Source organism: Curtobacterium sp. APC 4022 (assembly GCF_030407555.1).
Lineage (GTDB): Bacteria > Actinomycetota > Actinomycetes > Actinomycetales > Microbacteriaceae > Curtobacterium.
Genome location: NZ_JASDDD010000024.1, coordinates 1 through 45,116 on the forward strand (window position 1 = coordinate 1; position 45,116 = coordinate 45,116).

At 71.8% G+C, this 45,116-nt stretch carries 44 protein-coding genes and 1 pseudogene; 22 read left to right on the forward strand and 23 right to left on the reverse strand.

Annotated features, from left to right (window positions below):
- Nucleotides 1-273: 273 nt before the first annotated feature.
- From QL987_RS09335 to QL987_RS09350, 4 genes and pseudogenes are all read right to left on the reverse strand, one after another.
- A complete protein-coding gene (locus tag QL987_RS09335) occupies nt 274-1,308 on the reverse strand; it encodes a PDDEXK nuclease domain-containing protein (protein WP_290157352.1) in 1,035 nt (344 codons plus the stop codon).
- 365 nt (nt 1,309-1,673) lie between these two features.
- Nucleotides 1,674-2,684, reverse strand: a complete 1,011-nt coding sequence (locus QL987_RS09340; RefSeq protein WP_290157353.1) for a hypothetical protein — start codon at nt 2,682-2,684, stop codon at nt 1,674-1,676.
- 372 nt (nt 2,685-3,056) lie between these two features.
- A pseudogene (locus QL987_RS09345) lies at nt 3,057-3,269 on the reverse strand (sugar O-acetyltransferase); the annotation flags it as partial.
- A gap of 91 nt (nt 3,270-3,360) precedes the next feature.
- Nucleotides 3,361-3,729 carry a VOC family protein gene (locus QL987_RS09350; RefSeq protein ID WP_290157354.1) on the reverse strand — a complete coding sequence of 123 codons (369 nt, stop codon included), beginning with the start codon at nt 3,727-3,729 and terminating at the stop codon, nt 3,361-3,363.
- Nucleotides 3,730-3,790: 61 nt separating this feature from the next.
- On the opposite strand from QL987_RS09350, the gene QL987_RS09355 reads away from it, so the two are divergent.
- Nucleotides 3,791-4,270 (forward strand): MarR family transcriptional regulator, encoded by a 480-nt coding sequence (locus QL987_RS09355; protein ID WP_290157355.1) that lies wholly within the window; start codon nt 3,791-3,793, stop codon nt 4,268-4,270.
- Between the two features lie 3 nt (nt 4,271-4,273).
- On the opposite strand, the gene QL987_RS09360 is transcribed toward QL987_RS09355, so the two are convergent.
- The 9 genes from QL987_RS09360 to QL987_RS09400 all read right to left on the reverse strand — a co-directional run bounded on the left by QL987_RS09360 (nt 4,274) and on the right by QL987_RS09400 (nt 13,839).
- On the reverse strand, nt 4,274-4,960 hold the full coding sequence (locus tag QL987_RS09360; RefSeq protein ID WP_290157356.1) for an alpha/beta hydrolase: 687 nt from the start codon (nt 4,958-4,960) through the stop codon (nt 4,274-4,276).
- 32 nt (nt 4,961-4,992) lie between these two features.
- Nucleotides 4,993-5,337, reverse strand: coding sequence for a hypothetical protein (locus tag QL987_RS09365; RefSeq protein ID WP_290157357.1), 345 nt, complete (start codon nt 5,335-5,337; stop codon nt 4,993-4,995).
- A gap of 247 nt (nt 5,338-5,584) precedes the next feature.
- Nucleotides 5,585-6,763 carry a cellulase family glycosylhydrolase gene (locus tag QL987_RS09370; protein ID WP_290157358.1) on the reverse strand — a complete coding sequence of 393 codons (1,179 nt, stop codon included), beginning with the start codon at nt 6,761-6,763 and terminating at the stop codon, nt 5,585-5,587.
- A 257-nt stretch (nt 6,764-7,020) separates the two neighbouring features.
- Nucleotides 7,021-7,470 carry a Fe-S cluster assembly sulfur transfer protein SufU gene (gene sufU, locus QL987_RS09375; protein ID WP_221851407.1) on the reverse strand — a complete coding sequence of 150 codons (450 nt, stop codon included), beginning with the start codon at nt 7,468-7,470 and terminating at the stop codon, nt 7,021-7,023.
- Entirely contained in the window at nt 7,467-8,798 is a 1,332-nt protein-coding gene (locus tag QL987_RS09380) for a SufS family cysteine desulfurase (protein ID WP_290157360.1), read from the reverse strand. The genes sufU and QL987_RS09380 overlap by 4 nt, the downstream gene beginning before the upstream one ends.
- Before the next feature lie 108 nt (nt 8,799-8,906).
- On the reverse strand, nt 8,907-9,119 hold the full coding sequence (locus tag QL987_RS09385) for an antitoxin (RefSeq protein ID WP_111074725.1): 213 nt from the start codon (nt 9,117-9,119) through the stop codon (nt 8,907-8,909).
- 83 nt (nt 9,120-9,202) lie between these two features.
- Entirely contained in the window at nt 9,203-10,486 is a 1,284-nt protein-coding gene (locus QL987_RS09390; protein ID WP_290157363.1) for a chloride channel protein, read from the reverse strand.
- A gap of 110 nt (nt 10,487-10,596) precedes the next feature.
- Nucleotides 10,597-12,732: an alpha-galactosidase gene (locus tag QL987_RS09395; RefSeq protein WP_290157365.1), complete on the reverse strand. Its 2,136-nt coding sequence runs from the start codon at nt 12,730-12,732 to the stop codon at nt 10,597-10,599.
- Nucleotides 12,733-12,855: 123 nt separating this feature from the next.
- Nucleotides 12,856-13,839 carry a magnesium and cobalt transport protein CorA gene (locus tag QL987_RS09400; protein ID WP_253464013.1) on the reverse strand — a complete coding sequence of 328 codons (984 nt, stop codon included), beginning with the start codon at nt 13,837-13,839 and terminating at the stop codon, nt 12,856-12,858.
- Nucleotides 13,840-13,912: 73 nt separating this feature from the next.
- On the opposite strand from QL987_RS09400, the gene QL987_RS09405 reads away from it, so the two are divergent.
- Entirely contained in the window at nt 13,913-14,731 is an 819-nt protein-coding gene (locus QL987_RS09405; protein WP_290157368.1) for a tryptophan-rich sensory protein, read from the forward strand.
- 92 nt (nt 14,732-14,823) lie between these two features.
- Here the strand turns inward: QL987_RS09405 and ald are convergent, their stop codons facing one another.
- From ald to QL987_RS09420, 3 genes are all read right to left on the reverse strand, one after another.
- Nucleotides 14,824-15,924 carry an alanine dehydrogenase gene (gene ald / locus QL987_RS09410; RefSeq protein WP_290157369.1) on the reverse strand — a complete coding sequence of 367 codons (1,101 nt, stop codon included), beginning with the start codon at nt 15,922-15,924 and terminating at the stop codon, nt 14,824-14,826.
- 175 nt (nt 15,925-16,099) lie between these two features.
- Nucleotides 16,100-17,173 (reverse strand): helix-turn-helix domain-containing protein, encoded by a 1,074-nt coding sequence (locus QL987_RS09415; protein ID WP_290157371.1) that lies wholly within the window; start codon nt 17,171-17,173, stop codon nt 16,100-16,102.
- Between the two features lie 100 nt (nt 17,174-17,273).
- On the reverse strand, nt 17,274-18,236 hold the full coding sequence (locus tag QL987_RS09420; protein WP_111074730.1) for a sugar-binding domain-containing protein: 963 nt from the start codon (nt 18,234-18,236) through the stop codon (nt 17,274-17,276).
- Between the two features lie 193 nt (nt 18,237-18,429).
- Between QL987_RS09420 and QL987_RS09425 the strand changes: the two genes are divergently transcribed.
- Nucleotides 18,430-20,172 (forward strand): glycerol-3-phosphate dehydrogenase/oxidase, encoded by a 1,743-nt coding sequence (locus QL987_RS09425; RefSeq protein WP_290157372.1) that lies wholly within the window; start codon nt 18,430-18,432, stop codon nt 20,170-20,172.
- A 136-nt stretch (nt 20,173-20,308) separates the two neighbouring features.
- Here the strand turns inward: QL987_RS09425 and QL987_RS09430 are convergent, their stop codons facing one another.
- Nucleotides 20,309-20,965 carry a histidine phosphatase family protein gene (locus tag QL987_RS09430; protein ID WP_290157373.1) on the reverse strand — a complete coding sequence of 219 codons (657 nt, stop codon included), beginning with the start codon at nt 20,963-20,965 and terminating at the stop codon, nt 20,309-20,311.
- A 29-nt stretch (nt 20,966-20,994) separates the two neighbouring features.
- Nucleotides 20,995-21,117, reverse strand: a complete 123-nt coding sequence (ykgO, locus tag QL987_RS09435) for a type B 50S ribosomal protein L36 (RefSeq protein WP_111074819.1) — start codon at nt 21,115-21,117, stop codon at nt 20,995-20,997.
- Nucleotides 21,118-21,162: 45 nt separating this feature from the next.
- On the opposite strand from ykgO, the gene QL987_RS09440 reads away from it, so the two are divergent.
- Nucleotides 21,163-22,176 (forward strand): GTP-binding protein, encoded by a 1,014-nt coding sequence (locus tag QL987_RS09440; RefSeq protein ID WP_290157375.1) that lies wholly within the window; start codon nt 21,163-21,165, stop codon nt 22,174-22,176.
- Nucleotides 22,177-22,293: 117 nt separating this feature from the next.
- Here QL987_RS09440 and QL987_RS09445 read toward each other — a convergent pair whose 3' ends face one another.
- The gene (locus tag QL987_RS09445) at nt 22,294-23,865 is read right to left on the reverse strand and encodes an MFS transporter (RefSeq protein ID WP_290157376.1); all 1,572 of its coding nucleotides are present in this window, start codon (nt 23,863-23,865) and stop codon (nt 22,294-22,296) included.
- 190 nt (nt 23,866-24,055) lie between these two features.
- On the opposite strand from QL987_RS09445, the gene QL987_RS09450 reads away from it, so the two are divergent.
- Entirely contained in the window at nt 24,056-24,580 is a 525-nt protein-coding gene (locus tag QL987_RS09450) for a DinB family protein (RefSeq protein WP_290157378.1), read from the forward strand.
- 65 nt (nt 24,581-24,645) lie between these two features.
- On the opposite strand, the gene QL987_RS09455 is transcribed toward QL987_RS09450, so the two are convergent.
- The gene (locus QL987_RS09455) at nt 24,646-25,683 is read right to left on the reverse strand and encodes a sugar-binding domain-containing protein (RefSeq protein ID WP_290157379.1); all 1,038 of its coding nucleotides are present in this window, start codon (nt 25,681-25,683) and stop codon (nt 24,646-24,648) included.
- Between the two features lie 198 nt (nt 25,684-25,881).
- Between QL987_RS09455 and QL987_RS09460 the strand changes: the two genes are divergently transcribed.
- The 3 genes from QL987_RS09460 to QL987_RS09470 are packed head-to-tail and all read left to right on the forward strand — an operon-like array spanning nt 25,882 to nt 28,824.
- Nucleotides 25,882-26,949 (forward strand): DUF2092 domain-containing protein, encoded by a 1,068-nt coding sequence (locus QL987_RS09460; RefSeq protein WP_290157380.1) that lies wholly within the window; start codon nt 25,882-25,884, stop codon nt 26,947-26,949.
- Nucleotides 26,946-27,938, forward strand: a complete 993-nt coding sequence (locus QL987_RS09465; protein WP_290157382.1) for an ATP-binding cassette domain-containing protein — start codon at nt 26,946-26,948, stop codon at nt 27,936-27,938. The genes QL987_RS09460 and QL987_RS09465 overlap by 4 nt, the downstream gene beginning before the upstream one ends.
- Nucleotides 27,925-28,824 (forward strand): ABC transporter permease, encoded by a 900-nt coding sequence (locus QL987_RS09470; RefSeq protein ID WP_290157383.1) that lies wholly within the window; start codon nt 27,925-27,927, stop codon nt 28,822-28,824. Before QL987_RS09465 ends, QL987_RS09470 begins: the two co-directional genes overlap by 14 nt.
- 27 nt (nt 28,825-28,851) lie before the next feature.
- On the opposite strand, the gene QL987_RS09475 is transcribed toward QL987_RS09470, so the two are convergent.
- Together QL987_RS09475 and QL987_RS09480 are read right to left on the reverse strand one after the other, a co-directional pair.
- Entirely contained in the window at nt 28,852-29,889 is a 1,038-nt protein-coding gene (locus QL987_RS09475) for an NADP-dependent oxidoreductase (protein ID WP_290157384.1), read from the reverse strand.
- A gap of 207 nt (nt 29,890-30,096) precedes the next feature.
- Nucleotides 30,097-31,008, reverse strand: a complete 912-nt coding sequence (locus tag QL987_RS09480; RefSeq protein ID WP_290157386.1) for a metallophosphoesterase — start codon at nt 31,006-31,008, stop codon at nt 30,097-30,099.
- A gap of 59 nt (nt 31,009-31,067) precedes the next feature.
- Here QL987_RS09480 and QL987_RS09485 point away from each other — a divergent pair, with 59 nt between their 5' ends.
- The 3 genes from QL987_RS09485 (at nt 31,068) to QL987_RS09495 (ending at nt 34,356) form a co-directional block, all read left to right on the forward strand.
- Nucleotides 31,068-32,066 (forward strand): GntG family PLP-dependent aldolase, encoded by a 999-nt coding sequence (locus QL987_RS09485; protein WP_290157388.1) that lies wholly within the window; start codon nt 31,068-31,070, stop codon nt 32,064-32,066.
- A gap of 119 nt (nt 32,067-32,185) precedes the next feature.
- On the forward strand, nt 32,186-33,127 hold the full coding sequence (locus tag QL987_RS09490; protein ID WP_290157389.1) for an ATP-binding cassette domain-containing protein: 942 nt from the start codon (nt 32,186-32,188) through the stop codon (nt 33,125-33,127).
- Nucleotides 33,124-34,356 carry an ABC transporter permease gene (locus QL987_RS09495; RefSeq protein WP_290157390.1) on the forward strand — a complete coding sequence of 411 codons (1,233 nt, stop codon included), beginning with the start codon at nt 33,124-33,126 and terminating at the stop codon, nt 34,354-34,356. Before QL987_RS09490 ends, QL987_RS09495 begins: the two co-directional genes overlap by 4 nt.
- A 37-nt stretch (nt 34,357-34,393) precedes the next feature.
- Here the strand turns inward: QL987_RS09495 and pnuC are convergent, their stop codons facing one another.
- Nucleotides 34,394-35,059: a nicotinamide riboside transporter PnuC gene (gene pnuC, locus QL987_RS09500; protein WP_111074743.1), complete on the reverse strand. Its 666-nt coding sequence runs from the start codon at nt 35,057-35,059 to the stop codon at nt 34,394-34,396.
- A gap of 360 nt (nt 35,060-35,419) precedes the next feature.
- On the opposite strand from pnuC, the gene QL987_RS09505 reads away from it, so the two are divergent.
- The 11 genes from QL987_RS09505 to QL987_RS09555 all read left to right on the forward strand — a co-directional run bounded on the left by QL987_RS09505 (nt 35,420) and on the right by QL987_RS09555 (nt 45,002).
- Nucleotides 35,420-35,974, forward strand: a complete 555-nt coding sequence (locus tag QL987_RS09505; RefSeq protein WP_111074744.1) for an alternate-type signal peptide domain-containing protein — start codon at nt 35,420-35,422, stop codon at nt 35,972-35,974.
- A 149-nt stretch (nt 35,975-36,123) separates the two neighbouring features.
- Nucleotides 36,124-36,726: a TasA family protein gene (locus QL987_RS09510; protein ID WP_290157391.1), complete on the forward strand. Its 603-nt coding sequence runs from the start codon at nt 36,124-36,126 to the stop codon at nt 36,724-36,726.
- A complete protein-coding gene (locus QL987_RS09515) occupies nt 36,723-37,607 on the forward strand; it encodes a hypothetical protein (RefSeq protein WP_290157392.1) in 885 nt (294 codons plus the stop codon). Before QL987_RS09510 ends, QL987_RS09515 begins: the two co-directional genes overlap by 4 nt.
- Nucleotides 37,604-38,341, forward strand: coding sequence for a signal peptidase I (locus tag QL987_RS09520; protein ID WP_290157393.1), 738 nt, complete (start codon nt 37,604-37,606; stop codon nt 38,339-38,341). The genes QL987_RS09515 and QL987_RS09520 overlap by 4 nt, the downstream gene beginning before the upstream one ends.
- Before the next feature lie 303 nt (nt 38,342-38,644).
- The gene (locus QL987_RS09525; RefSeq protein WP_221851445.1) at nt 38,645-39,205 is read left to right on the forward strand and encodes an alternate-type signal peptide domain-containing protein; all 561 of its coding nucleotides are present in this window, start codon (nt 38,645-38,647) and stop codon (nt 39,203-39,205) included.
- A gap of 29 nt (nt 39,206-39,234) precedes the next feature.
- Nucleotides 39,235-39,828, forward strand: a complete 594-nt coding sequence (locus QL987_RS09530; protein WP_290157394.1) for a TasA family protein — start codon at nt 39,235-39,237, stop codon at nt 39,826-39,828.
- Complete coding sequence (locus QL987_RS09535; RefSeq protein ID WP_290157395.1) at nt 39,825-40,706, forward strand: hypothetical protein; 882 nt, start codon at nt 39,825-39,827, stop codon at nt 40,704-40,706. Before QL987_RS09530 ends, QL987_RS09535 begins: the two co-directional genes overlap by 4 nt.
- Nucleotides 40,703-41,413: a signal peptidase I gene (locus QL987_RS09540; RefSeq protein WP_290157396.1), complete on the forward strand. Its 711-nt coding sequence runs from the start codon at nt 40,703-40,705 to the stop codon at nt 41,411-41,413. Before QL987_RS09535 ends, QL987_RS09540 begins: the two co-directional genes overlap by 4 nt.
- 103 nt (nt 41,414-41,516) lie before the next feature.
- Nucleotides 41,517-42,056: a hypothetical protein gene (locus QL987_RS09545; RefSeq protein ID WP_290157397.1), complete on the forward strand. Its 540-nt coding sequence runs from the start codon at nt 41,517-41,519 to the stop codon at nt 42,054-42,056.
- Between the two features lie 50 nt (nt 42,057-42,106).
- Nucleotides 42,107-43,651 (forward strand): cryptochrome/photolyase family protein, encoded by a 1,545-nt coding sequence (locus QL987_RS09550; RefSeq protein WP_290157398.1) that lies wholly within the window; start codon nt 42,107-42,109, stop codon nt 43,649-43,651.
- 22 nt (nt 43,652-43,673) lie between these two features.
- Nucleotides 43,674-45,002 (forward strand): GNAT family N-acetyltransferase, encoded by a 1,329-nt coding sequence (locus QL987_RS09555; RefSeq protein WP_290157399.1) that lies wholly within the window; start codon nt 43,674-43,676, stop codon nt 45,000-45,002.
- Nucleotides 45,003-45,116 lie beyond the last annotated feature (114 nt).

Here is a 45,116-nt window from a genome sequence, read left to right on the forward strand (position 1 = left end):
CCCCCAACGATTCCAGGTGCCGCCGCTCGAGCGAAATTGGGGGCTATTCGAGCGGCGTCACCTGGAATCGTTGGGGGGCACGAGGCCAGGCACGCGTCACGGTACGCGCTGCCCCCGGTACCAGCAACGGTGTGCGCTTTGGGGTGACTGTGACGTCGCGCGGAGTTTCACAGACGCCCGCCACCCAGGTCGCCGGCGCGGCCGGACGGCTCGCTGTACTGGGGAAGCTTCAACTAGACGCGCCTGCTGGTCAGAACCATCACGCGCGGCTGGTCAGGCCGACAACGTGTCGTTGTCCGGCTGCTCGAGGGCCTGCACCAGGTCCGCTTCCGAGGGCAGCGCCGCCTGCACTGCCGGGGGGAGGAGGTCGTAGCTGGCGACGCCGATCGGTGTCTGCTGGGCGCCGAGCGAGTACCGGACGACGGCGTCGTTCTTGTCCGTGACGAGGAGCAGTCCGACGGTGTCGGCGTGCTGGATGCGGCGGAGCTTGTCGTCGACGAGGGCAACGTAGAAGCCGAGCTGGCCGAGGTACTCCGGCTTGAACTTGCCGGTCTTCAGCTCGATGACGACGTAGCGGAGTTGCTCGACGTGGAAGAAGAGCAGGTCGACGAAGAAGTCGTCCCCGTCGACGTCGAAGTGCACCTGCCGGCCCACGAAGGCGAACCCCTCCCCCAGTTCCCGCAGCGTGTCGATGATCCGATCGACCAGCGCCTGCTCGAGCTGCCGCTCCTTCGCATCGCCATCGAGGGCGAGGAAGTCGAGGACGTACGGGTCCTTCGTGATCTGCTGCGCCAGATCCGACTCCCCCGCAGGCAACGTCGCCGCGAAGTTCGACGGCGCCGCTTCGAGCCGGCTGTGGGCGTCTGTGCGGATGTGGTACTCGAGGACGTTTCGAGACCACCCATGGCGCACGGCCTGCGCGGCGTACCATTCGCGGGATTCCTGGTCGTCGAGACGGTCGAGCAGCACCGTGATGTGCCCCCATGGGAGTTGTCCAACAAGCTGTTGGACAACTTCCTCGTCCGGCCACGCGGCAGCGACCCGGCGCATGTAGAAGAGATTCGCGCGCGAGAAGCCCTTCATCTCCGGGAACTCTGCACGGAGATCTTCGGCAAGCCGGCCGATGACGTTCGTTCCCCACCCCTCCTGCTCTTGCCGCTGCAGGATGGTGGACCCAATCCCCCAGTACAGACGCACCAGCTCTGTATTCACACGCCGCTGCGCCGTGAAGCGTGCATTCCTCACCTGCTGCTTCAGGTCGGCCAAAGCAGCCGGGTATCCGGAGGGAACAGGTGCGCTCTTCGTCATCGCAACCATTCTGCCTTACCGCGCACCGGAGTGATGCACCGTAACGCTTCACTCAACCAAACAACCTATGCCACAGTGGACGTGTGCTCCCCTACCGAAAGGTAGTAATACCCATCGCGCAGAAAGCCACTACGCAACTCGTCGACGGCGCCGCACGCTGACTCCACTGCCCCACCTACGGCGAACAGCCGGCAACCCCTCGGGGTTGCCGGCCGTTGCTGCTCCCGCCGATATCGGTCTCTTATGTCACATTCCATGCCAAATCAGTTGACCACTTCGTGATCGCCCTCCATACGTTGCCGCCAGGGACGCCAAGCCATCCTTTAGGGGAACGGGGCGCGCCCTTCAAGCTGGCGGGATTGAGATCAGAGTGGCTCGAACGACGGCTTAGCGGTGATCACCTTCGGAGCCTTTTCCTTCAAAAGAAGCCAATCGGGGGCCTCGACCGAGACTAACTTCGTACTCACCCCAATGAGCTGCTGTTGCGCAATTTCATCAAGCGCGGCAACAATATCGACCACTTTAGCGGTGGGGTATTTTTCCAATTGTGCCTGCATCTTTTGACCAGCCACCGACGGCTTGGCGTAATATTTCCCCCTGCTCATCTTTCCTAAGGTATCCATGGCCTCAGCTACGGCCTGGAACCCATCGTGGAACAAGGCCATAAATCCATCCCGGTCGGGTAGCACTGCCAGCCAAAGACCGTCTCGGCGGCGCGTTCCTGCCTTCAGGTTGGTAGCTTCCGGGACAATACCAAGCCGAAGGCCCGGACCCGTTTCAAGCAACGCGTGATTACTTTTGATCGTCGCCGCCGCATAGCGCATCTCATCTTGGTCACTGAGGAAGATATCGGTCTTCCATACACTCTTGATGCGGTCCTTGAGCTTGGCCTCGGCAGCTTTGCCTTCCGCAGCGACCGAAACCCAAGGTCCGAACGCAAACGGATGGCCCTGGCCGTCAGGCAGAAGCACCGCCTGATTACCTGCCGCCTTAACCGTTGCCTCTAGGAAACCTAGGTACTTTGCACGCTCGTACCCGAAGAGAAGCGAAGTGGGATCACTCATCGACCTGAACGACGGCGACGCTTTGGCTAAGGCGGCAGCGATTGGCTCCGTGACCTTCAGCTCGCCTCCGACGATGGCCTCGTGAACAGCCCACTCGAAGCCGTCTCCTTGCATCCCCTTGTCTCGGTCGATGCGACCAACTTTCGCCAGTTGGCGCATCGTCACTTCACCCGCGGTGGCGTTCAGGTCAGTGAGATCGGCCGCGCTGAGAGAGTCCAAGAGCGCGCGCAAGACCGACCGGCCAACCGCCGCCAGGGCCCGACCAGGCTCATCAATCGGTTCCCGCTGATTAAGAAACGTCACTTCACTCATGCGTCAACCCTAGTGAGTATGAATCGTTTTCGCAGGCGGGTGACGTGGCCGCTGCGAGTTCGATTCGCTGCAACAGCCGGAGCCCGAACTAGGAACAAGGGTCCGAAAGCATCCTGTCGCGCGACGGGCGGAATCAACCTCCTAGCGTTGGACCGACTCACACCTCTTGCCGAACGCCCACCTCTTCTGCTTACGCCGGCACGGGTGCTGCCTTGGGGTATGCTCCAGCGCGACAGGCAGTCGAGAGCCCTGTCCACGTGGTTCTAGAGTCCGCTTGACCCCTTCTGCCACAGATCTGTGCGGAGGTCCAGACATGACGCAACACAGGACGCAAGCGGTCGCCTCGTGCGGGTCAGTTCGACCGATCAGAACCAGGTCATGGACGACGACGGAGCCGGCGCTGGCGCCGGCGCCGCTGTCGCCGTCGATACTCACGCCGGGGCCGACGATGACACCGCCTCCAAGCCACACGTCGTTCCCGATGCTGATCGGGAGGGCTGCTTCGACCTTGTCGCGGCGCAGCTCCGGATCAGTGGGGTGGGTCGGTGTCAGCAGCTGGACGTTCGGCTCGATCTGGCAGTCCTCACTATGGTGACCGCTCGTCACAGACCTGACGCCGCATGCCACCACCGGCCCGGGCAGCGACCCGGCCCGCGCAGACTGACCCTCCCCAGACTCACGCCCGGTCGTGCACCGTCACGTGGTACCCGTCCGGGTCGGCGAACGTGAACGTCCGCCCGAACGGCCCATCGATCGGGCTCGCGACGATGCGGTGCCCGTCGGCCTGCAGGGCGTCGTGCATCGCCTGCACCTCGGTGCCGTGCAACCAGAGTGCAACGCCGACACCGGGCTGGTCGGCGGCGTCGAGGTCGATGCCGGGGACGACGTCCCGCAGCGCGAAAGCGATCGGCGTCGTGGTGAAGACGACGGCGTGCGGAGGTCCGGCGGGTGAGCGGACCAGGCCGAGGTAGCGCTCGTAGAACGCCTGCGAGGCGTCGAGGTCGCGGACCTGCAGGGAGACGAAGTCGGGGCCGGTGACGGGCATGGGTGCTCCTCGTGTCGATGTCAGTTGTCTGACATCTGGGAGCGTATGTCAGACTGCTGACATGAGTCAAGACGGACCCGGCATCGACCTGCCGAACTCGATCGGCTACCTGCTCAAGGAGACCGCGACCGCACTCCGCACCGCGATGGAGGCCGTGCTCCGCCCGCTCGGCATGACCGTCACGCACTACTCGTGCCTGGAACTGCTGGCGCAGCGTCCGGGCTCTTCGAACTCCGAGCTCGCCCGCGGCACCTTCGTGACCCGGCAGTCGATGAACGTGCTCCTGCAGACCCTGGAGCGGGACGGCGTCGTCACCCGCCCGTCGGAGGCCCGCTCCGGCCGGGTGATGCCGGCGCGGCTCACGGAGCGCGGACGTCGGGACCTCGCCGCAGCGACGGCGGCGGTCCGTGCGGTCGAGGACCGGATGCTCAGTGACCTGGACGAGGACGACCGAGCGGCCGCCCGGCGCCTCCTGCAAAGCATGGTCCGGTCGCTCCGCGGCACGGACCAGATCCAGGCAGCCGCCGACGACGCGGGCTGAGGGTCAGACCTCGTCGAGGAACGCCCGGACGGCCCCGACTGCGTCGGGATGGTCCTGCGGCCGGTGTCCGTGCCCGGCGAGCGTCACGTGACGGGCACCGACGATCCGGGAGGCGATGGCCTCGTACTCGTCGTTCCACCCGCCCGTCACCACCAGGGTTGGTACACCGATCCGTTCCGGGGTATCGAGGCTCCACGGGCCGGGCAGTCGGCGCTGCCGCTCGGCAGCGAGCAGGTCGGCCGAGTCCGTCGGGGGTGCGATGGTCTGCCCTGCGAGTGCCGCCGCGAAGGCCACGGCGAACTCCGCCGGCGGGAGCGTCGCCGCCCGGTCGAGCACCGGTTGCACCCGACGGATGTGGTCCTCGACCTCCGGGTTCCCCCGCGCCAGGGCGTAGGCGGCGGGCTCGAACAGGACGAGCGCCCGGATCAGGTCCGGACGACGAGCGGCGGCACGCATGGCGACCGGCCCGCCGAAGGAGTGCGCCACCACGGTCGCGCCGGCATCGCACGCCTCGAGCAGCAGGGCCTCCCAGCGGTCCTGGTCGAACGTGGCCGGCCCGTCCGCGCTGTATCCGGGCATCACCGCGAACCGCGCACCGCGCAGTTCGCCGACCGCCGACCAGGCCCGGTCCGGACTCCGGTTCGAGGCGTGCAGGAACACGACCCGCTCGCCCGTCCCGTCACCCGTCACGGACTGCAGGGTAACGCTGCCCTCCCGCCCGGTCACTCGCCGGCGAGGACGCCGTTCATCGCGATCCACACCGGAACCCACGGAGCGCAGAGCGCGAGGACCAACGCGACTGCGGCACCGACCCGGTGCACGCCTCGCCGCAGGAGGACGACCGCCAGGACCACGGTGATGAGCGCTGCCGCAACGCTGACGACCGCCGCAGCGTTCAGGCTCGCGCGGCCACTCGCCGTCGCGGCCGGTGTCGGCATCACCCCGAGGGTGAACACGTCCAGCAACGCACCGAACCACAGCATCGCGACGACGACCCCGCAGCCCAGGACGAGTGCGACCCACATCGCCGCGACGACCCCGCGCTCACCCGTTCCCATGTCGCTCATCGACGTCATCGTAGGTGCTGCTGCTCGCCGTCGGTCGCGATGGCCGATGGCCGATCGCCGATCGCCGATCGCCGACGGCATTGCTGCACCCGAGCGACGCCGGCCCGGTCGGACACACGACCAGCCGGACGCACGACCCGCCGGACCGGCACGCGACGGACGGGAGGCGCGGCACCCGCTGGTACCGCGCCTCCCGTCCGTCAGCCATGCAGTCAGTCACGCAGGACCGGACCGCCGAGCACCCGGCTCAGCGAACCGCGAAGGGCGCCCGGCGCCCCTCACCCCACGCCCAGTGCAGCAGCGCGAGCCCGGAGTCGTTCGTGACACGGAGCGAGAGGTTCTGACCCGAGCCGCGGACGGTCTCGAGGCTGTAGGTGTCGTCCGTCCGGAGCCCCGGCCAGTAGACCGCGCCGAGGTGCCGCTCCCGTGCGACGGTCGTCACGGTCTGCAGGAACGCGACCGAGTTGTCCGCGTCGGCGTTGCCGGTCGTGGCGGAACCGCGGTAGTCGAGGCCGGTCGTCATCGGCACGCCGAACTCGTCCAGGACGGTCCGGTTCGAGCACGCCTGGTCGCCGAGTCGGCTCTCGAAGTCGGCCTTCCACTCGGCGGCGTCCCGGGTGCCCCAGTAGCCGTAGTAGTGCTGCGAGACGTAGGTGCCGTCGAGGGCGGGGGCCGCACAGATCGCGTCGACGTGGTCGTTGTAGCCGGTGCCGCTGACGAACACCCGGTCCCGCGGGATGCCCTGCGCGGTGTAGCGCTGCACCCACGTCGTGGCGAGCTGCACCCAGTCGGCCGGGGCGTACCCGAACGGCTCGTTCATCGGCTCGAAGAACACGCCGGAGTCGTGGCTGTACGTGCGGGTCAGGGTGTCCCACATGCCCCACCAGGCGGCGGGGTCGTCGACCTTGCCGTCCTTGCTGGCGTCGCTGCCCTCCCAGTAGCCGAGGACGACCTTGACGTCCCGGTGCCGGGCGGCGTCGATGACGGCGCGGTAGGAGTTCCACCAGGTCGTGCCGACGGAGTACGGGTTGACGGGCAGGCGGACGGTGTCGGCGCCCAGGTCCTTCCGGAACTCGCGGATGACGCGGTCGGCCTTGCGGTAGGTGGTCCGGTAGTCGTCCGAGGTGGACAGGCCCGACAGCACGACGGGTCCGTTGACGTAGTTGTCGCGCGGGTCGGCCCAGTTCACGCCGTGGAACCGGGTCGGGTCGAGCCGGGCGTCGGGTTGGGCGTCGTGGCCGTGGCGGGCAGCCGAGACCGAGGTGCCGGTCGTCGACGCCGGTGTCGCGGACGCGGTCGTCGGGACCGCGAGGGCGAGTGCCGTGACGCCCGCGCAGACCGCGGTGACGACGGTCGCGATGCGGCGGAGACGCCCTCGTGTCGGTCGGCCCCTGCCGTCCGTCGAGGTGGTGGTGTGGATGGTCATGGTGTTCCTTCCTGCTCCGTCCTCGGAGCACCCCGGACGCCGTCGTCCTGGGGTCGTCGACGCAGCCTGACCGTTCCCCCACCGGTGATGGCAACGTCAACACGGCGAGGATTGCACTCTGCACCACGTGTGTCAACAGGTCGGTCGCGGACGCACCGACGACGGACGGGAGGCGCGGTGCCAGCTGGCACCGCGCCTCCCGTCCGGTGGTCCGACCGTCCCGCACGCCGGCGGGCTGGCGAGCGGCACGCCGGCGCTCAGCGCGCGGCGACCGCCTGCTGCGCTGCCGTCTCGGCGGCGACCCACGCGAGCATCCCGCACTTCACCCGCATGACGAACTTCGAGACCCCGTGGAACGCGACGAGGTCCTCGAGCACGTCCTCGTCCGGCTCACCGACGCCGCGAGAGCGCATCATCGTGCGGAACTCCTCGGTCAGCGCCAGCAGCTCCGGCACCGTCCGCCCGACGGCCATGTCGGTCAGGACCGAGGCGGACGCCATCGAGATCGAGCAACCGTCCCCCTGCCAGGCGACCTCGGCGATGCGGTCGGTGCCGGGCTCCAGCCGCACCCGCACGGTGATCTCGTCACCGCACGTGGGGTTCCGCTCGAAGTGCTCGGCGTCGGCGTGCTCGAGCGGGCCGTCCCCGTGCCGGGCCTTGGCGTGGTCCAGGATGACCTGCTGGTACAGGCTGTCCAGGCTGTTCACGAGGCGTCCTCGGCGTCGGCACCGAAGTACCCGCGGATCTCGGCGACGGCGGTGACGAAGCGGTCGACGTCCTGCTCGGTCGTGTACACGTACGTGCTCGCCCGGCTGGTGGCGGTCAGGCCGAGCCGGCGGTGCAGCGGTTGGGCGCAGTGGTGGCCCGAGCGGACGGCGATGCCCTGCGCGTCGAGGTACTGCGACACGTCGTGGGCGTGCACCCCGTCGACGACGAACGCGGCCAGGCCGCTGCGGGCGACCCCGGCGGGCGGGCCGACGACCGTGATTCCCGGCACGGCGGCCAGGCCGGTCAGCATCCGCTGCGCCAGGTGCTCCTCGTGCGCCTGGACCCGCCGCATGCCGATCCGTTCCAGGTAGCGGACGGCTTCGGCGAGCGCGACGGCCTGGGACACCGGCTGGGTGCCGGCCTCGAAGCGCTCGGGGGCCGGCATGAAGTCGGTGTGCTCCATCGTCACGGTCGTGATCATCGAGCCGCCGGTGCGGAACGGGGGCAGCGCGTCGAGCATCTCCTGGCGGCCCCAGAGGACACCGATGCCGTTCGGACCGAGCATCTTGTGCCCGGAGAACGCGGCGAAGTCGACGTCGAGCGCGCGGACGTCGAGCGGCCGGTGCGGTGCGGACTGGCAGGCGTCCAGGACGACGAGGGCGCCGACGGCGTGCGCGGCGGCGACGACCTCGGCGACGGGGGCGATCATGCCGGTGACGTTCGAGACGTGGGAGATCGCGACGACCCGGGTGCGGTCGGTGACCAGCGCGAGGGCGTCGGCCGCGGTCCAGCAGCCGGCGTCGTCGACGGGCACCCAGCGGAGCGTTGCACCGGTGGCCACGGCGAGCTCCTGCCACGGCACGAGGTTTGCGTGGTGCTCGGCCTCGGTGACCAGGATCTCGTCCCCGACACCGAGTCGGAAGCGGTCGGCCTCGGGGCCACCGCGGCCGGCGCTGGCGTTGCGGAGGCCGTACGCGACGGTGTTCAGCGCGTCGGTGGCGTTCGCCGTCCAGACGACCTCGGACGGGCTGGTGGCGCCGATGAACCGGGCGACCGTGGCGCGGGCGTCCTCGTAGGCGTCGGTGCTCAGCGCGGCGAGGGTGTGCGCTCCGCGGTGCACGGCGGCGTTGTCGTGCTCCAGGAAGCGTCGCTCGGCGTCGAGCACCTGCACGGGTCGCTCGGCCGTGGCCCCGGAGTCGAGGTAGGCCAGGGGCTGCCCGTTCACCTCTTGCTGCAGGATCGGGAAGTCGGCCCGGATGCGGGCGACCTCGTCCTCGGTGAGCGGTTCGACGGTGTCGTCCGTCGGCGCTGGTGCAACGATCGTCACGGTGCTGGCCCTCCTGTGCGTCTCGCGGGAGACAACCCGTCAATCGTGGTCGTTCTTCCCGGTGACGTCCAGTCGGACCAGCACCGCGCGGTCGTCGTGCGGCTGGCGCTACTCGTTGCCGATGCGCTTGTCGGCCTCGTCGCGGGCCTTGTCGATCTTGTCGTCGTACTTGCCGCCGGTGGCCTTCTTCACGGCGTCGGCGACGCCGTCGAACACCTTGTCGCTGACGCCTTCGGCCTTCTCGCTCTTGAGCGCGTCCTGCACCTTGCCGTCCTGCAGGAAGGACTGGGCCTTCTTCGCGATGTCGTCGAACCCCGCCATGACCGGCTCCTCACTTCGCCGCGGCGCCTGGTGCCCCGCGTCCTGGCGCCGATGCTAACCACCGAACGTGTGCTCGGTCCGGCTCAGGTCATCTGGGCGCTGCGGCGGCGGGCCAGGACGTACGCGACGGCGACCGACCCGCTGACGGCCAGGAGGGACGGGATGAGGATGTCGGTCCCCTGCTGCGTGAACTCGACGACGAGCACGAGAGCGGTGAAGGGGGCCCGCATGGTGGTCGCCAGGAACGCGGCCGCGCCGATGAACGCGAACGAGGCGATGCTGCCGCCGTCCACCGGCCAGAGCAGCAGCCAGGCGGCGCCGAGGAACCCGCCGAGCGCCGACCCGATCGCGATCGACGGCGTCAGGGTGCCACCGACCGCACCGGCGCCGATCGTCGCGGCCGTCGTGACGGTCTTGAGCAGGCCGAGCACCAGCAACGCCAGGAGTGGTGCCATGCCGAGCAGGGTCGGGCCGTCCAGGTCGGCGTTCATCGCGGCGATGCCGAGCGCCCGGCCGTTGCCCATCACCTCGGGGAACGGCACCGCGACCAGGCCGACGAGTGCGAAGACGACCGGCAGCACCACGAGGAGCTTCCACCCGGTCGGGGCGATGCCCTGCAGCCGGTTCGTGGTCTTGACGAACCCGACACCGGCGAACCCGAGCAGCGGTCCGACGACGACCGCCCAGACGAGCAACGACGGCGAGAGGTGCATCGCGGGCACGTGGTAGAGCACCTCGTCCGGGATCACGAGCCGGGCGACGAACGCCGCGACCGCACTCGTCGCGAACGCGGGCAGCGCGGTGGCCAGGGTGAGCTCGCCGAGCAGGACCTCGACCGCGAACAGGGCGCCGCCGAGCGGGACGTCGTAGACCGCCGCGAGGCCGGCAGCCGCACCACAGGCCACGAGCACCTTCGTCTCACGACGACTCAGGCCGGCGCGGACCGTCAGCAGCTGGGCGGCCCAGGCACCGATCTCGCGCGGTGCGACCTCTTTGCCGATCGAGGCACCGAGCCCGACCGCCAGGATCTGCACGCCCGCGTTGCCGAGGGTCACCAGCGACGGCATCCGCTTGCCGCCGACCGCCGCGGGCACACCGACGACGGGTCGACCCCAGCGTCGGATCGCCCACCACGCCAGCGCGGTGAGGACGCCGGCGGCCAGGACCGCCAGGAACCGGTTCAGCCCGGAGGGCGCGTCGGCGGCCTCGTGGTGTCCGGCGAACGGGTACCCGAAGGCGACGAACTGGATGAGCTGGAGCGCGAGCCACACGGCGATCCCCGCGGCTCCGCCGGCGACGCCGACGAGCGCGGTGACGACGGCGAGTTTCAGCACCCAGGCCGGGCTGGCGTGACCGTTGTGTGGCATGTCGGCAAGCGTAGTGGGAGCGCTCCGCTGAGACGATCTGGAGGCCCGGCCCACCACCGGCGGACCGGTCCCGACCTGTGGGTGGTGATCCGGGCCTCCCGGCCTGGTGGTCAGACGGCCGTCACGCGGAACGGCACCACCGTCTCGGGGAACGTCATCGGGGCCTGGACGCCGACCACCTCGAGCGCGCGGCCCGAGAAGACGCGGTCGCCGGACCACCACGGTGCCGGCTCGAGGCCGGGGACGTCGCCGATGACGAGCGGGTCGACGCGGTACCGGGTCTCCGGGTCCAGGCCACGGAACGTGATCCGACCGCGCGGGCTGACCTCGGACCGGCCGACGACGGCCAGGAAGAACAGGGCCTGCCGGCGGTCCGGCGCGACCGACCCGTAGACCAGCTGCGTGTCGTCCGCCTGGTCGACCCGGACCAGGTCGCCGCCGTGCAGCAGCGGCCGGACCTGCTTGTAGGTGTCGATCCACTCGGTGAGCTCGCGCTCCTCGGCCTCGGTCGCCCGTGCCAGGTCCCACTCGATGCCGAGGTGCCCGTACAGGGCGGTGCCGGCGCGGAAGGCCAGCGTGTGCTGCCGTCCGGTCGTGTGGTTCGTGCCGCTGGCGATGTGCGAGCCGAGCATCTCGGCGGGCAGCAGCTGCATGGTCCACCGGTTCATCTGCTGCCGCTCGAGCGGGTCGATGCAGTCCGACGTCCAGACGCGGTCGGTGTGCTCGATGACGCCGAGGTCGACGCGGCTGCCACCGGACGAGCACGACTCGATCTCGAGCGCGGGGAACCGTTCCTTCAACGTCGCCATCAGCCGGTACGCGGCGAGGGTCTGCTCGTGCACGGCGGCACCGGCGCCGCGGGTGCCGGCCTCGACCAGGTCGCGGTTGTGGTCCCACTTGACGTAGTCGACGCCGACCTCGCCGATCACCGCGGTCAGTCGGTCCAGGACGTGTTCGTACGCCGCCGGGATCGCCAGGTCGAGCACCTGCTGGTTGCGGGCCCGGACCGGCAGCCGACCGTCCGCCTGCATGATCCACTCCGGGTGCTCCCGGGCCAGGTCGCTGTCCTCGTTGACCATCTCCGGCTCGAACCAGAGCCCGAACTCCATGCCGAGCGCCCGGACGTGGTCGACGAGCGGGGCGAGCCCGTCCGGCCACACGTCCTCGTCGACGAACCAGTCCCCCAGGCCCGCACGGTCGTCGCGGCGGCCCCGGAACCAGCCGTCGTCGAGGACGAACCGCTCGACGCCGATCCGTGCTGCACGGTCGGCCAGGTCGGTCAGGCGCGCCAGGTCGTGGTCGAAGTAGACCGCTTCCCAGACGTTGATCGTCATCGGGCGGGGGCGGCTCGGGTGCTGCGGTCGCTGCCGGAGCCAGTCGTGGAAGCGGCGGGCCTGCGCGTCGAGGCCCTCCCCGTAGGCGCCGTACACCCACGGGCCGGAGTAGGTGGCGTCGCGCTCGAGCCGGACCTCGCCGGGCAGGAGCAGTTCGCCGCCGCCGACGACCTGGTGTCCGTCGCTGACCCGTTCGGCGTGGTGGCGGTGGTTGCCGCTCCAGCCGACGTGCACGCCCCACACCTCGCCGCTCGCGAAGCCGAACCCGGGCGTCCCGACGCTGAGCACCGTGGCGGCGTCCGGACCGGTGCGACCACGACGGCCCTCGCGCTGGTGGGTGCCGACGACGAGCTCGTGGCGCTGCGGAGTGCGCTCCTTGCCCCAGCGCCCGGCGAAGTCCAGGACCTCGCGGGCCCGGCCGGGGACGGGGAGCGCGACGGTCAGGTCGTCGAGCGTGTAGGTGCCGTCGGCGGTGTTCGTCACCGCGGCGCGCAGACGGACCAGGCCCGACACGAGCATCTCGATCTCGATCCGGAGCGCCAGCCCGGCGACCTCGTCCGCGGCGTCCACGACCAGGCGCTGGAGTGCATCCACGTCGCCGGTCCGGGTGACGTCCGAGACCGTGAACGCGGGCGACCAGTCGGCGCCGTCGCGGTGTCCGACGAGGCCCGGTCGACCCATCCAGCCGGTGTGCGCCTCCGGCACCACGCTGAGGCGGACGGCGACGTCGGGCGTGCTCGGCTGCAGCGGCAGGACGTCGGCCTGGGCGAGCGCGGTCAGTTCGGCGTCCGACAGCTCCCCCAGGGCGGCACCCCAGTGCACGACGGCGGGCAGGCGGCCGTCCGAGCAGTCGAGCACCAGGGAGACGCCGCCGGCGCTCAGGTGGACGGGGACGGTGGGGAGCTGCGACATCGGGTCTCCTCGGTGCGGACGGACGGGGACGAGCCTCCCGGTCCCGGGCGGTGCGCCGCAACCCGACGCGCTGGTGCACTCAGAACCAGCGGCTGGCGCACTCAGAACCAGCGGCTGGCGCACTCAGAACCAGCGTTTGGCCTTGAACACGGCGTACAGGACCGCGGCGAACAGCACCATCGCCAGGATCGAGAGCGGGTAGCCCCAGGTCCACGACAGCTCGGGCATGTGTGTGAAGTTCATGCCGTAGATCGCCGCGATGAGGGTCGGTGCGAACAGGATCGCCGCCCAGCCGGAGATCCGTTTCGTGTCGTCGTTCTGCTTCTGCGCGGCCAGGGTCGAGTCGACCGTCAGCGCGTTCTGCAGCAGCTGCCGGAACGTGTCCAGGCGCTCGACGACCCGGATGGCGTGGTCCAGCACGTCACGGAAGCGTCGCTGCAGCTCGACCGGCAGGTGGTACTTCTCGGCTCCGCGGTGCAGGTCCTCGATCATCCGGATGAGCGGTCGCGCGGCCCGCTGGAAGTCGACGACCTCGCCGAACAGTTCGTACACGCGGCGGGACACCCCGGCGGAACCGGAGAACAGCTGTCCCTCGATCTGGTTGATGTCCTCTTCCAGGCCGTCGATGACCGGGCGGTAGTCGTCCACGATCGAGTCCATCAGCGCCCAGAGCTGCGCCTGCGACCCGGCGGTGACCAGGCCGGGCTTGCCGCTCATCCGCTGCAGCGCGCGCGGGACGGTGCCCGGGCCGCGCGGGTCGGCCTGCACGACGGCCAGGAAGAAGTCCTGACCGACGAAGGCGTGCACCTCGCCGAACTCCACCTCTTCCTCGGCGTCGCGGTACACGGCGGGCTTCAACACGGCGAAGAGGGTCGAGCCGTACCGTTCGAGCTTCGGCCGCTGGTGCCCCTCGGCAGAGTCCTCGACCGCCAGCTCGTGCAGCCCCAGGGCGACGGCGACGTCCCCGAGCTCGACCGCGTCCGGCCGGTCGAGCACGATGCACGCGGAGGCTCCGTGCTCCTCGATCATCCGGAAGCTGTCGTCGAGCGAGTGGCTCGCCGTCGGAGCGATGCGGTCCACGTACACGGTGTTCAACTCGACGGTCACGGCACCACCGTACGCACCCTGGGCAACGGGTGGGCGAACGACGGCGGGAGGGCGTAGCGTCCAGGTCCTCAGCATGCTGACGAAAGGAACGACCATGCGGTGGATGCGGAAGATCGTGATCGCGGTGAGCGCCGTCGTCGCTGTGGTGGGCTCGTTCATCGGGTCCGGCGCGGCCGGCGGCACCCCGATCGCCGAGGCAGCGGACGGAGCACTGTCGGCCTCGTCGACAGCGATCGCCCCGGGCGGCCCGGCGTTCGGGATCTGGAGCGTCATCTACGTCGGGCTCATCGCGTTCGCCGTGTGGCAGTTCCTCCCCCGCACCGCCGACCGCGCCCGCCACGACCGGCTCGCCGTGCCCGCGACACTGTCCCTGCTGCTCAACGCGGCGTGGATCCTGGCCGTGCAGTTCGGGTACCTGTGGCTGAGCGAACCGATCATCGTCGCGCTGCTCGGCGTGCTCGCCTGGGCCTTCGTGGTGCTCCGGCGCACGCGGCCGTCGGGTCGCCTCGAAGCGGTCATCACCGACGGCACGTTCGGGCTCTACCTCGGCTGGGTGTGCGTCGCGACGGCGGCGAACACGGCCGCGGTCCTGACAGCAGCGGGCTTCCGCGGGTTCGGTCTCGGGCAGGACGTCTGGGGCGTCGTCGTCGCGGCGGTCGCCGGCCTGGTCGGAGTCCTCGTCGCCGTGACCGGACGGGGGCGGATCTCGCCGACCCTGTCGCTCGGCTGGGGTCTGGCGTGGGTCGCGGTCGCCCGCCTCGACGGGCCGCTCGTCTCGGTGCCGACCGCCGTCACCGCCGTCGGTGCGACCGTGGTGGTCGTCGTGGTGACGCTCGTGGCCCGTGGGCGGGCCGGCTGGGCGGCACGTCCGGCCGCACTGCGCGCCGCCTGACCCGGTCGGGCCGACGCCCGGCGCGGGCGTCGGACCCGGGCACGGTCGGGAGGCGCGCCTCACCCCGCCCTGTCGCCGGGCCCCCGGCAGGCTCAGCGCCCGGCAGCCACCAACCCGTGTGCGGCGGCGACGGCCTCGTTCGTGACCCGCCCCGCGTGCACGTTGAGGCCGAGGGCGAGAGCCGGGTCCGCGTCGAGCGCCCGCTCCCACCCCTGGTCCGCGATGGCCACGGCGTACGGCAGCGTCGCGTTCGTCAGCGAGATCGTGCTGGTGCGGGGTACCGCTCCGGGCATGTTCGCCACGCAGTAGTACACGGCGTCGTGCACGCGGAAGGTCGGGTCGTCGTGCGTGGTCGGCCGCGAGCCCTCGAAGCACCCGCCCTGGTCGATCGCGATGTCGACCAGCACCGAACCGGCTCGCATGTCGGCGACCATCGCGTCGGTGACGAGCTTCGGCGCCGAGGCTCCCGGGATCAGCACCGACCCGATGACCAGGTCGGCGTCCGCCACGGCCGCGGCGATGGCGAGCGGGTTCGACCGGAGCGTCGTCACCCGGCCGTCGAACCGCGCGTCGAGGGCCCGGAGGCGCGGCAGGCTGATGTCGAAGACGGTCACCTCGGCACCCATCCCGAGCGCGATCGTCGCCGCGTGCTCCCCCGCAACCCCGCCGCCGATCACCACGACCCGACCCTTCGGCGTGCCCGGGACGCCGCCGAGGAGCAGGCCTCGACCGCCGGTCGCGCGCATCAGGTGGTGCGCGCCGACCTGGGCGGAGAGCCGACCGGCGATCTCGGACATCGGCGACAGCAGCGGCAGCGACCGGTCCGGCAGCTGCACGGTCTCGTAGGCGATCGCGGTCGCGCCGGACTCGACGAGCGCCGAGGTCAGCGGGCGGTCGGCGGCCAGGTGCAGGTAGGTGAAGAGCACCTGCCCCTCGCGGATCAGCGGGTACTCGGACGCCACGGGTTCCTTGACCTTGAGCACCATCTCGGCCTGGTCCCAGACCTGGCGCGCGTCCGGGATGACGGTGGCACCGGCCGCGGCGTACTCGTGGTCCGTGAACGCCGAGCCGGTGCCGGCTCCGGCCTGCACGAGGACCGAGTGGCCGTGCATCGTCAGCTCGGCGACCCCGGCGGGGGTGGCGGCGACGCGGAACTCGTTGTTCTTGATCTCGGTGGGGACGCCGATGCGCATGACGGATTCCTTCGTGGGCAGTTGCTCGGTCCCACCATTCAGCCGCGTGTTCGTCGCGGCTGGGGTCAGACCGAACGATCACCCGTCTCGACGGAGTTCGGTGTCACGGTGTTCGGTACCGCGGCGCGTGAGACCGCTCCCACCGAACGCAGCACGGCACGCCGGCCGGCTGCGGTCAGCGACGCAGGCGCGAGCGCAGGGTGTCGCTCGGCAGCTCGCCGAAGCGGGACCGGAACGCGGCCGAGAACCGGCCGAGGTGCCCGAAGCCCCACCCGCGGGCGATGTCCGCCACCGAGGTCTCGTCACGCTCGGCCCGCCGCAGGTCCTCGCGCGCACCGTCGAGCCGCACCGAGCGGAGCAGTTCACCGGGGGTCTGGTCGAGGTGCCGACGGAGCGACTGCTGCAACCCGCGCGGGCTGAGGCCGGCGGCCGCGGCGATCTCCGGGGTGCCGATCGGCTCACGGGCGTGGGCGTGCACGTAGTCGAGCGCACGACGCAGGCGCTGGTGTTCCGGTCCGGTGCCCGAGACGGCGGCACGCCAGGTGCTGCGTCGCGGGAACGCCCGGACGGCGGCGGTCGCGAAGGCCTCCGCGATGTCCCGGCGGGCGACGGCGGAGAGCTCGTTGTCGACCTGCAGCCACGTCGACGAGTGCCGACGGACGGTCTCCTGCCAGACGCGCAGTCCCTCGGGGTCGGGTCGCTCGAGCGGTTCGAACGCGAAGGTCTCGTCGCCGACCAGGTCGGTCAGGAACTTCCGGTCCAGGTGCACGAGGTTCAGCCCGATGTCACGGTGGTGCAGGTCGTAGACCTCGGACGGCAGGACCATCGGCACCCCCTGCACCAGGTCGACGGAGCGTCCCTTGAACGTGATGGTGCTGCTGCCACTGCGGAGCCACGCGACGATGACGTCGTCGGACTGGCTCTGGCTGCGCAGGTCGACACCGAACCGGGAGGTCCGGAGCGACATCCGCTCGTCGGTGACCCCGGCGAAGTCCCAGAGCGTGTCCGGGCGGGTGCGTCGGATGACCGGGGCCGTGAGGTCGTAGTCGGCGGTGAAGAACGCCATGGCCTGGTCGATGTCGGTCCCCGCGAGTCGGCGGTAGGAGCGGGTGTCCTGCCGCGGCACGGCTCGGGGCCGCTCGACGCTGCCGGATCGGCCGACGCTGCCGGATCGGCCGACACTGCCGGATCGGCCGACACTGCCGGATCCGCGGGCGACGGACGGACCGGCTTCGGGAGAGAGCACCATGCTCCGACGGTAGATCAGGCCACCGACATCCTGGCCGGTCCGTCCGCCCCAGAAGCGGGGACAGGCCCCGGGTTCCCCCGTTCGGCATCCGGACCCCCGGTCAGTTCTGCAGGATCGCCTGCCCCACGCTCTCGTCGAGGATCAGGTCCGTCACGAGTCCCGCCGCCAGGGCTCCGCGGAGCGACGCGGCCTTGCCCCGACCGGCGACCACGCAGATGCGCCGCGGTGCCCGCTTGATCGTGTCGAGGTCCGGCGCACCGGCCCGGGCGTTCACCCCGATGTCCTTCCACGACCCGTCCGCGCGGTAGAAGACGGTCGAGACGTCGCCGACGACCTGCGCGGTGACGAGCTCCTCCTGGTCGGACGGGTCCAGGTACCCGCCGGAGTAGACGTGCGAGGGCACCGGGGCCTGCGGGGCGCCGACGCCGAACACGACGACGTCCATCCGTTCGTGCAGGTCGAGCACGCGGCGGATCGAGCGCTCCCGGAACAGCGCGGCCTTGGTGGCGGGGTCGTCGAAGAACGCCGGCACCGGGAACTGCTGCACGAGGGCGCCGTAGGCCTCGCCGAACCGCCGGAGGATCTCGGAGGCGTAGACGATGCCCGTCGTCCGGGTGTTGGCCGCGCCGTTCACCTGCACGATCGTGGAGCCGTGCGTGGTCTTCGGCACGAGGTACCGGCTGACGGCGCTGACCGTCGACCCCCACGAGATGCCGATCACCATGTTCGACTCGATGTACTGCGTCAGGATCCGCGCGGCCGACAGGGCGACCCGCTCCAGGCGGTCGACGTCGCTCGTGTGGTCCGGCACCGGTACGACGTGGGCGTGCACGCCGAAGCGGGCACGGATGCTGCGGCTGAGCGCGGCGGCCTGGTCGAGGGGCGAGCGGATCTGGATGTCGACGAGTCCGGTGTCCCGCGCGTACTTGAGCAGACGGGACACCGACGAGCGGGACGTGCCGAGCTCGTCGGCGATGGCGTCCATCGTCAGGTCCTGCAGGTAGTAGAGGTGTGCGGCCCGCAGGGCCTGCTGGGTGCGCACGGGCTGGGCGGCATCGCTCATGGACCGAGCATGCACGGACGTGCACGACCTCTGCAACCCCGTCCGCGCCTCCCGTCCGCACAGACGCACCACGGGACGCCAGGCGCGACAACCGTTCTGCACGTCCGTGCACGCAGGTTGCCCACGCGTTCCGACGAGCGCACGATCGATGGAGTACCAACGGAATCGACCCCAGAAAGCGATGCGAACGACCATGTCGAAGAAGACGCAGCCCAGGAACACGGTCACCGCCCTCACCGGACGCCCGAACGCACAGGTCCTCATCGTCGGTGGTGGCATCAACGGCATCGCCACCTTCCGCGACCTCGCCCTGCAGGGCGTCGACGTCGCCCTCGTCGAGCGTGGCGACTACGCCTCCGGCGCCTCGGCCGCGTCGAGCCACATGATCCACGGCGGCATCCGCTACCTCGAGAACGGCGAGTTCCGCCTGGTGCGCGAGAGCGTGCAGGAGCGCAACGGCCTGATCCGCATCGCCCCGCACTACGTCAAGCCGCTGCAGACGACGATGCCGATCTTCTCGACCTTCTCCGGCATCATGAACGCCCCGCTGCGCATGCTGACGCACAAGCAGCGCTCCACGAAGGAGCGCGGCGCGATGCTCATCAAGATCGGCATGACGATCTACGACTCGTTCTCCCGCGACGGCGGCTCGGTCCCGAAGCACGTCTTCCGCACCAAGAAGGCCGCGCTGCAGGACATGCCGGCCCTGAACCGCGACCTCAAGTACACCGGCACCTACTACGACGCCTCGGTCCACGAGCCGGAGCGCCTGGCGCTCGACGTGCTCAAGGACGGTCTGGCCGCCAGCACCGGCACCGGGTCCGACGCGACCGCCCGTGCGACCAACTACGTCGAGGCCGCCGGCAGCCGCGACGGTGGCGTCCTGCTCCGTGACCGCGAGACCGGCGAGGAGTTCGTGTTCACCGCGGACGTCGTCGTGAACGCCTCCGGCCCCTGGACCGACCTCACCAACGAGGCGTTCGGTGGCGAGACGAAGTACATGGGCGGCACCAAGGGCTCGCACATCGTCGTCGACAACCCCGAGCTCCTCGAGGCGACGAAGGGCCGCGAGCTGTTCTTCGAGAACAACGACGGCCGCATCGTCCTCATCTACCCGCTCAAGGGCCGGGTCCTCATCGGCACGACCGACATCGACGCCGACCCGTCCGAGCCGGCCGTCTGCACCGAGGAAGAGGTCGACTACTTCTTCGGCCTGGTGAAGCACGTCTTCCCGCAGATCGAGCTGGGCCGCGACCACATCGTCTACCGCTACTCGGGCATCCGTCCGCTCCCCCGCCACGAGGACACCGCCCCCGGGTTCGTGTCGCGTGACTACCGGATCGTCGACACCCCCATCGCGGGTCTGCCGAAGGCCACGGTCCTGTCGCTCGTCGGTGGCAAGTGGACGACCTTCCGTGCCCTCGCCGCGCACCTGTCCACGGACATCACGACGAAGCTCGGCGTGACCCGCAAGGTCGACACGACCGGCATGCCGATCGGCGGTGGCAAGGACTTCCCGACCACCGACGGGCAGCGTGCGCTGTGGATCAAATCCCACCGTGACGGCCTGGCGTCCGAGACGGTCGACCGTCTGCTCGAGCGCTACGGCACCCGTGCCGCCGAGGTCGTCGACGTCCTGGTCACCGGACCGGTCGAGCCGCTCGAGTCCGACGGCACGATCACCCGTGGCGAGGTCCGGTACTTCGCCGAGCGTGAGCAGGCCGTGCACCTGATCGACGTGGTGCTGCGCCGCACGAACCTCGCGTTCGTCGGTGGCGTCACGATCGACCTGCTCGACGAGCTGGCCGACGTCATGGCCGAGACCCTCGGCTGGACGACCGAGGAGCGCGCGGACGAGATCCAGCGCACCCTCGACGTCCTCCGCGAGTCGCACGGCGTCATCGTGCCGCTGACCTCCGCGTCGCAGCTCGCCTGACCCCTCCCGCACGACGCAACCTGGGCGGTTCTCCGCAGCGACATCATGCTGCGAGGAGCCGCCCAGGTTGCGTTACGCGAGGACGCGCGGGGACCGCGAGGACCGCGGGTCGGACTGGAGGCGCGGGCCGGGTCCGTCAGAACCGCTCGCCGGTCGGGTCCTGCGCGCCCAGGTCGGTGAGCTCGTCGCCGCCGATCGGCTCCCCCGCCCAGTCCACGAGGCGCCAGCCGTCCGCGGTCGATCCCTCGAGCTCGACGACGCCGGTGTTCTCCAGGTGCCGGTTCCGACCGAGGTCGGCCGGCACGTTCTGCGCGGTCACCGCGGCCCAGATCCGGATCGCCGCGCCGTGGCTGAACGCCGCCGCAACCTCGGCCCCGGTCGCCTCGATCTGCTGCACGGCGTCGTCGTAGCGGGCGAAGAAGGCGTGCCCGTCCTCGGCGCCCGGCATCCGCTCGTCGCGGTCCCCCGCCGCCCAGGCGTAGGCCGCCGCCAGGTAGCTCTGCACCGACACGGTGTCCCGCTTGCCCTGCAGGTCGCCGGCCTCGATCTCGCGGAGGCCGGGCAGCACCACGGGCTCGAGGCCGAGCGCCCGGGCGAGCGGCGCGGCGGTGATCTGCGTCCGCACCATGGACGAGGTGAAGAGCCGCTCGATCCCCCGGTCGCCGAGGGCCGCGGGCAGCGCCTCGGCCTGCTCCTGCCCGAGGTCGGTCAACCCGGGTCCGGGCACCTCGGCGTCGAGCAGGCCGGTCACGTTGGCGGGGGTCTGTCCGTGGCGGACGAGGAGCAGTCGCATGCCTCCCACCCTACGGATCGACCCGGACGTCACCCCTGCCGGGTGTTCCAGCGCGGGTTCTTCTTGTTGATGACGTAGACGCGTCCGCGACGGCGGACGATCTGCGAACCGGGGATCTTCTTCAGTGCCTTGAGCGAGTTGCGGACCTTCACCACGAGCCTCCTTGTTGAGAACGGTTTTCATGTACCGTACTGCACATGTCGACCGTCCCGATCACCCTCGTCTCCGCGCTCCACGACGCCGATGCCGCACGCGTCGCCTCCCGGCTGTCGGACGGCCACCGCATGCACGCCGCGGGCAGTGCGCTCGCAGCCGCCCGTGCGGTCGCGGACCGGGCGGACCACCTGGCCGAGGTCTGCGGTCCCGACGCCCGGCACTCCCTCGTCGTCACGCTGCCGGCGTGGGGTGACGCCCGGGCGGTGGCGATGATGCTCGCGAACGCGGCCCGCGCCGAGACCGGGGACGACCGGGTGATCGACCACGTGGTGTCGGTCCTCCGTGCGGGCGACGTCGAGCACCTGCTCTGGTCCGGCGTCGACGACGCCTTCGTCGCCGCGGAACGACTCGCGGCCCTGGTCGAGTACGCGACCGTCATCGTGCTCCAGGGCACCGAGCGGCTGCCGGTCGCCCGCCGCCGGGCCCTCGTCGCCGTCGTGCACCGCTGCGCGCCGCAGGCCGTCGTGCTCGCCGACGTGCGCCTCCGGAGCGCCGACGACCTGCCGGCCTCGAACGGTGCCGCCGCGCGCGTCCTGGCCGGGGCGGCGGGCTGGATGCTCGCCCTGTCGACCGACCACGACCTCCGGTTCCGGCACACCGACGGCCTGACCGCCTTCCGCTACCGCGACCCGCTGCCGTTCCACCCCGCGCGGCTGGCCGACGTCGTCGAACACGACCTGGTCGCCGGCCCACAGGGCCGGGTGCTGCGGTCGCGCGGGTTCTTCCGCCTGGCGTCGCGACCGGACCACGTCGGCTCGTGGTCGAGCGTCGGCGCGATGCTCGCCCTGGACCCGACCGCGAACCCGTCCTGGGACGAGGACGCCCCGATCGGCCAGGCGCTCTGGTTCGTCGGCGAGGGGCTCGACGTCGACCGGCTCAGCCGCGCCCTCGACGGGGCGCTCATCACCCCGTCGGAACTGCTGGCCGGCCCGGACCTCTGGCGGTCCTGGGCCGACCCGTTCCCGGTCTGGCCGGCACTCGAGCGCGGCGAGTGACGCCGCAGCGCGCGCGGGGCTGCGAAACACCGGTGTTCGTCTGTCGAACACCCGCAGGTCGCGGTGTGACGGACGAACGCCGGTGTTCCGCGGGGAGAGGCGGACGGGAGGCGCGGGTCAGCGCCCGCGCTCGCCCGCCGGCACCGGGGTGGCCGCGTCCACGACCCCGAACGGCAGGTCGCCGAGGTCCAGGTGGGGGTTGGTGTCCTGCGTGCGCACGAGCTCGCGGGCCTCGTCGCGGGTCTCCACGGCGGGCATCGAGCCGGGCAGCGGGCGCTGCGAGGACTCCTTCATGCAGAACACCCCGACCGCCCCGAGGACGCTCGTCGCCATGAGGAAGTACGCCGGTGCCAGCTCGTTGCCGGTCGCGTCGAGGAGCGCCTGCACGATGAGCGGCGTCGTCCCACCGAAGACAGCGATGGCGATGTTGTACGCGAAGCCCATGCCGCCGTACCGCGTCGAAGTGGGGAAGAGCGCCGGCAGCGACGCCGCCTGGTTCGACACCCAGAGCGCGGTCATCAGTGCGAGCAGCGCCAGACCGAGCAGCGTCGACCACTGCTCGCCGTGGCCGATGAGCATGAACGCCGGCAGCACGAGCACGATCGTCGTCGCGGCACCGATCCACATCACCGTGCGTCGACCGAGTCGGTCGGACAGCCGTCCGGTCAGCGGGAGCATCAGCGCCAGGAGCACGAGCACCGGGATCGTCAGCAGGGTGCCGTCGATGGCGGAGTAGCCGAGCGAGTCGGTGAGGTACGTCGGCATGTACGAGGTCAGGGCGTAGCCGACCGTGTTCGACGCGGCGACGAGCATCACGGCGATGACGATCGGGCGCCAGTACTGCCGGACCATCGCGAACACCGTGGCCGGTCGGCCCTCGGCGTCGGCACGAGCCTCGGTCGACGCCTCCTGCGCCGCCTGGGTGGCCTGGAACACCGGGGACTCCTCGATGCGCAGGCGGAAGTACACGGCGACGACGCCGATCACGCCGGCGAGCAGGAACGGCAGCCGCCAGCCCCACGCGGTCATCGTCTGCTCACCGAGGACGATCTGCAGGACCGTGACCACGGAGGCGCCGAGCGCGAAGCCCATGTAGCTGCCGAGGTCCAGGAAGCTGGCGAAGAAGCCGCGGCGGCGGTCCGGGGCGTACTCGGTGATGAAGGTCGTCGCCCCGGCGTACTCACCGCCGGTCGAGAAGCCCTGCAGCAGCTTGAGCACGACGAGCAGCACCGGTGCCATGACGCCGATCAGCGCGAAGTCCGGTAGCGCACCGATGAGCACGGTGGACGCCGCCATCATGATGAGCGTCGTCGCCAGGACCTTCTGGCGGCCGATGCGGTCCCCGAGTCGCCCGAAGACGATGCCGCCGAGGGGACGGGCGATGTACGTCGCCGCGAACACCCCGAGGCTGAAGAGGACCTGCACCCCGGGCTCGGCCGTCGGCAGGAAGACGCGGCCCATCGTGACGGCGAGGTAGCCGTACACACCGACGTCGTACCACTCCATCGTGTTGCCGACCACCATGCCGCCGACCGCCCGACGCATCATGCCCTTGTCGACGACGGTGACGTCGCTCTCGCGGAGGCGACGAGCAGGCCTGCGCCCGGGCCTCCCGGACGACCGGTCACTCCGTTGTGACCCGTCCTCCCGGATGTCGGGGCGCTCGGTACTGCTGGGGTCGGAACCCATCCGTCTCTCCTCTGGTCCGCTCGGCCGGTCGTTCCGGCCTGGAAGCAACAGCCGACGACGTTACCGAGCGACTGCAATGTCATCCAGCGGAGACTGCCAGGTTCGCCACTGTCACCCGGACGGGGGTCATGCCCGATCAGCAGCCCCGTGCGGATCGGGCGGGACGGTCACATCCTGGTAACTTCTCGCCGTGGCGATCGAACCGGACACGAAGAACTGGACCTGGGTCATCGAGTCGGCCTGCCCGGACTGCGGCTTCGACGGCTCGGCCGTGACGATCCGCGAGGTGCCCGACCTCATCGACGCGAACACCGCCGGGTGGCCAGAGCAGCTCCGGCGCGACGACGTTCGGCAGCGCCCGGACGACGCGACCTGGTCACCGCTGGAGTACGGCGCACACGTCCGCGACGTGCACCGGAAGATGACCGAGCGCCTCGAGCTGATGCTCGCCGAGGACGACCCGCTCTTCCCGAACTGGGACCAGGACGCGACCGCCGTCTCCGACCGGTACGGCGAGCAGGACCCGGCGACGGTCGCCGAGGACCTGCAGGCCGCGGCTCGTCGGGCCGCGCAGGCCTTCGCCGGTGTCCGTGACGACCAGCTCGACCGCACCGGACGGCGCTCCGACGGCAGCGGCTTCACGGTCGCGACGCTCGCGGTCTACTACGCCCACGACCCGGTCCACCACCTGTGGGACGTGCGGCACGCGCGCTGAGTGATCCGGGCCTCCCGGCCGGCGACGACCGCAGACAGCCGGCCGCAGACGGCCGCAGACCGTCGTCAGGCCAGTGCGTCGAGGAGCGCTCGGGCGGTCGCCGCGTCGGTGACCAGCTCGTTCACCAGACGTCCCCGGACGGCGCTGATGATGCTCGGCACCTTGACCGCACCGACGGCGACGCCGACCGCGTGCGGCACGGCGGCCAGGACCTCTCGTGAGGTCCGCACCATCCGGTCGCTGCCCGGGAACTCGATCGGCTCCCCGTCCGGCCCGGTGAAGTTGAGGCAGACGTCGCCGGTCGCCCGGTCGAAGACGTCGTCGTCGACCGGCAGCCCGCGGGCCATCGCGTCCCGGGTCACGACCGGCGCACCGATGCCGAGGATCGCGCCCTTCGCCCGGGTCCAGAGCCCGACGACGTGCTGGAACGCCGGGTCCTCGTCCAGGGAGGCCCGCAGCGCCTCCGACGGCAGGGCCTGCGCGAACAGGAAGGTCGGGATCGCCCCCGAGCGCTCCGCGGCCGCTCGGGTGATCTCGTTCGTCTGGAACCACTGGTTCGGGTCCGCCTGACCGCCGACGGTCGGGACGAGCTGCACGCCCGGCATCGGCGGCATCGCCCCGTGCGCGATCGCGTGCACCGTGCTGCCGGACGACATCAGGACGGCGTCGCCCGGGGCCAGGCCCATCGCCGCCACCGCGGCGGCGACCGGCTCGGCCAGGTCCACACCGAGGGTCGCGGCGTGCGTGACGGCCGCCAGGTGCACGGCCTGCAGACCGAGCACCACCTGCAGTCGTTCGGCCAGGGCGACGGTCTCGTCCTGGAAGGGGTCGACGACCTCGATCCGGACCAGTCCGGCGCGACGGGCCTCGGACACCAGCCGGCTCACCGTCGGGCGGGAGACCCCGAGGCGCGTCGCGATCTCGTTCTGGGTGGCGTCCTCGAGGTAGTACATCCGCGCGGCCTGGTACACGGTGTCGAGCGGGAACCGGGAGCGCTGGGCCTCGGAGACCGTCACCGACGTCGGCTGCTCGGGCGTGGCCGGGACGGGGACCGACGGGCCCGCGGACGCAGTGCTGTCGGAGGACGCAGTGCTGTCGGACATCGAGCGCAGGCCTCCCGGGGTGTGGTGCCGTCGACCGGGCATGCGGACGACACGGTGATCGTAGCGCCGGACGGCCGCACGTCGGCTGCCCGTGACCCCCGGCAGAGCACAGCGTTCTGTCGGTTGTCGGACGTACCGTGCTCGAGACTCCGATGCGCTCCACAGCGGGGTCCGACGTTCCATCGAGGGGATCCACCCATGAAGAAGTCCGTCTGGCTGCCGGCCCTGATCGCACCCGTCGTCGTGGCCGGTGTCGTCGCCGCTCCCGTCATCGCGCAGGCCGCGTCCACCCCGATCGCCGGGGACCACCCGACCGCGGCGGCCGTGATCGCCAGCATCGCGAAGTCCTCGGACGAGCGGTACTCGGGCAAGCTCTCGCAGACGAGCGACCTGGGCCTGCCGGAGCTCCCCACCGGTGCCGGCGGGTCCTCGCTCGAGGGCAACGCCTCGGACGCCCTCAGCCTGCTCACCGCGTCGCACACCGCCCGTGTCTACGTCGACGGAGCGAGCAAGCAGCGCGTGCAGGTGACGGAGCAGCTCGCCGAGCAGGACCTCATCCGCAACGGCAGCACCGTGTGGACGTGGGACTCGAAGCAGCGTGCCGCGACGAAGACGACGCTCCCCAGCCGATCTGCCCAGACCCCGGGCAGCGGCACGGCGACGCCGACGGACGTCGCGGAGCAGGCCATCGACGCGATCACGCCGACCACCACGGTCTCGAAGCCCGTCGCGACCTCGGTCGCCGGGCACGACGCCTGGCTGCTGACCCTGACGCCGAAGTCCTCGGACACCTTGGTGGGTCGGGTCCAGCTCGCCGTCGACCAGCAGACCGGGCTCCCCCTCCGCGCGTCCGTCACCGCCGCCGGCAAGCAGGACCCCGCGTTCCAGGTCGGGTTCACCAGCCTCGACTACGGCGCCCCGGCCGCGCGTCTGTTCGACTTCACCCCGCCGACCGGTGCGGACGTCAGCACGAAGGACCTCTCCGACGCCACGCCGGGCTCCGGTGCGCGGCACCGCGGCGCCGGCAGCGCCGAGCGCCCGACCGTCTCGGGCAGCGGCTGGGACACGGTCGTGGCCCTCCCCGCGGGCAGCGCCGACCAGGCCGGGCTCGACGCGGACGCCTCCGGTCTCCTCGACCAGCTCACCACCGCGGTCGACGGCGGACGTGCCGTGCAGACCTCACTCGTGTCGGTCTACCTGACCGACGACGGCCGGGTCCTGGCGGGCGCGGTGCCGGTGTCGGCCCTGGTCGCCGCGGCCAAGTGACGACGACGCCGACCGGCACCGACAGCGCCGTCAGCACGGACCTCGCCGTCCGCACGGACCTCGCCATCCGCACCGAGGGACTCCGCAAGGTGTTCCACAAGCAGCGCGCGGTGGACGGCATCGACCTGACCGTCCCCCGCGGATCGGTCTTCGGGTTCCTCGGACCGAACGGCTCCGGCAAGACCACCACGATCCGGATGCTCCTCGGGCTCTCGAGCGCGACCGGCGGCTCGATCGAGGTGCTCGGCGAACCGATGCCCACGGCCCTGCGCTCGGTGCTCCCCCGGGTCGGCGCGCTCGTCGAGGGTCCGGCGTTCTACCCCTATCTGTCGGGACGCGCGAACCTGTCCCGGTTCGACGCCGCCGACCCGACCTCGGACCCGCGCAGCCGGAAGGACCGGGTCGCGTCCGCCCTGGACCGCGTCGGCCTGACCCACGCGGCCGACAAGAAGGCGCACGCGTACTCGCTCGGCATGAAGCAGCGGCTGGGCCTGGCGAACGCCCTGCTCACCCCGCGCGAACTCCTGGTGCTCGACGAGCCGACCAACGGCCTCGATCCGCAGGGCACCCGCGAGGTCCGCAACCTCATCCGCTCCCTGGCCGACGACGGCACCACGGTGTTCGTGTCGAGCCACCTGCTCGCCGAGATCGAACAGGTCTGCACGCACGCCGCCGTGATGCGGACCGGGCAGCTCGTCGCGCAGGGCACGCTCGACGACCTGCGCTCCGCCGGTGCCCGCACCGTGACGGTCCGCACCCCCGACGTCGGGCAGGCCGCGGTCGTCCTCGGGCGTCTCGGCCTGGCGCCACGACGGGACGGCGGCTCGGACGTGCTCGTCGCCGACCTGGTCGCCGACGTCGAACCGGAGACCATCACCGCCGAGCTCGTGCGTGCCGACGTCCGGGTCCGGGGGCTCGCCGTCGGCGGCGGGACGCTCGAGGACCTGTTCGTCGCACTCACCGGAGAGGGATTCGATGTCGCCGGCTGACCCCACCCCGACCACCGCCGAGCGCCCGGCGACGACCGGCAGCGCCGCGGGCGGCACTGCCCCGGCACGACGGACCCGTCCCTTCGCCCTGCTCGGCTCCGAACTCGCGCTCGTCTTCCGGCGTCGCCGCACCTGGGCGATGCTCGGAGCCCTGGCGGCCGTGCCGATCCTGATCGCTGTGGCCGTCCGACTGACCACCGGCGAGGACAGCGGCGGCCCGGCGTTCCTCGGCGACATCACGAACAACGGTCTCTTCGTGGCGTTCACCGCCCTGACCGTGTCGATCCCGCTGTTCCTGCCGCTCACGGTCGGCGTCGTCGCGGGTGACACCGTGGCGGGCGAGGCGAGTCACGGCACCCTGCGGTACCTGCTCGTCGCGCCGACCGGCCGGGTGCGGTTCATCCTGGTGAAGACGGCGGGTGCGATCGCCTTCTGCCTCGCCGCGACGCTCCTCGTGGTGCTCGTGGGAGCGGCGATCGGGGCCGTGCTGTTCCGGATCGGCCCGGTGACGCTGCTGTCCGGCACGCAGGTCGACGGCTGGTCGTACGCCGCCCGGGCCCTGCTGCTCGCGCTCTACGTCACCCTGTCGATGCTCGGGCTCGTCGCGATCGGCCTGTTCGCGTCCACCCTGACGAACGTGCCGGTCGGGGCGATGGCGGCGACCGTGGTGCTCGCCGGCGTCTCCCAGGTGCTCGACCAGCTGCCGCAGCTGGACTGGCTGCACCCGTTCCTGTTCTCGCACCTGTGGCTCGGCTTCGGCGACCTGCTGCGCGACCCGATCTCGTTCGACTCGTTCGGCAGCAATGCCCTGCTGCAGCTCGGCTACCTGGTGGTGTTCGGGGCGCTGGCGTACGGCAGGTTCGCCAGCAAGGACATCCTCAGCTAGACCGGACCACCGGCTGACCGACCGTCCTCAGCTGGTCGGCACCGCCCCGTCGGCCTTCTCCTCCGCGTACTGGTCGCGCAGGTCGCGCGCCTTCTCGGACCGGTACCAGTCCTGACGGGCGCCGGTCTCGACGGGCTGCATGCCGACGACGACCTTGCCGCGCGAGTGCATCTCGGCCAGGTCCTCGTAGGCGTCGACGATGTACTCGAACGGGTAGAAGCCCGAGATGAGGATCTGCACGCGGCGGTCCTCGACGGCCTTCGCCAGGAAGAGGATGAGCTCCTTCGCCTCCGGGTCGGACGCCGGGGCACGGAGGAACCGCAGCTCGGCGTCACGCCGGGCCTCGGACGAGACGAACCGCTTCTCGTCGACGCCCAGACGGAGTGCGAGCTCGTGGGCGGCCTCGTCGCCGTGGTTGTCGATGAAGGCGGTGACGGGCCGGCCCTCGGCGATCTCGGTGATCCGGGCCTCCTCGCCGTCCCCGTAGGCGACGGGCAGGATGCCGATCTGCCGCAGGTAGTCGTGGTTCCGCGGACTGCCGAGGCCGATCACGGTCGCACCGGCGTCGCGGGCGAGCTGGCACTGGATGTGGCCGACACCACCGGCGGCGGCGCTGATGACGACGGTGTCGCCGGGTCCCAGGCGGAGCTTCCGGACCACGTCGACGGCGGTGCAGCCGGCCAGGTACAGACCCCCGGCGACCTCCCACCCGACGTGCGTGGGCTTCATGACGACGGCCTCGCGGGGCACCACGACCCAGGTCGCGTGCGAGCCGCCCTCGGGTGCGTGGCCCATGACCTCGTCACCGACGCGCAGGTCCTTGACGCCCGCGCCCCGGGCCCGGACGATGCCGGCGAGGTCGACGCCCTGGCGGGCCGGGAACTCGACCTGGATGTGGTCCTGCAGCTTGCCCTCGCGGAGGAACCGCTCGATGTGGTTCAGGCCGGCGGAGATGACCTCGACGACCACCTCGCCGGACCCGGGCGTGGGTCGCTCCTGCGGCACGACCTCGACCACGTCGAAGTCGCCGTACCGCTCGTACTGCACTGCGCTACCAGTTCGCATGTCACCCTCCTCGGGACGTCGTGCGTCCGTCCTACTCGCCTCCGGCACGGCTCCGTCCGCGGATGTGGGGTTCTCGCAGGGAGCGGTCCGGATCCTGAGGACCCGTCGGGACGGGTCGGCACCCGCTGGGGACGGGCCGGACGGGAGGCGCGGGGCGGCACCGCCACGGGCCTCCCGTCCGTCATGTGGTGCTGCGGGACCGGCCGGTCAGGCCGGGCCGAACGCTTCGGCGATCCGCGCGGACGCCTCGGCGTCGAGGTGCAGCGCCTGCTGGTCGGCGTCGGGACGGGGCAGCCGGACCGGCGTCGACCAGAGTGACCCGTCGGCGGCGAGGTCGACGACGAGCGCGCCCGTGCCGACGAGCGCGGTCTCCTGCTCGTACGGGCCGGCGACGTCGTTGTCGTTCGCGACACCCGGCGCCACCAGCACCGGCACGCCCGCGAGCGACCCGGCGAAGTGGTGGTGGTAGTGGCCGCCGAGGACGATGCGCACGTCGGTGCCCCGCAGCACGTCGGCGAGGTCCTCGGGGTTCCGGAGCTTCAGCGCGTCGTGCAGCGACGTCGGCGCGGGCAGCGGCGGGTGGTGCAGGACGACGACGGACCCGTGCTCGGACGGCTCGGCGAGCACGGTGCGCAGGTGCTCGAGGACCGACTCGCTCACTTCGCCGTACCCGGCGCCCGGGATGCTCGTGTCGACGGTGACGATCCGCCGCCCGGCCACCACGGACTGGCCCCGCACCGGGACGGACGGGTCGTGGTGCTCCATCGTGTGCATGAGCGGCTGGCCGCCCTCGCCGAGGACGTGCCCGTTGATCAGGACCTGCCGGAAGCCGGCGCGCTGGTCGTGGTTACCGGGCACCGTGACGAACGCGGCGCCGTGCCGTTCCGCCCAGCCGCCGACCATGCGTCGGACCGTCCGGTAGGACTCGGGCGAGCCGTCCTCGGAGACGTCGCCGGAGATGACGACCAGGCCGACACCGGGCACGGCGTCGAGGTGCTCGAGCAGTGCACCGAGCGCCGCCGTCGTGTCGACCGTGCCCTGGTGGAGGGCGCCGTCGCCGGTCAGGTGCGTGTCCGACAGGTGCAGGATGCGGAGTGTTCCGGGTGCGGGGGTCTGCATGTCGCACACCGTAGCCGGGGCGTGCATCAGCGGGCTGTCGGCAGGGTTACCGTTGTCCGGTGATCGACCTGCGTTCCGACACCGTGACCCGTCCGACCCCGGCGATGCGCCGCGCGATGGCCGAGGCCGAGGTCGGCGACGACGTCTTCGGGGAGGACCCGGAGACCACCCTGCTCGAGCAGGAGGTCGCGGCGCTGCTGGGGCACGAGGCCGGGCTGTTCACGCCGTCCGGCTCGATGGCGAACCAGCTCGGCCTGCGACTGCTCGTCGGCCCGGGCGAGGAACTGCTCGCCGACGTGCAGGCCCACGTCGTCCGTGCCGAACTGGGGGCGGCCGCGGTGTTCTCCGGCATCACGACCCGGACCTGGGCCTCCGAGCGCGGTCGCCTGGTCGCGCGGTCGGTGGCCGAGATCGCCGAGCCGAACGCCGGCGCCTACTCGGTGTCCACCACGGCGATCGCGGTCGAGAACACCCACAACTTCGGCGGCGGCACGGTCCAGCCGCCGGACCAGGTGCGCGCGGTGCAGGACTTCGCCCGCGAGCACGGCATCGGCCTGCACCTGGACGGCGCCCGGCTGTGGAACGCCCACGTCGCGTCGGGCACCCCGTTCCGGGAGCTCGCCGGCGGGTTCGACACCGCGTCCGTCTGCCTGTCGAAGGGCCTCGGCGCCCCGGTCGGGTCGGTGCTCGTCAGCACGGCGGAACGGATCGCCGCCGCCCGGATCTGGCGGAAGCGCTACGGCGGCGGCATGCGGCAGACCGGCATCCTGGCCGCCGGTGCCCGGTACGCCCTGCGCTCGCACGTCGACCGCATGGCAGAGGACCACGCGAACGCCCGGGTGATCGCGGCGGCGCTCGACGTCGACCCGGCGACGGTCGACACGAACATCGTCTTCGCCGAGGTGTCCGACCCGGCGGCGTTCGTCGCCGCGGCGGCCGACGCGGGCGTCCGGGTGATGCAGCTCGGGCGGACGACGGTGCGGCTCGTGACGCACCTCGACGTCTCGGCTGCGGACGCCGAGCACGCGGCCCGGGTGCTCGCGACGCTGCCTCGCTGACCGCGGGCGGGGCTGAACGCGACCGGCTGACGGACCGGAGGCACCGCGCACGACGCGAGCCGCGCCTCCCGGCCGTCAGACGGCGTCGGTAGGGTCGGCACGCGAGGAAGGGGTCCACCGTGGCCGGAGCAGGCATCAGCGTCCGCGACTTCGTCATGCGCTTCGGGGACCGGAACGTCGTCGACGGCCTGACGTTCGACATCGCGCCCGGCGAGACCTTCGGCCTGCTCGGTAGCAACGGCTCCGGCAAGACCACGACGATCCGCGCACTGCTCGGCATCACCGCGCCGACCGCCGGCACCCTGACGATCGACGGCGAACCGTACCGACCCGCCACCGGTGGGATCGGCTACCTGCCGGAGGAGCGCGGGCTCTACCGGAAGGAGACCGTCATCGACGTCATGACGTACTTCGCGGCCCTGCGCGGGATGCCCCGGGGCCCGGCGACACGGTGGTCGACGGAGTACCTGGAACGCGTCGGACTGGCGGACAAGGCGAAGGTCCGGATCGACAAGCTCTCGGGCGGACAGCAGCAGAAGGTGCAGCTCGGCATCACGATCATGGACCGGCCGCGCCTGCTGATCCTCGACGAACCGACGAAGGGCCTCGACCCGGTGAACCGGCGGCTGCTCCTCGACCTGGTCGACGAGCGGAAGGCGGACGGCGCGACCGTCATCCTCGTCACCCACCACATGGACGAGGTGGAACGGCTCTGCGACCGGATCCTGCTCCTCAAGGACGGGGTGGCCGCCGCGTACGGCACGATCCCCGAGGTGCAGGACGCGTTCGGCGGGGCGGTCGCGAAGGTCGCCTTGAGCGGGCCGGTCCCCCGGTCCGACCGGTACCGGCTGGCCCGGCACGAGGGGCACGTCGCCTACCTGGTCCCCACCGCGGCGGCGACGCCGGACGGGTCGGACATCCTCGCCGAACTCGTGTCCGCCGGCGTCCACGTCACCGGGTTCGAGATGCGCCGGATCCCCCTCGACGAGATCTTCGTGCAGCTGTACGGGCACGACGCCGACGTCGACGCCGCCCGCACCGCAGTCGGGGCCGGGCGATGAGCCGCCTGGGAACCGTCGTCCGGTTCGAGTTCGTCCGCGCCGTCAAGAAGCCCGCGTTCTGGATCGGGACCCTGGCCCTGCCGCTGGTCGTCATCGTCGTGTCGCTGCTGGTCGGGGTCGGTCAGGCCGCCGGCACCGACTCCGCGATCTCCAGCGGGTCGGCCGCCCGGACGCCGTTCCACTACGTCGACCACTCCGGGCTGGTGTCCCAGAAGGTGGCGGCGAAGTGGGGCGGGTCCCCCTCGACCGACCCCGCGGCGGACCGTGCGGCGGTCCGCGCCGGTCACCTCGACGCCTTCATCGCGTTCCCCGCGACGCCGTCCACCACCCCCGTCACCGTGCTCGGAGCGGACCGCGGGCTGTTCGCCAACACCGGGTACTCGGCCCTGGCGGAACGGGTGCTGGAGCAGAGCGTCGCGGCGCAGGTGGACGACGCCGAAGCCGTGCACATCCTGCGGTCCCCACCGCAGGCGACGGTCACCACCTACGCCGACGGCCGGGTCGCGCCGGGCTGGCTGTCGATCGTGCCGCCGCTGCTCTACGTGGCCGCGTTCTTCGGGCTCGTGATCCTGCTCGCCGCCCGGATGGTCACCGTCGTGGTCGAGGAGAAGGAGAACCGCATCTCCGAGATGATCCTGACCACCGTCACGGCGGGCACCCTGATCCGCGGCAAGGTCATCGCGATGCTGCTGGTCGGGCTCGTGCAGGTCGGTGTGTTCCTGGTGCCCGGACTGCTGTCGCTGGCCGTGGTGCTGCCGCTGGTCGCCGGGCGGGTGGGCTCGTTCGCACTCGACCCGTGGCGGATGGTCGCGGGCGCGCTGCTGCTCGTCGGTGGGGTGCTGTTGGCCTCGGCGTTGTTCGTGGCGGTCGGCGCCTCGGTGCCGACGATCAAGGACGCCTCGACGCTGCAGTCGGCGGCGCTGTTCGCGGTGATCATCCCGCTGTACGCCGCCTTCTTCGTCATGACGACGCCGTCGTCGCCGATCGCCGCGTTCTTCACGTACTTCCCGACGTTCACGCCGGTGACCGCGATGGTGCGGAACGCGGTGGGGTCGCTGTCGGTGGTCGAGACGATCGCGTGCATCGTCGAGGTGTTCGTGGTCGCGGGCGTGCTGCTCTGGTTCGCGGAGTACCTGTTCCGGCACTCGGTCGCCCAGTACGGGTCGAAGGTGAGCCTGAAGCAGATCGCCGGGTGGCGGCGGGCGAAGGCGCTGCCGCGCTCGCGCTGACGCACGGTCGCGGCTGCCGGGGTGGCGCGCCGCCGTGTCAGCCGACGGTGACCGGCGCCGCCGCGGGCTTCCGCCCCTGGACCATCCAGACGAAGAACCCGGCCAGGGTGAAGGCGCCGTAGACGACGTACATCAGCCCCGAGGCGTAGTACCCGGCCGAGAACAGCAGCGGCACACCGACCAGGTCGACCGCGACCCAGATCAGCCAGAACTCGACCCACCCCTTCGCCATGCCGTAGGTGGCCAGGAGCGACCCGACGAAGATCCAGGCGTCGCTCCACACCGGCTCGTACGAGCCGAGCGCGCGGAACACCGGCGTCAGGACCGCGGTGCCGCCGACCAGGGCGACGACGAGCAGCGCACGTGCCCGCCAGGAGGCCCACTTCGGCTCGAGCACGGTGGTCGCCTCGTCCGCGCGGTGCGTCCAGCGGTACCAGCCGTAGACGCTGACCAGGATGAACATGACCTGTCGTCCGGCCTGTCCGAGCAGGTTGACGGGGTTCGGGGTGTCGAAGAGCGCCCCCATGAAGACCGTGAAGAGGAGCGCGTTGCCCGCGATGCCGACCGGCCACGCCCACACCTTGCGGCGCATCCCGCCCAGGGCGCTGAGCAGCCCGAAGACGTTGCCGATCACCTCGCGCCAGAGCACCGTCTGGTCGCCGATGACGAGCTGCGCGTCGAACAACCACCGCACGATGCCCATGTGACCTCCTCGATCCGGTCGATGCAACTGCACAGACCTCGCGGGCATTCCGCCCGCTGTGCCACACCGACCCGTTCCGACGGCTGTCCGGAGAACGAGAGATGACCCCCGTTCTGGGGGTGCTCCGAGGCTGATCCGTGCTTGTCCTCATTTTGGGGGACGCGTACGCTCTGACCATCAAGCGAGTCCGGCCCGCCCGAGCAACTTCCCCGCCTCGGAGCCCGGCGACCGCCCCTCTCCCGCACACCTCGGTTGCGGTCCCGCTCACCCCGGGACCGACCACGTCGCCGTGCGCGAGCACACCCGAACGCCGACGACGGCCTCACCGCGCCCGTCAGGGGCGCAGAACGGAACCACCCCATGCACAAGATCGTCACCGGAGCCATCGCCGGCGCAGCAGGCGTCGCCCTCCTCCTCGGCGGGGCCGGGTCCTTCGCGCTCTGGAACGCGAGCGCCAGCAGCGCGGCCTCGGCCGTCAGCGCCGGCACGCTGAGCCTCACCGCGAACAACGACGGCGTCTGGACCGACATCACGAACGGCCGCTCCGCCACGATCAACCCGGCGTCCGTCCTGATGGTCCCCGGCAACACGTACCAGTTCACGCAGACCCTCACCGTCGGTGCGACGGGTCAGGACCTCAAGGCGAACCTGACCTACGCGCAGCAGAGCATCACCGGCGACCAGGCACTCATCGCCGCGACGACGAAGACCCTCGCGGTGACGTCGACCAGCGCCTCGGTCGTCCCGGCCAGCGGCACCGCCAACACGTTCGTCGTGTCCCCGTCCACCGCGACCTCGACCGTCAAGGTCGTCTTCACCATCGCCCTGCCGTCCTCGGCGACCACCGGGCAGGGCGGCACCGTCAACGTCGGCGCACTCGCCTTCACCCTGACGCAGACCGCCATCGGGTCCTGACCCCCGGGTGACCGACCGCGTGCGACGGGCTGACGACCCGCCCGTCGCACGCGCTGCCCGCACGCTGCACCCGCGCCATCGCGTGCACCCGTCGCACGCGCCGCCCCACACGCGCCCGCACCACCACACCGCCCGAGGAGGACACGAGCATGAGCGCCAGCACGACGGTCTCGGGACGCCACCGCGCACCCCGACGGAACCGCTGGCTGGGGCCCACCGTGCTCGCCCTCGTCGTGGCGGTCGTCGTCGCCGTCGTCACCGCACTGCTCGGCACCAGCAGCACCTACGCCCTCTGGAACCAGGCCGCGAGCACCTCGTCCTCGACCGTCCGCTCGGGCACCGCCACCCTCACGGTGAGCCAGCTGACGATGAGCGCCGCTCCCCTGGCACCCGGAGCGGCGAGCACCGGCACCTTCACCGTCACGAACACCGGCACCGTGCCGCTGAGCACCCGGGTCGTCACGACGTCCGCGCGGGTCACCGGCACCAGCACCGCGAGCACCACCGTGCTCGGCGAGGTCACCCTGCGCTACTCGGTCGTCACGTCGACCAGCGCGTGCCGTGCGGGCACCGCCGGCGCCTCCGGCCGCGTCGCCGCCTTCGACTCGGGCACCGACAGCGGCAGTGTCCCGGCCGGCGGTCGGCGGATCGGCTGCGTCGAGATGGACCTCGACACCGACGCACCGCAGAGCGTGGCCGGAGCCGGGGTGGCCGTGACCCTCACGGTGACCGGGACGCAGGTGGCCTCGTGACCACGCGCCTCCGACTCCTCGTCACCGTCCTGCTCGTCGCGGCCTTCGTCGGCGGCGGGTCCTCCGCCGCCTGGGCACTCTGGACCGCCTCGGCGTCGACCACCACCAGCGTCGCGGTCGGTCGCATCGCGGTCACGGTCGGCGGCACCGACGCGCTGACCACCGCGTTCTCGTCGACGACCACCACCACGACGACGCCCGTCACCGTCACGAACACCGGCACGATCGCCGGCACGGTGAGCACCACCGCGTCCGTCCTCGCCGGCGGCTCGACCACCCTCGCCCGTGCCGTCGACGTCCGCGCCTGGCAGGTCGCGTCGACCGGCGCCTGCACGTCGAGCACCGCGGTCGCGTCCGGCGCGGTCGTCGGCACCTGGGCCTCCCTGCCGAGCCTGACGTCGAAGACCAGCGCCGGTGGCAGCACCGTCTGGTGCATCCGGTCGACCGCCGGCACGGCGGCCCCCGCCGCGGCACGCGCTGACGTCGCCCTCGACGTGACCCTGACGAACGCCAGCTGGACGGCGAACGCCGTCCGCGGGACGTTCTCCCTGACCACCGCGGCAGCGGCACCGGCCCTGGTCTGCACGGACCACGGCGGCAACTACGTCGACGTCGCCTGGGACGCCGCCGGACGCTCGATGGACACCTGGTACGGCGCGTTCGTCCACGGGGTCCAGATCGGCGACCGCCAGCAGTCCTACTTCGGTCGCGTCACCATCGCCCCGAGCCAGATCCCGTCCTCCGTCGCGACCAGCGGCACGGTCACGGTCGACGTCTTCGTCCTCGACTCGGCCGGGAAGCCGACGACGACCGACGCGGGGACCGGCACGATCACGCTGTTCACGCAGAACAACGGTCCGGCCGTGCGGTGCGGGTCGTGAGCGCCCACCTCGCGGGGCGTCGGACCGGAGGCCCGGACCAGCGCCGCGACCCGGCCCGCCCCTCGCAGGGACGTGCGCCACACACGCGCTCGCGGAGCCGCCGAGCCGGAGCACAACCCGCCGACCGCAGCGCGCTGGTCTCGGTGCTCCGCGCCGTCGGCTTCGGGCTGAGCACCGGTCTGGTGCTGCTCGTCGCCGCCCTCGCCGTCGTCCTGATCGTCATCCCGAAGGCCACCGGGTCGATGCCGCTGACGGTGCTCACCCAGTCGATGGAGCCGACCCTGCCACCGGGCACCCTCGTCGTCGTCCGGCCGGTCGCCACGGACCGGATCGAGGTCGGTGACGTCGTCACGTACCAGATCACCTCCGGCCAGGCGGCCGTGGTCACGCATCGGGTCATCGCCGTGAGCTCGTCGTCCGACGGCGGCCGGACGTTCACCACCAAGGGCGACAACAACGCCGTGGCCGACAGCCGACCGGTCCTGCCCGCACAGATCCGCGGGACCGTCTGGTACAGCCTGCCGGAGATCGGGACGGTCAACCAGTTCGTGAACGGGTCCCGGTCGTGGCTGATCCCGACCGCGGCCACGCTCCTGCTCGGCTACGCGGCGGTGATGATCACCCTGGGCGTCGTGTCGACGGTCCGTCGCCGCCGGACCGCTCGACGTGCGCCGGCCGAGGCAGGCCGCCCGACCGGTCGACACCGGCAGCGGACGACCACCGACGCGCCCTGACCCGAGGTCGCGGGGCTGACGTCGCCGAGCCGACGTCGCCGATCCGACTCCCCAGGGGCCCCCTCGTTCTGGGGCCGCTGCAACCGGATGTCGGCGTGTCCGCACTTCGGGGGACCCGGGTACGTTCGACGACAGGACGACCTCGCCCGAGCATCCCTCACTCCTGGGCACACGGGTCGGCCTTCCGGCGCCGGTCAGCCGCGCCCTCCCGTACCCGGGGAGGTCGGTGACGACCGTTCCGTCGGGCCCTCCCGAACGCCCCAGACGCCGACAGCGCTGCCCAGCGCAGGAACGGACAGAACCATGCACAAGATCGTGACCGGCACCATCGCGAGTGCCGCGGGTGTCGCCCTGCTCCTCGGTGGTGCAGGCTCCTTCGCCCTCTGGAACGCAAGCGCCAGCAGCGCCGCCACGGCCGTGAGCTCCGGCACCCTGACCCTGACGGCGAACCGCGACGGCGCCTGGACCGACCTCACCAACGGCCGCTCGAACCCGATCGACCCCGCATCGGTGCTCATGGTGCCGGGCAACACGTACCGGTTCACGCAGACCCTCGTGGTCGGGGCGACCGGCGACGACCTCAGCGCGACGCTCACCTACGCGCCGCAGAGCATCACCGGCGACGCCGACCTGCTCGCGGCGACCCAGAAGACCCTCGACGTCTCGTCGTCCACCGCCGCCGTGACGAAGACCGCCGATCCGACGGTCTTCACCGTCACGCCCTCGGCCGCGACGTCGACCGTCCTCGTGACGTTCACGATCACCCTGCCGCAGTCCGCGACGACCGGGCAGGGCGGCACGGTCGACGTGGGTGCCCTCGCGTTCACGCTGACGCAGACCCCCATCGGCTCGACGGGTTCCTGAGCCGGACCACGGCCTCCAGGGGGACGCACATGACCCGGACCACGCCGACGACGGGACGCCACCGCGCGCCCCGTCGTCTGCGCTGGGCCTGGCCGGTCGGCCTCGGGCTCGTGCTCGCCGTCGCCACCGCGGTGGTCGGCAGTGGCAGCACGTACGCGCTCTGGAACGGCACCGCATCCACGCAGGAGTCGACCGTCCGGTCCGGGACGGCGACGCTCGTCGTCAGTCCCCTCACCGCGATGTACGCGACGCCGCTGGCGCCGGGACGGAGCACGACGGGGTCCTTCTCGGTCCGGAACAGCGGGACGGTCCCGCTCGGCATCCGGATGCAGACGACGACCCTGCACGTCGCGTACGCCTCGGTGCCGGACAGCGCGGTCCTCGACGAACTGACCCTCCGCCTGGCACCCGTCGGCCGGGCTGCGGACTGCTGTGCCGGGCTCGGGGGCTACGCTGCCCGACCAGCCGCGTTCGACACCGGCAGCGGGTACTACACGCTCCCCGTCGCGGCCTCGGCCACCGGGTGCTTCGAGATGGTGCTCGACGCCGACGCACCGCAGACGGTGTCCGGCGCGGTCACCGACTTCACCGTCACGATCACCGGGACGCAGGTGGCACCGTGACCGCGCGTGTCCGGCTCGTGCTCGCCGTCGTCCTCGTCGCCGTCTTCGTCGGTGGCGGCTCGTCGGTCGCCTGGGCGCTGTGGACCGCGACCGGGACCGCCGCGTCGAGCGCCACGAACGGCACGCTCGCGGCGGCGATCTCCGGCACGGAGGCGCTCACGACGACCTCCACACCCGCGTCCCCGTCGATCACGCGCCCGGTGACGCTCACGAACGCGGGCAACATCCCCGGCACCACGGCGACCACCGCCGTCGTCGCCGAGGGGTCGACGGCGCTCGCCCAGGCGACCGACGTCGTCGCCTGGCCCGTACCCATGACCGACGACTGCACGGATGCCACGGCCGTCGGTACCGGAGCCGTCAGCGGGACCTGGGCGTCGCTGCCGAGCCTGACCTCGTCCCTCGCACCGCGTGCTGCTGCGGTCTGGTGCATCCGGTCGACCCTCGCTGCCGGCGCCCCGGCCTCGGCGACCACCAACATGCACATCGTCCTCACGACGACGAACGCCGGTTGGGTGTCGCCGGCGGTCTGGGGTGGCTTCTACCTGAACTCCGGCAACTCGGTCGCGGCACTCGGGTGCACGAACCAGGCCGGCAACTTCATCGAGCTGACCTGGGACCAGGGCGACCGCCCGAAGCCCACGGCGTACGGCGCGTTCGTCGACGGCGTCCAGGTCGGCGACCAGCAGCTCGGCTGGTTCGGCAAGATCACCCTCGCGCCGGACCAGGTCCGACCGGCCGCTCCCGACGCCGGGACCGTGACCGTGACCGTGCGCGTGCTCGACGACTCCGGGAAGCCGACCGACGACGTCGTCGCGGACGGCCCGATCACGCTCTTCACCCAGAACGACGGCCCGGCCATCCGGTGCGGCGCATGACCACGCTGACCTCGGGTCCGTCGATGCGACGCCGGCCGGGAAGCTCGCCCCGCGCCCGCCACGCAGCCCGCCCGGCCGCCCCACCGGTCCGGAACGGCGCACTCGCGGTCCTCCGCGCGGTCGGTGTCGGGCTCAGGACCGGCCTGGTGCTCCTGGTCGCCGGCCTCGCGGTCGTCCTCGTCGCCCTGCCGAAGGCCACCGGGTCCGTCCCGCTCTCCGTGCTCACGCAGTCGATGGAGCCCACCCTGCCGCCCGGCACCCTCGCGGTCGTCCGACCCGTCGCGCCCGAGGACGTCCGGATCGGGGACGTCGTCACCTACCAACTCGAGTCCGGCCGCCCCGAGGTCGTCACGCACCGCGTCGTCGCGATCAGGTCCTCGTCCGACGGCACCCGGCAGTTCGTCTTCCGTGGCGACGCGAACGACGCGGTCGACGCCGAGCCCGTCATCCCGGCGCAGATCCGCGGTGCCCTCTGGTACAGCGTGCCGTGGCTCGGGACCGTCAACCAGGTGGTGAACGGGTCGCGGCCCTGGCTCCTGCCGCTGCTCGCCGGACTGCTCCTGGCGTACGGAGCGGTGATGATCGTCACCGGCACGGTGTCGACGGTGCGCCGTCGACGTCGCCGCGCTCGTCGTCGCGAGCGTGGTGTGGACCACACCCGGCGACGTCCTCAGCAGCAGGTGGGCACGGCCTCCCGCGTCGTGTGACCCGCTTCGGCGAGCGCCGCCTGCGCGTCCCGGAAGGACGAGTACGGCACGTGCTCGCCAGAGGCGTTCGTACCCCGGCCGGCGTCGGTCTAGGCTCTGGCGGGTGACGGACGGTCGGACCGACGGGGTGCAGCGCGCGCGGGCCATGCTCGAGGACGCGGCGACGCGACTCGGCGCGGCCGGAGCCCGTGACGAGGCCCTCGGCGAGTACGTCGAGCCCAAGCCCGTGCTCGGCATCCGCCGGGACCCGACCATCCGCTCCCTCGGGCGGGTGTGGCGGGTCGGTGCGCTGCTGCTCGGGTCCTCCCCCGAGACCGCGGGCCAGGTCTGGGCGACCGGGTCGATCACCCGCGTGACCGAGGCCGGGCGCTCCCAGTTCGTCTCCGTCTCCGCCGAGGTCCGTCGGGCCTACCGGGCGGCGGCAGCGAAGGGGCACTTCGCGCCCGGGGACACCGTGAACCACAGCGCGACGCCGATCCCCCTCGACGCCTCGCTCGTCGGAGCCGACACGGCGCTGTTCGTCCGCGACGACGAACCCCGCGTCCGGTGGTCCGCGACCGCCGGCACCGACGTCCCGCTGGCGGACTACCTCGCCGACCGGGTCGGGCTGCTCGTCGACCCACCGCCGGGTGCGACGGACTAACGGACTAGGGGTACGAGCCGCCGTCAGCGCTGCCGCGTAGCGTCTGCCGGGTGACCGACTCCGCCCCCGCAGCCGTGCGGCGGCGCCTCCTGCTCCCCGGCCAGTACGGCCCGGCGTTCGACGACGGCGGGCCGGTGGTGGTCGTCGAGGCCCGCGAGTTCTTCACCGCACGCCCGGTGCACCGGACGAAGGCGCACCTCTGGCTCAGCGCGCTGCGACACCGGGTGCGGGACCTGGGCGACCGCGCCGAGCACGTCCGGGTCGACCACCTGCGGGACGCCCTGGTCGGGCAGGACGACCTGGAGGTCATCGACCCGCCGTCCCGGGTGCAGCGCGGTCAGGTCCGGCACTGGGGACACGGCACCACGATCCTGCCGAGCCGCGGGTTCGTCACCGACGAGGACGAGTTCGCCGGCTGGGCCGCCGAACGGGGTGGGCGGTTCCTGATGGAGGCGCACTACGAACGGGTCCGGCGACGCGAGGGCTGGCTGATGGCGAACGACGCCCCGCTCGGTGGCGCGTTCAGCCTCGACGCGCAGAACCGGCAGCCACCACCCCGGGGCGCGACCACTCTCGGGCTGCCGGACCCCTGGTGGCCGACCGAGGACGAGGTCGACGACGAGGTCCGGGCCGACCTCGACCGGTGGGAGCGCGACGGCCTCGTGCAGTTCGTCGGACGGGACGACCGGCGGCGCTTCGCGGTGACGCCCGACGAGGCCCAGGCAGCGCTCGACGACTTCGTCGCGGTACGGCTCGGCGACTTCGGGCCGTACGAGGACGCCGTGCTGACGAACGACTGGACGATGGCGCACTCGCTGCTCAGCGTGCCGCTCAACCTCGGCGTGCTCGACCCCCGGCAGGCGATCGACGCGGCGTTGGCGGCCCACGCCTCGGGAGCGGCGCCGCTCGCCAGCGTCGAGGGGTTCGTGCGGCAGGTCGCCGGGTGGCGGGACTACGTCTGGCACCTCTACTGGTGGCTCGGGGACGACTACGGGGCGGACGTCGAAGCGCTCGGGGCGCGACCACCTGCCGCAGCGCGACCGCCTGCCGGAGCCGGACCGGTGCACCCGGCGGGCACGGGCCTCCCGGCCTGGTGGCGGGAGCTGGACGCGACGGAGGTCGACGCGGTCTGCCTGACCGTCGCCCTCGACGGGGTCCGCGACCACGGCTGGCTGCACCACATCCAGCGGCTCATGGTCCTCGGCAACTGGGCACTACAGCGGGGGTACGACCCGCTCGAACTGACCGAGTGGTTCACCGATGTCTTCGTCGACGGCACCGACTGGGTGATGCCCGCGAACGTCATCGGGATGTCGCAGCACGCCGACGGCGGGGTGGTCGCGACGAAGCCGTACGCGTCCGGCGGGCGGTACATCGACAAGATGACCGACCACTGCGGCGGCTGCCGGTTCGACCCGACGAAACGCCTGGGCGACGACGCCTGCCCGCTCACCGCCGGGTACTGGGCGTTCCTGGAACGGGCGGAACCGGCGCTCCGGCGGAACCCGCGGATGCACCGCCCGCTGCAGCAGATGCGGGCGATGCCGGACCTGGCGGCCGTCGTCGCGCAGGAGGCCGCCCGGCAGACGCCGTGAGACCGCCCGGTAGGGTCGGATCGTGGCTCTGATCAACGACGAATCCACCGACCGCTACGACCTCCGCGAGTTCCACCCGCAGACCGACGACCAGGGGGCGCCGGACGCCACCACCCGCGCCTGGATGGACGCCGTCGGTGTCGGGTTCCACGAGCTTCCGGAGTCCGACGAGGGCGCCGCTCGCATGGCGTCGCACTTCATCGCCGACCAGGAGACCTTCCTCGGCGTCTACGTCAACCGACCCGCAGCCGGGTCCGTGGACGAGACCTGGCCCGCCGGCACGTTCACCTGGTTCCCGAAGGACCTCAGCTGGGGCGACGGTTCCGCCGTCCGCACGCAGGCCGTGTCCGCCGTGACCGTCCGCCCGACCGAACGTCGTCGCGGGATCCTCCGCCGGATGATGACGCACGCGCTCTCGCGCGGGGTGGCGGAGGGCTACGCGGTCGCGTCGCTGACCGCCTCCGAGGGCACCATCTACCGCCGGTTCGGCTTCGGCTGCGCCATCCGCGAGCGGGCCGTGCACGTCCGCCGCGACCGGGCGCTGCCGTTCCTCGCGCCGACCACCGGCACCGTCGTGATGGTCACCACACAGTGGCTGGCGGACGGCGTCGGCCCGGACGTCTTCGCTCGCTTCCACGCCCGCACCCCGGGCTCGATGGTCCGCAACACCGGCACCTGGCCGATCGTGTTCGGCGAGTTCGGCCCCGACGGGCAGAAGGCGAAGGACGTCCGCGCCGCCGTGCACCGGCCCGAGGGCTCCGACGAGGTCGACGGCTACGTCACCTGGCGGGTCGTCGAGGGCAAGACCGGCGAGGACACCCGCGTCGAGATCGTCGACCTGGTGTACACGACCGACGCCGCCTACCTGTCGCTGTGGGAGTTCCTGCTCTCCATCGACCTCAACGACGTCGTCGTCTACAAGCGCTCACGCCTGGACGACCCGATCGTCGCCGCGCTGGCGGACGCGCGCTCCTACGACGTCGACCACGAAGAGGACCACGTCTGGCTGCGCGTCCTCGACGTCGCCGCCGTGCTCGAGTCCCGCCCGTACGCGGCCGACGGCTCGCTCACGATCGCGGTCACCGACACGCTCGGCCACGCGTCCGGCACGTACCGCCTCGACGTCCGGGAGGCCCGTGGCACCGTCACCCGGCTGGCACCCGACGCGGACGTGGCCGGCTCCGACATCGCGCTCGACGTCGCCGACCTCGGGGCGCTGTTGATCGGGTCGGTCTCGCCGGTGACGCTCGCGGCCGCGGGGCTGCTGCGTGCGGCGGACCCTGCGGCGCCGTTGCTCCTCCGCGCGATGCTCACCCCGCCCCGGACCCCGCACGGCATCACGTACTTCTGACGCCGCGGCGGCCGCGGGCGGCGGCGGGCGTCCGGCGGTCGCGCGCGGGCGGCAGCGCCGCGTGGCGTCGCACAACAGGAACCGGCCCGAACCACGGGATGCAGTGGTTCGGGC

Bases quoted from the DNA above. Each gene is read 5' to 3' on its own strand.
- QL987_RS09430 (WP_290157373.1), bottom strand. From the start codon at position 20,965: ATGCGACTGCTCCTCGTCCGCCACGGACAGACCCCCGCCAACGTGACC.
- QL987_RS09445 (WP_290157376.1), bottom strand. From the start codon at position 23,865: ATGGGTTCCGACCCCAGCAGTACCGAGCGCCCCGACATCCGGGAGGAC.
- QL987_RS09385 (WP_111074725.1), bottom strand. From the start codon at position 9,119: ATGGCGGGGTTCGACGACATCGCGAAGAAGGCCCAGTCCTTCCTGCAG.
- QL987_RS09525 (WP_221851445.1), top strand. From the start codon at position 38,645: ATGCACAAGATCGTGACCGGCACCATCGCGAGTGCCGCGGGTGTCGCC.
- QL987_RS09415 (WP_290157371.1), bottom strand. From the start codon at position 17,173: ATGGTGCTCTCTCCCGAAGCCGGTCCGTCCGTCGCCCGCGGATCCGGC.
- QL987_RS09350 (WP_290157354.1), bottom strand. From the start codon at position 3,729: ATGCCCGTCACCGGCCCCGACTTCGTCTCCCTGCAGGTCCGCGACCTC.
- QL987_RS09530 (WP_290157394.1), top strand. From the start codon at position 39,235: ATGACCCGGACCACGCCGACGACGGGACGCCACCGCGCGCCCCGTCGT.
- QL987_RS09420 (WP_111074730.1), bottom strand. From the start codon at position 18,236: ATGAGCGATGCCGCCCAGCCCGTGCGCACCCAGCAGGCCCTGCGGGCC.
- QL987_RS09395 (WP_290157365.1), bottom strand. From the start codon at position 12,732: ATGTCGCAGCTCCCCACCGTCCCCGTCCACCTGAGCGCCGGCGGCGTC.
- pnuC (WP_111074743.1), bottom strand. From the start codon at position 35,059: ATGGGCATCGTGCGGTGGTTGTTCGACGCGCAGCTCGTCATCGGCGAC.
- QL987_RS09480 (WP_290157386.1), bottom strand. From the start codon at position 31,008: ATGCAGACCCCCGCACCCGGAACACTCCGCATCCTGCACCTGTCGGAC.
- QL987_RS09540 (WP_290157396.1), top strand. From the start codon at position 40,703: ATGACCACGCTGACCTCGGGTCCGTCGATGCGACGCCGGCCGGGAAGC.
- QL987_RS09405 (WP_290157368.1), top strand. From the start codon at position 13,913: ATGCTGACGAAAGGAACGACCATGCGGTGGATGCGGAAGATCGTGATC.
- ald (WP_290157369.1), bottom strand. From the start codon at position 15,924: ATGCGCATCGGCGTCCCCACCGAGATCAAGAACAACGAGTTCCGCGTC.
- QL987_RS09335 (WP_290157352.1), bottom strand. From the start codon at position 1,308: ATGACGAAGAGCGCACCTGTTCCCTCCGGATACCCGGCTGCTTTGGCC.
- QL987_RS09390 (WP_290157363.1), bottom strand. From the start codon at position 10,486: ATGCCACACAACGGTCACGCCAGCCCGGCCTGGGTGCTGAAACTCGCC.
- QL987_RS09470 (WP_290157383.1), top strand. From the start codon at position 27,925: ATGTCGCCGGCTGACCCCACCCCGACCACCGCCGAGCGCCCGGCGACG.
- QL987_RS09365 (WP_290157357.1), bottom strand. From the start codon at position 5,337: ATGAGCGACATGGGAACGGGTGAGCGCGGGGTCGTCGCGGCGATGTGG.
- QL987_RS09475 (WP_290157384.1), bottom strand. From the start codon at position 29,889: ATGCGAACTGGTAGCGCAGTGCAGTACGAGCGGTACGGCGACTTCGAC.
- QL987_RS09505 (WP_111074744.1), top strand. From the start codon at position 35,420: ATGCACAAGATCGTCACCGGAGCCATCGCCGGCGCAGCAGGCGTCGCC.
- QL987_RS09440 (WP_290157375.1), top strand. From the start codon at position 21,163: ATGTCGACCGTCCCGATCACCCTCGTCTCCGCGCTCCACGACGCCGAT.
- QL987_RS09460 (WP_290157380.1), top strand. From the start codon at position 25,882: ATGAAGAAGTCCGTCTGGCTGCCGGCCCTGATCGCACCCGTCGTCGTG.
- QL987_RS09355 (WP_290157355.1), top strand. From the start codon at position 3,791: ATGAGTCAAGACGGACCCGGCATCGACCTGCCGAACTCGATCGGCTAC.
- QL987_RS09455 (WP_290157379.1), bottom strand. From the start codon at position 25,683: ATGTCCGACAGCACTGCGTCCTCCGACAGCACTGCGTCCGCGGGCCCG.
- QL987_RS09425 (WP_290157372.1), top strand. From the start codon at position 18,430: ATGTCGAAGAAGACGCAGCCCAGGAACACGGTCACCGCCCTCACCGGA.
- QL987_RS09495 (WP_290157390.1), top strand. From the start codon at position 33,124: ATGAGCCGCCTGGGAACCGTCGTCCGGTTCGAGTTCGTCCGCGCCGTC.
- QL987_RS09510 (WP_290157391.1), top strand. From the start codon at position 36,124: ATGAGCGCCAGCACGACGGTCTCGGGACGCCACCGCGCACCCCGACGG.
- QL987_RS09370 (WP_290157358.1), bottom strand. From the start codon at position 6,763: ATGACCATCCACACCACCACCTCGACGGACGGCAGGGGCCGACCGACA.
- QL987_RS09340 (WP_290157353.1), bottom strand. From the start codon at position 2,684: ATGAGTGAAGTGACGTTTCTTAATCAGCGGGAACCGATTGATGAGCCT.